Source organism: Shewanella aquimarina, from assembly GCF_023349185.1.
GTDB lineage: Bacteria > Pseudomonadota > Gammaproteobacteria > Enterobacterales > Shewanellaceae > Shewanella > Shewanella aquimarina.
The window spans coordinates 346,029-403,699 of the sequence record NZ_JAKIKY010000003.1 but is presented as its reverse complement, the minus strand read 5'-3'; the positions used below and the strand labels follow the sequence as shown (position 1 = coordinate 403,699).

Annotated in this window: 43 protein-coding genes and 1 pseudogene (2 of these 44 cut by a window edge); 16 read left to right on the top strand and 28 right to left on the bottom strand. The window is 52.6% G+C overall.

Features of this window, described 5'->3' with window-relative positions; genetic code table 11:
- From L2731_RS05970 to L2731_RS05905, 14 genes are all read right to left on the bottom strand, one after another.
- Positions 1-110 carry the 5' end (the start) of a DUF2897 family protein gene (locus L2731_RS05970; protein WP_239850444.1) on the bottom strand. Its footprint begins 145 nt before the window's first position, so only the first 110 of its 255 coding nucleotides appear in the window; it begins with the start codon at positions 108-110; the stop codon falls past the left edge of the window.
- 62 nt (positions 111-172) lie between these two features.
- Complete coding sequence (gene kdsB, locus L2731_RS05965; RefSeq protein ID WP_239850445.1) at positions 173-910, bottom strand: 8-amino-3,8-dideoxy-manno-octulosonate cytidylyltransferase KdsB; 738 nt, start codon at positions 908-910, stop codon at positions 173-175.
- Positions 911-994: 84 nt separating this feature from the next.
- Positions 995-2,065 carry a 3-deoxy-alpha-D-manno-octulosonate 8-oxidase KdnB gene (kdnB, locus tag L2731_RS05960; protein WP_041511349.1) on the bottom strand — a complete coding sequence of 357 codons (1,071 nt, stop codon included), beginning with the start codon at positions 2,063-2,065 and terminating at the stop codon, positions 995-997.
- A gap of 89 nt (positions 2,066-2,154) precedes the next feature.
- The gene (gene kdnA, locus L2731_RS05955) at positions 2,155-3,342 is read right to left on the bottom strand and encodes an 8-amino-3,8-dideoxy-alpha-D-manno-octulosonate transaminase KdnA (protein ID WP_249252239.1); all 1,188 of its coding nucleotides are present in this window, start codon (positions 3,340-3,342) and stop codon (positions 2,155-2,157) included.
- A gap of 219 nt (positions 3,343-3,561) precedes the next feature.
- Positions 3,562-4,173 (bottom strand): carbonate dehydratase, encoded by a 612-nt coding sequence (gene can / locus L2731_RS05950; RefSeq protein ID WP_239850448.1) that lies wholly within the window; start codon positions 4,171-4,173, stop codon positions 3,562-3,564.
- A gap of 105 nt (positions 4,174-4,278) precedes the next feature.
- A complete protein-coding gene (locus L2731_RS05945; protein ID WP_249252238.1) occupies positions 4,279-5,112 on the bottom strand; it encodes an alpha/beta fold hydrolase in 834 nt (277 codons plus the stop codon).
- A gap of 6 nt (positions 5,113-5,118) precedes the next feature.
- Entirely contained in the window at positions 5,119-5,817 is a 699-nt protein-coding gene (locus L2731_RS05940; protein WP_249252237.1) for a M15 family metallopeptidase, read from the bottom strand.
- The gene (gene dapE / locus L2731_RS05935; protein WP_249252236.1) at positions 5,811-6,941 is read right to left on the bottom strand and encodes a succinyl-diaminopimelate desuccinylase; all 1,131 of its coding nucleotides are present in this window, start codon (positions 6,939-6,941) and stop codon (positions 5,811-5,813) included. Before dapE ends, L2731_RS05940 begins: the two co-directional genes overlap by 7 nt.
- Entirely contained in the window at positions 6,938-7,297 is a 360-nt protein-coding gene (locus L2731_RS05930; RefSeq protein WP_239850452.1) for an ArsC family reductase, read from the bottom strand. The genes dapE and L2731_RS05930 overlap by 4 nt, the downstream gene beginning before the upstream one ends.
- Positions 7,298-7,559: 262 nt before the next feature.
- Complete coding sequence (gene crr, locus L2731_RS05925; RefSeq protein WP_249252235.1) at positions 7,560-8,069, bottom strand: PTS glucose transporter subunit IIA; 510 nt, start codon at positions 8,067-8,069, stop codon at positions 7,560-7,562.
- A 66-nt stretch (positions 8,070-8,135) separates the two neighbouring features.
- Positions 8,136-9,842: a phosphoenolpyruvate--protein phosphotransferase gene (gene ptsP, locus L2731_RS05920; RefSeq protein WP_249252234.1), complete on the bottom strand. Its 1,707-nt coding sequence runs from the start codon at positions 9,840-9,842 to the stop codon at positions 8,136-8,138.
- Between the two features lie 11 nt (positions 9,843-9,853).
- Positions 9,854-10,111, bottom strand: coding sequence for an HPr family phosphocarrier protein (locus L2731_RS05915; protein ID WP_249252233.1), 258 nt, complete (start codon positions 10,109-10,111; stop codon positions 9,854-9,856).
- A 32-nt stretch (positions 10,112-10,143) separates the two neighbouring features.
- Entirely contained in the window at positions 10,144-10,536 is a 393-nt protein-coding gene (locus L2731_RS05910) for an ACT domain-containing protein (protein ID WP_011865665.1), read from the bottom strand.
- Between the two features lie 203 nt (positions 10,537-10,739).
- Entirely contained in the window at positions 10,740-12,377 is a 1,638-nt protein-coding gene (locus L2731_RS05905) for a methyl-accepting chemotaxis protein (RefSeq protein ID WP_249252232.1), read from the bottom strand.
- Positions 12,378-12,756: 379 nt separating this feature from the next.
- On the opposite strand from L2731_RS05905, the gene L2731_RS05900 reads away from it, so the two are divergent.
- Positions 12,757-13,449 (top strand): DUF3334 family protein, encoded by a 693-nt coding sequence (locus L2731_RS05900; protein ID WP_041511341.1) that lies wholly within the window; start codon positions 12,757-12,759, stop codon positions 13,447-13,449.
- Positions 13,450-13,513: 64 nt separating this feature from the next.
- Positions 13,514-14,542, top strand: a complete 1,029-nt coding sequence (locus L2731_RS05895) for a LacI family DNA-binding transcriptional regulator (RefSeq protein ID WP_239850455.1) — start codon at positions 13,514-13,516, stop codon at positions 14,540-14,542.
- Here L2731_RS05895 and L2731_RS05890 read toward each other — a convergent pair.
- The 6 genes from L2731_RS05890 to L2731_RS05865 all read right to left on the bottom strand — a co-directional run bounded on the left by L2731_RS05890 (position 14,539) and on the right by L2731_RS05865 (position 26,619).
- Positions 14,539-15,153 carry a 3'-5' exonuclease gene (locus tag L2731_RS05890; protein ID WP_249252230.1) on the bottom strand — a complete coding sequence of 205 codons (615 nt, stop codon included), beginning with the start codon at positions 15,151-15,153 and terminating at the stop codon, positions 14,539-14,541. The two genes, L2731_RS05895 and L2731_RS05890, sit on opposite strands and share 4 nt — an antisense overlap.
- A 95-nt stretch (positions 15,154-15,248) precedes the next feature.
- Positions 15,249-17,333: an elongation factor G gene (gene fusA / locus L2731_RS05885; RefSeq protein ID WP_041511338.1), complete on the bottom strand. Its 2,085-nt coding sequence runs from the start codon at positions 17,331-17,333 to the stop codon at positions 15,249-15,251.
- Positions 17,334-17,921: 588 nt separating this feature from the next.
- Complete coding sequence (locus L2731_RS05880; protein ID WP_249252228.1) at positions 17,922-20,423, bottom strand: glucan 1,4-alpha-glucosidase; 2,502 nt, start codon at positions 20,421-20,423, stop codon at positions 17,922-17,924.
- Positions 20,424-20,513: 90 nt separating this feature from the next.
- A complete protein-coding gene (locus L2731_RS05875; protein ID WP_249252226.1) occupies positions 20,514-22,064 on the bottom strand; it encodes an MFS transporter in 1,551 nt (516 codons plus the stop codon).
- An 875-nt stretch (positions 22,065-22,939) separates the two neighbouring features.
- Complete coding sequence (locus L2731_RS05870; protein ID WP_249252224.1) at positions 22,940-24,388, bottom strand: M28 family metallopeptidase; 1,449 nt, start codon at positions 24,386-24,388, stop codon at positions 22,940-22,942.
- Between the two features lie 227 nt (positions 24,389-24,615).
- Complete coding sequence (locus L2731_RS05865) at positions 24,616-26,619, bottom strand: glycoside hydrolase family 97 protein (RefSeq protein ID WP_249252290.1); 2,004 nt, start codon at positions 26,617-26,619, stop codon at positions 24,616-24,618.
- 475 nt (positions 26,620-27,094) lie between these two features.
- Here L2731_RS05865 and L2731_RS05860 point away from each other — a divergent pair, with 475 nt between their 5' ends.
- The 5 genes from L2731_RS05860 to L2731_RS05840 all read left to right on the top strand — a co-directional run bounded on the left by L2731_RS05860 (position 27,095) and on the right by L2731_RS05840 (position 30,050).
- Positions 27,095-27,499: a GFA family protein gene (locus tag L2731_RS05860; protein ID WP_249252223.1), complete on the top strand. Its 405-nt coding sequence runs from the start codon at positions 27,095-27,097 to the stop codon at positions 27,497-27,499.
- Positions 27,500-27,584: 85 nt separating this feature from the next.
- Entirely contained in the window at positions 27,585-28,682 is a 1,098-nt protein-coding gene (locus tag L2731_RS05855) for an NAD(P)H-dependent flavin oxidoreductase (RefSeq protein ID WP_249252222.1), read from the top strand.
- A 5-nt stretch (positions 28,683-28,687) separates the two neighbouring features.
- Entirely contained in the window at positions 28,688-29,146 is a 459-nt protein-coding gene (locus tag L2731_RS05850) for a GNAT family N-acetyltransferase (protein ID WP_249252221.1), read from the top strand.
- Positions 29,147-29,196: 50 nt separating this feature from the next.
- A complete protein-coding gene (locus L2731_RS05845) occupies positions 29,197-29,622 on the top strand; it encodes a hypothetical protein (protein WP_239850463.1) in 426 nt (141 codons plus the stop codon).
- A 5-nt stretch (positions 29,623-29,627) separates the two neighbouring features.
- Positions 29,628-30,050: a DUF3465 domain-containing protein gene (locus tag L2731_RS05840; protein WP_249252289.1), complete on the top strand. Its 423-nt coding sequence runs from the start codon at positions 29,628-29,630 to the stop codon at positions 30,048-30,050.
- Position 30,051: 1 nt separating this feature from the next.
- On the opposite strand, the gene L2731_RS05835 is transcribed toward L2731_RS05840, so the two are convergent.
- A complete protein-coding gene (locus tag L2731_RS05835; RefSeq protein ID WP_249252220.1) occupies positions 30,052-31,338 on the bottom strand; it encodes an HD-GYP domain-containing protein in 1,287 nt (428 codons plus the stop codon).
- A gap of 466 nt (positions 31,339-31,804) precedes the next feature.
- On the opposite strand from L2731_RS05835, the gene L2731_RS05830 reads away from it, so the two are divergent.
- Positions 31,805-33,292 carry a DEAD/DEAH box helicase gene (locus tag L2731_RS05830; protein WP_249252219.1) on the top strand — a complete coding sequence of 496 codons (1,488 nt, stop codon included), beginning with the start codon at positions 31,805-31,807 and terminating at the stop codon, positions 33,290-33,292.
- Positions 33,293-34,146: 854 nt separating this feature from the next.
- Positions 34,147-34,551: a hypothetical protein gene (locus L2731_RS05825; protein WP_249252218.1), complete on the top strand. Its 405-nt coding sequence runs from the start codon at positions 34,147-34,149 to the stop codon at positions 34,549-34,551.
- A gap of 122 nt (positions 34,552-34,673) precedes the next feature.
- Here L2731_RS05825 and L2731_RS05820 read toward each other — a convergent pair whose 3' ends face one another.
- A complete protein-coding gene (locus tag L2731_RS05820; RefSeq protein WP_249252217.1) occupies positions 34,674-35,876 on the bottom strand; it encodes an IS4 family transposase in 1,203 nt (400 codons plus the stop codon).
- A gap of 159 nt (positions 35,877-36,035) precedes the next feature.
- Between L2731_RS05820 and L2731_RS05815 the strand changes: the two genes are divergently transcribed.
- Positions 36,036-37,217 (top strand): hypothetical protein, encoded by a 1,182-nt coding sequence (locus tag L2731_RS05815; RefSeq protein ID WP_249252216.1) that lies wholly within the window; start codon positions 36,036-36,038, stop codon positions 37,215-37,217.
- A gap of 18 nt (positions 37,218-37,235) precedes the next feature.
- A complete protein-coding gene (locus L2731_RS05810; RefSeq protein WP_249252215.1) occupies positions 37,236-37,871 on the top strand; it encodes a DUF4937 domain-containing protein in 636 nt (211 codons plus the stop codon).
- A gap of 22 nt (positions 37,872-37,893) precedes the next feature.
- On the opposite strand, the pseudogene L2731_RS05805 reads toward L2731_RS05810, so the two are convergent.
- The 5 genes and pseudogenes from L2731_RS05805 to L2731_RS05785 all read right to left on the bottom strand — a co-directional run.
- Positions 37,894-38,145 (bottom strand): annotated as a pseudogene (locus L2731_RS05805) (transposase); the annotation flags it as partial.
- A 174-nt stretch (positions 38,146-38,319) separates the two neighbouring features.
- Positions 38,320-40,323: an alpha-amylase family glycosyl hydrolase gene (locus L2731_RS05800; RefSeq protein WP_415837015.1), complete on the bottom strand. Its 2,004-nt coding sequence runs from the start codon at positions 40,321-40,323 to the stop codon at positions 38,320-38,322.
- Positions 40,323-42,278 (bottom strand): glycoside hydrolase family 13 protein, encoded by a 1,956-nt coding sequence (locus tag L2731_RS05795; protein ID WP_249252214.1) that lies wholly within the window; start codon positions 42,276-42,278, stop codon positions 40,323-40,325. Before L2731_RS05795 ends, L2731_RS05800 begins: the two co-directional genes overlap by 1 nt.
- A 14-nt stretch (positions 42,279-42,292) precedes the next feature.
- A complete protein-coding gene (locus L2731_RS05790) occupies positions 42,293-43,795 on the bottom strand; it encodes a tryptophan halogenase family protein (protein ID WP_249252213.1) in 1,503 nt (500 codons plus the stop codon).
- Positions 43,796-43,934: 139 nt separating this feature from the next.
- A complete protein-coding gene (locus tag L2731_RS05785) occupies positions 43,935-46,664 on the bottom strand; it encodes a TonB-dependent receptor (RefSeq protein ID WP_249252212.1) in 2,730 nt (909 codons plus the stop codon).
- 486 nt (positions 46,665-47,150) lie between these two features.
- On the opposite strand from L2731_RS05785, the gene L2731_RS05780 reads away from it, so the two are divergent.
- From L2731_RS05780 to L2731_RS05765, 4 genes are all read left to right on the top strand, one after another.
- The gene (locus L2731_RS05780; protein ID WP_249252211.1) at positions 47,151-48,776 is read left to right on the top strand and encodes an alpha-glucosidase; all 1,626 of its coding nucleotides are present in this window, start codon (positions 47,151-47,153) and stop codon (positions 48,774-48,776) included.
- 110 nt (positions 48,777-48,886) lie between these two features.
- The gene (locus tag L2731_RS05775; RefSeq protein WP_239850473.1) at positions 48,887-50,152 is read left to right on the top strand and encodes a sugar MFS transporter; all 1,266 of its coding nucleotides are present in this window, start codon (positions 48,887-48,889) and stop codon (positions 50,150-50,152) included.
- A gap of 159 nt (positions 50,153-50,311) precedes the next feature.
- The gene (locus tag L2731_RS05770) at positions 50,312-51,532 is read left to right on the top strand and encodes an RsmB/NOP family class I SAM-dependent RNA methyltransferase (protein ID WP_249252209.1); all 1,221 of its coding nucleotides are present in this window, start codon (positions 50,312-50,314) and stop codon (positions 51,530-51,532) included.
- Between the two features lie 162 nt (positions 51,533-51,694).
- Positions 51,695-55,153 (top strand): DEAD/DEAH box helicase, encoded by a 3,459-nt coding sequence (locus L2731_RS05765; protein WP_249252208.1) that lies wholly within the window; start codon positions 51,695-51,697, stop codon positions 55,151-55,153.
- Positions 55,154-55,201: 48 nt separating this feature from the next.
- Here the strand turns inward: L2731_RS05765 and L2731_RS05760 are convergent, their stop codons facing one another.
- Complete coding sequence (locus L2731_RS05760) at positions 55,202-55,621, bottom strand: secondary thiamine-phosphate synthase enzyme YjbQ (protein WP_041511324.1); 420 nt, start codon at positions 55,619-55,621, stop codon at positions 55,202-55,204.
- Between the two features lie 284 nt (positions 55,622-55,905).
- Between L2731_RS05760 and L2731_RS05755 the strand changes: the two genes are divergently transcribed.
- A protein-coding gene (locus L2731_RS05755; RefSeq protein ID WP_249252206.1) for a VRR-NUC domain-containing protein crosses the window boundary here: on the top strand, positions 55,906-57,671 show its 5' portion. 121 nt of this gene lie beyond the right edge of the window; 1,766 of the gene's 1,887 nt are visible here — the first part of the coding sequence; its start codon is at positions 55,906-55,908; the stop codon falls past the right edge of the window.

Sequence of the window (57,671 nt, the reverse complement as noted above, 5' to 3'; positions counted from 1 at the left end):
TTACCAAATTGGGTCATCTTAAACTTGCTGCTGTACTTAAGCACCGCCAGGTTGCTGGCGATCACCCCAAGCACCAAGATAATGATGAGCCAGACTTCAAGACTCGACATCCGCTCTCTCCCTCGCTTTCAATTCTTATCCGCTAGATTTGGATTGGCTAGCTCAGTACCGGCTAGTCGACTGCCAGACGGGCTTCGCAGATACGAATATCTTCCGGCGTATCCACCTCGGGCGAGTCGAAGGCGCTGATGGCGACTTTGATCTTATGGCCATGCTCCAGTGCGCGCAGCTGCTCCAGCTTCTCGAGATCTTCTAAACGGCCCAGTGGCAGCTTATTGAAGGTGCGGACAAACTCGCGTGTGTAGGCATAGACGCCCAGGTGTTTGTAAACCGGGTAGTCGTTTGTGTCGCGGCCGAAGGGGATACGGGCGCGCGAGAAATACAGCGCATTATACTGGTTGTCGAACACCATCTTGACGTGCTTGGGATCGTCCAGCTCATGCTCTTCGGTGATCTCATAACCTAGGGTGGCCATACCGAACTCACCTGGGTGGCGTTCAAACAGGGTAATGATCTGTTCGATAGAGATAGGATCGATCAGTGGCTGATCGCCCTGTAGGTTGATTACCAGATCTTCGTCTGCAAGACCGAGTTGAGTGATAGCATCTTCGATTCTGTCGGTGCCGGAGGCCGCCTTCTCATCTGTCATCACCACCTTGCCACCAAAGGCTTCTACCGCCTCCTTGATGCGCAGATCGTCGGTGGCCACATAGATGGCGGTTAAACCTTTTGCCAGCGCCGCACGCTCGTAAACATGCTGGATCATCGGCTTACCGTTAATCGGCGCCAGTGGCTTGCCCGGAAAACGGCTAGAGCCATAGCGTGCTGGGATTAACAGAGTCACATTCATTTGGATATACCTATCAGTTACAGTGTGCCGCAGTGCATAAGAGAAGGGGCCCACTAGGAGCCCCTTACACCTTGAGCTTACAGGTTAGATTCGACGGAACAGTTTAGTCAACATTTCGTCGGTGACTTTCTCTTCCCAACCTTCGCCATAGACGTTGGCCCAGAGTGGTCCCATGCTCTTGGTGACGGCGACCATCTTAGCGATGGTTTCATCTGGCAAGTCTTTACAGATGTTCTTCGGCAGGGTGATGTTGTGCTTGTCCATCATCTGACGGAACTCGGCCACACCCTCAGGGTAGAACTCTTCCAGTACGTCGAACGCCAGGCAGTTACCGATACCATGGTGGTAACCCAATACATAACCAAGGCCGTATGAAACTGCGTGACAGGCACCTACCTGGCTATAGGCGATGCTCATGCCGCCCATGTAAGAGGCCATCATCAGCTTGTCGTCTTTCTCTGGGTGATCGTCTAAGAAGACTTCACGGCAAAGGTCCATCGACTTCTCGGCGAACGCCTTGGCAAACTCGTTCAAGAAGGTGCCTTGTAGTGACTCGACGCAGTGGATGTAGCAATCCATACCCGTGTAGAACCACTGATCTGTCGGCACGCCGTCGATGAGCTCTGAGTCCATGATGATCTGGTCAAATACTGTGTAGTCAGAGTTCAGACCTAGCTTACGTACCGGGCCGCAAAGTACGGCGGTGCGTGAAGCTTCGGCGCCGGTACCTGACACAGTAGGGATACCGATATGGTGAACCGCAGGGTTCTTGATCAGATCCCAACCCTGATACATGGCGCTGCCACCTGGGTTGGTAAGCATGAGTGAAACGGCCTTGGCCAGATCCATCGTTGAACCACCGCCCAGACCGATAACGCTAACGGGCAGCTTGCTGTTAAAGGCTTGCACCTGCTCGGTGAGATCATCAACCTGCTTGGTGGTAGGCTCTTCGTCCACGTTAACGTAGATCACGAGATCCTGTGGCTTAGCGGGTACGCGCTGCGCCAGTGGCTTGTCCTGATGAACATCATCGATCAGGAAGACCACGAAATCTTCGCCTTGCTTACGCTCTTCTTCGAGTACGGTATCGAGCTGCGCGAATGAACCACGACCAAAGATCATTTTTGGTACGCATTTGAAATTTTTAAAACTCATTACAGCATTCTCCATTGAGACATCTAGTGTAAAAAGTAACGTCGCAGGGCCAAACAAGGCGCTGCGACCGGGAATTTGAGAGACGAGAGTTAAGCGGCAAAGGCGCGCTTGATGTTCTCGATGCGCTGGGCGATCTCTTCTTCAGTCCAAGAGAGCTTGATCAACATCGAAATGGTGCGGCTCATGATGGCATCAGACTTAGGCACAGACACCTGAGTATAGTCAGGTTTGTCGGCGATTAATGTGATCGGCAGAGCGGCTGGTGATTTAAGCTCTTGAATGTGCTTCCAGTTTGACAGGTAGTGCCAGTTGTTTACATACCAGTAGAAGCAGCCATCGACGCCGTTTTCGGCCAGTTTCTTGTTGATCTCCTGAGTGCGCTCCTCGGTCGGCAGCATGAAGCTTAGGAAACCGGCTGAGTCGCCTTCAGGATCTGGGATCTCACGGAAGCTCACCTCTGGCAGCGCTGCCATGGCGTCTTTCAGGAGTTTCTTGTTCTTGCGCTGAATGTCGATGATGGTATCTAGCTTGCGAAGCTGCGCCAGACCTAGTGCCGAGTTCATCTCAGAGATGCGGAAGTTCAGGCCCATGATAGGGTGGCTTTCTGCGCCGCGATCATTGCCGACATGGTCATGGCCATGATCAGAGAACATATGGGCGTGGTTATAGATGGTTTCATCATTAGTGATCACCGCGCCGCCTTCGCCACAGGTGATGGTCTTAACAGAGTCAAATGAGTAGCAGCCTACATGGCCGATAGTACCCAGGGCTTGACCCTTGTAGCTACCGCCGATGGCCTGACAGGCATCTTCCAGTAGCACTAGGTTGTGCTTTTCACAGACGGCCTTGATCTCATCCATCTTAGCCATAGAGCCACACATGTGGACTAGGTTAACGGCCTTGGTGCGTGGCGTGATAGCCGCTTCAATGCCTTCCGGTGACAGACATAGTGTCTCGTCGATCTCGGCAAACACCGGGACGGCGCCAGCCATAAACACGGCTTCGACAGAGGCCACGAAGGTAAATGGAGGAACGATCACTTCATCGCCTGCGCCAATGCCAGCGGCGGCTAGTGCGGTTTGCAGTGCAGCGGTACCGCTCGAGAGCAGGTGGGCGTGTTTGACATTCATCTTCTCACAGAGCAGTTGCTCCATCTCACGCGTCTTCCAGCGGTCATTACGCATGTGATCAAAGTTGTAACGGAAGGTAAAACCGTTTTCCATTACGTCAGCAACTTCCTGTTTCTCTTCAGGACCAAATAATTCAAAACCAGGCATGGAATAGTTCCTTAGCATTCGCTGCGCCCGCGGCGCGAAAAATAAATCAATGCGAATTATAAACGCGATGGGTGTAAAACTGCGATGTTTATTAAGGAATATTTACTGAAATAGGAGGCTTTTTTTTGCTTTTACACGAGGGGGCCTGGCGATAGCGCATGATTTGACCATCATGCGCGCTGTGGCCTGCCTTAAAGGAGGAGGTGATGTGTCTGGGAGCTATCTGCTGCGAAAGGTATCTATGTCTACGGTAACGTCGAGATCCGACAGCAGGCCGTTGTCGACGCTGTAGATCCAGCCGTGTACCGCCACCTTATGGCCGCGTTCCCAGGCATCTTGCACTATGGTGGTACTGGCAACATTGCCCACCTGCTCGATGACGTTGAGCTCACACAGGCGATCGAAGCGGGTCTTCTCATCAAGTTCGGCGAGTTCTTTGGCGTGCAGACGATGGATGTCGCGAATATGCCCCAGCCAGTTGTCGATCAGTCCCAGGCGCTCCTTACCCATGGAGGCCTTGATACCGCCGCAGCCGTAATGGCCCACCACCATGATATGTTTCACCTTGAGCACCTCGACGGCATATTGCAGCACTGAGAGGCAGTTGAGATCCGTATGGATCACCATGTTGGCGATGTTCCTGTGTACGAATACCTCGCCGGGCATGAGATCGATGATCTGGTTCGACGGTACCCGGCTGTCCGAGCAGCCAATCCACAAATACTCGGGATTTTGCTGTTGGGCCAGTTGCTCGAAGAACTTAGGATTCTCTTCCAGGATGCGGTTGGCCCAGCGGCGGTTGTTGTCGAACAAAGGTTTAAGTAGTTTCATTTAGTTAACATCATGTCGATGAAGAAGATTTTGCAGGGCTGCATTCTAGCATCAAAGATTTGCCCTGCTGGTCTACTCAGTCTAGGCTAGCGTTTTTTTGCTGGCTTAGCTCAAATGTTTGGCGAAAAAATCACTCAGGTGCTGATTGATCCACTCACTCTGTTCCAGGGTTGAGATATGGCCCGCCTCCGGAATATGTAAAAACTCGCTGCCGTCTATGGCATCATGCATCAGATAGCCCTCCAGCACAGGTCTGGGCTTGTCCTGGGTGCCTGTCATGATCAGCGTCGGCAGGGTAAACTGCGCGGCATCTTCCATGATGTCCCGGCGCCCGAAGATGATGCGGCCGAGGCGAGAGATGCTCTCCAGCCGCTTTGGCGCCAACTTCGCGAGCGAGGCCTTAAAGGCGGCGATGAGATCAGGTTGTTTTTGTTCGACCTCATCGGCAAAAAATAGCGGCGCTATCTGGTCGATCAGTGGCGGCGGCAACTGCCCGGCAGCCATCATGGCATCGAGCATGGCGTAGTATTTGGCGCGGCTGACTTCGGGTTCGAAGCCGAGGAAACAGCCCATCATCACCAGCGTTTTCACGCGGCGCGGCGCAAGCAAGGTTAACTCTGCGCCCCACATGCCGCCAACAGATAACCCAAGTATTGAGAATTCATCCACTTCCAGGCTGTCCATCAGCGCCAGATAATGCTCGGCGAGATGCTTAAGTGAACGGCAATCGCTTGGTAGCAGATCTGACTGACCATGGCCCCAGAGATCCGGCACTATGCAGCGATAATGCTGGCTGAGGTGGGCGATTTGCGGCGCCCACATGGCGCTGTCCCAGAGATAGCTGTGGCCGAGCAGTAAGACTGGGCCCTGGCCGACATCCAGATAGCTCATCTGGTGGCCGTTGAGATTGAAACTGTGACGAAAATTGTCGAGGTTCATGTGAGATCACTCATTGATAATTGGGTTAACCGGCCCGTTGGGCGAAGGAGCAACGAAGTAGACATAGCGTGATACCAGCTCCTCCAGTCGGGCGAGAATTGGGTCCTTAAGCGCGATATCCGCCTGCTCGAGCCGAGTCTCTAATGCATGGATATCGAAGCTGGCCAGATGGCTATCGGCCAGTGGGTAATAACTCAGGTGCCAAGGCTCTGGGCTGACGCCGCTGAGACCTGCCTGATAGGGAAAATAGAAACCAAAGTCAGCCGCGTGTGCCACTAACCACTGATGCAGCCCGTGACAGGGACCACCTACCTGATACTCGCTGTCGATAAGCTCGAGGGATGCTTGGCTGATGGCGTTTGCGTCGAACAGATCCAGATCTGTGCCCCAATGATGGCGTGACATGCCGGGCAATGCCGACCAGCGCAGTATGGCATCTAGCAGCTCATTGTCACTTAACGTCTCGATGTCTATTGGCCGAGACGCCGCGTCCAATACCGGCCGCTTACCGCTCGCCTTGGCATTCCATATTCCGAGCTGGCGATTGAAATCACGATAACTGGAGCAGATGGCAATGTTAATTCCATCGCTGGCGGCGGCGCCTTGCATCTTGGTAAGCTGCGCGGCGCACTCGGGGGCCAGCCTGTGGCCCTGGTGATCTACGAGTGTTGGCTCATCAAAACCATAGATTGCCGGTTCTAGCACAGGAGCTTTTCCAGGATACGTTCATACACCTTGGCGAGCTGCTCGATATCCTCGACCTTGACGCACTCATTGACCTTGTGAATGGTGGCGTTAACCGGGCCAAGCTCGATCACCTGGGCGCCAGTCGGGGCGATGAAACGTCCATCCGAGGTGCCGCCAGAGGTTTGCGGGTCTGTCTCTGTGCCGGTGATTTCATGGATCGCCTCGCGGGTGGCATCCAGCAGCGGGCCTGCATCGGTGAGAAACGGCAGGCCGTTGAAGATCCAGCTGATCTCATAGTCCAACCCGTGGGCGTCAAGAATATTGAGTACCCGCTGAATTAAGATCTCGGCGGTAACTTCGGTGGAATAACGGAAGTTAAACATCACCTCCAGGCTGCCCGGGATCACGTTTGAGGCGCCCGTGCCGCCATTGATATTGGCGATTTGAAAACTGGTCGGCGGGAAGAATTCGTTGCCGTTATCCCACTTCATGCGTGCCAGCTCATCGAGCGCAGGCGCCGCCTTGTGGATGGGGTTGTCGGCCAGGTGTGGGTAGGCGACATGGCCCTGAATGCCCTTGACGACGAGGTTACCCGTGAGGCTGCCCCGGCGACCGTTCTTGACGATATCCCCTAGCTTATGGGTAGAGGAGGGCTCGCCAACTAGTGACCAGGTGATCTTCTCGTTGCGGGCTTCAAGGGTGTCGATCACCCGGGTAGTGCCGTTGATGAAGGGGCCTTCTTCGTCGCTGGTGATCAGAAAGGCGATAGAGCCCTTATGATCTGGATGCTTGTCGACGAATCGCTCGGTGGCGACCACCATGGCAGCGAGTGACCCCTTCATGTCGGCGGCGCCACGGCCGTGAAGATAGCCGTCGATCACCACAGGCTCGAAGGGTGGTGTGTGCCAACGGTTAAGATCGCCAACCGGCACCACATCTGTATGGCCGGCAAAGCAGAATAGCGGACCTTCTGAGCCGCGCCGCGCCCACATGTTGGTGGTATCTTCAAATACCATAGATTCGATATTAAACCCCTTGGCCTTGAGGCGATCGGCCATCAGCGGCTGACAACCTTCGTCTAGCGGGGTGACCGAGGCTCTGGCAATCAGATCCTGTGCCAGTGTGAGGACTTCCTGGCTCATCGGCTGAAGATCTCCTCGTATTGAGCGGGCTTGAAGCCAACGCTTACCTGTCCCTGATGATCCAGCACGGGACGTTTGATCAGGGTGGGATAGGCGAGCATGAGGGCGATCGCCTTATCCTTGCCGATATCGGCCTTTTCGTCATCGCTCAGGTTGCGAAAACTGGTGCTGCGTTTATTAAACAGGCTTTCCCAGCCGACTTGCTCGACCCAGGCGTTAAGGTGTTCCTCGGTGAGGCCGTCGACGCGAAAGTCATGAAAGGTCACTGCTTGTTGGTTGGCGTCTAGCCACTTGAGCGCTTTCTTGACTGTGTCGCAATTCTTAATACCGTATAGGGTCAAAATTTGATTCTCCATGTGGGGCAAAGGCCGTTTAGCGAAACGTGAGTGCTTCTGTAAACTAGGGCTTTTGTAATACTTTAGCCGCTTCGCTGGCGACCACTTCTACTTGCTGCTCATTGTGGCACCGAGTCGAGTTCGCCTCAAGGGTTAAGCACGGGGCAAGTGTCTGTTTGAAAAAAAATCATTCAGCTGATGGTGATTCTTAGGCTAAGGGTTAACGAGTTGCTGAAGTGAGTTAAGGGAACCCGGCACTGAATGCACCGGGTGATAGTGCGCGTTAGAGCTGAACCGAGAAGATCACGTCTTTGCCGGCTTCGATACTGCCGTGGCGCTTGTCGAGCCCCTGAATATCTTCCATGTTGGCCAGCACCACGGGGGTGAGCAGGCTCTCTACATGCTCCTTGAGATAGTCGAGATCGAACTCGAGTATGGGGTCGCCGGCCTTGACCTGCTGGCCCTCTTCGGCCAGGCGGGTGAAGCCGTTGCCCCTGAGCTCGACCGTACCGACACCGAAATGCACGAACAGTTCGAGGCCTTGAGGCGACTCTATGCTAAAGGCGTGGTTGGTTTCGAAGATCTTACCTATGGTGCCATCAATGGGCGCCACTATCTGTTTTCCTTTTGGGGCTATCGCGATGCCGTCGCCGACTATCTTCTCGGCAAAGACCACATCCGGCACTTTCTCGATTGCCACGATCTCGCCCGACACTGGCGCATAAACATCAATGCCGCCCGTGATGGGTGGCTGACCAGAAATTAAACGTCTTATGCGGCTCAAAAATCCCATTAATTTGCCCCTGTGTTAGCACGCTGATGTGTCGTGATGAATTATGCCTAGCATACTCAAAAAATATCAAGAGTGACAGTGTGTTAATAATTGATTTAACGCATCGATGCGTGAAACTTGCAAGGCTTTGCGCGCAAGTTCGACACAATCTGGGTAAGACCAACGACTGAGAGCCTGTTTCACCTCGAGGAGCGAGGCCAGGTTGACGCTAAATTCTTCCAGTCCGAGTCCAATCAACAAGGCGGCGGCATTGGGGTTACTGGCCAGCTCACCGCACATGGAGACTCGCACCTTGGCGGCCTTGGCCTTCTCTATGATCTGGGCGATCAGGCGGATGATCACCGGCGAGAGCACGGGGTATTGATCGATCAGCAGCGGATTGGCGCGATCGGCGGCCATGGTATATTGGGTCAGATCGTTGGTGCCTATGCTGACAAAATCCAGCAGGGGCAGCATGGAGTCGAGGTTAAACACCGCCGCCGGGGTTTCAACCACTATGCCAAGCTCGAGTTCGCCAAAGCCTTTCTCGGCCTCGACCAGCTCCTGCTTGCAGCTTTCCAGCAGCGCTAACACGGCTTCGAGCTCCTCTACCTGATTGACCATGGGGAACATGAGGCGGATGGGACCATGGTTGGCTGCCCTGAGGATCGCCCTGAGCTGGGCGCTAAACAGCTCTGGGTGGGCGAGTGTGTATCTCACCCCTCTGAGCCCCAGCGCCGGATTTTCCTCCGCATCCATGGCGAGGCTAGGCACTTCCTTGTCGGCGCCAAGATCCATGCTGCGAATGGTGAGCGGCTTGCCATCCAGCAGCTGCAGGGCATCACAGTAGAGTTGATACTGGCGGTTTTCGTCCGGCAGTTCATGGTTGTTCATGAACAAGAACTCGGTGCGAAACAGACCAACCCCCTCGGCGCCCACGTCGGCCAGATGATTGATTTCGCTGATGCAGCCCACGTTGGCCAGCAGGGGAATGGTGCGGCCATCCTTTGTTTGGGTCACTTTGCCCTTCAAGGCCTGCAGTGCCGACTTGCGCTCGTCTGCCTGCTGTTTCTGGGCGTTGAGATCGCTTACTTGCGCCGCATCAGGCTCAACATAGAGCTCACCATTGATGGCATCCACGGCTAGCGTCATGCCATCTGATACCTCCAGGCTATGCCAGGGGCAGCTCATCAGGGTGGGAATGCCGGCGCTGCGGGCTAGAATCGCCGTATGGCTGGTTACGCCGCCGGTTTGCAGTACCAAGGCGCTGACGCGCTCCAGGGGCAGGGTGGCGAACTCAGCCGGGGTGATATCCTTGGCCAGTACGATGGCGTTTTCCGGTAGGCGGCTGAGGTTATCGCAGTGGCCGGTGAGCAGGGTACGGATCAGCCGCTGGCCCAGGCTTAATACATCTTCGGCGCGCCGGGCCAGGTAAGGCGAGTCGGCCTCTTGCATCGCCTGTGCCTGTTTGGCGAAGCTGTGCTCCACCGCCAGTGCCGCGGAAAATTGGCGCTTGCCTATGGTGTCGCTGAGTTCGGCCAGTAGCTCCTCATCTTCTAACAGCAGGAGATCGGCCTCGATCAGCTGATAGTTGTCGGAGTCGGGGTCGAGCTTGGCGGCGCAGGCCTGGCTCTGTTTGATGAGGGTCTTGAGGGCGCGATTGAGTCTTTGTTGCTCGCGGGCGAGTTGGGCTGGAGGCAAGAGATGATAGTCGAGTTTACTTTCATAGGTGCGTAGTACTTTTGCCTGTCCGAAGGCGATGCCCGCCGCTACCGCTATGCCTCTAATCGTCATCCTGACTCCTGTTAATTTAAGGTGATAAGCAGCTCGGCGACGGTATCCACCGCCGGTTTTGCCTGCTCGCCATCGGCGCTGACCTTGACCTCGACGCCTTTATACAGGCCCAAGGTCTGCAGCTTGAACAGGCTCTTGGCACTGGCCTGTTTGCCCTGACATTCCACTATGATGTCACAATCATAGGCCTTGGCTGCCTTAACAAGCAGGGCCGCAGGCCGGGTATGAATGCCGTGTTCGGCCATGATGGTGACTGTCTTTTGGTACATAACACTCGCTCTTTGGAAATGACGCTCTGGCGCTAGGCCTGATAATGAATGATCTGATAGTTGGTCTTCTTCAGCGCCTGTATCGCTTGCTGCAGCTTATCCTTCTTCACCAGAATATAATCTGTATCGAAGGTTGAGATGGCGAAGATGCTGATCTTGGCTTCTGCCAGGGTGCCAGAGACACTGGCGAGGATCCCCGTCATGGAGAAGCCCAGGGGACCGACGACCTCGAGGCAGCGCCAGTCGCTCTCCTCTTCGAGGCTGTCGAGTTGCAGTTCGGCGGGCACCACCACTGAGAGTTCATCTTTGGTCTTGCCGATAAAAAACATGGGCTGACGAAACACCTCGGGCACTAATTCACTGTCTGGGCTGAAGCTGTGAATACTGTATAGCTGAGGATGAACCGCTAACGTCATTCGGGCCATGGTTATGTGATCCCACCGATGCAGAAAAATGTGATGTCGTTAAGCTTATCACAGTTTTAATATCAGCTGTCGAGCTTTGGCGGGGGATTTTTCAATGTGCTTGTAGGGGGGGGGACTCGCTCTTGTCTTGCTTTGTGAGCGTTAATAACAAGGGAGCCAATTGGCTCCCTGTCTGTTTCGCTATCTGTTTGAATATCTGTGTTTTACACCTTGAACTGGCCTAAGATCTTGGCGCTGGTCTGACTTATCTGACGCAGCGACTCGGCGGCCATACGATTACTCTCATTGGCCTTAACCGATACCTCGGAGAGTTCGGTGATGCTACAGATGTTGCGGTTGATCTCCTCGGTCACCAGAGACTGCTCTTCGGTGGCGCTGGCCAGCTGGGTGTTCATGTCGCTGATATGGGCGATCAGCTCCAAGATAGTATTGAGTGAATCACCCACGGCCTGGGCCTGTTGCTGCAGCTCTACCGACTGACTCTGGGTATCGCTGTTGCTGTGCATCACATTGGTCACGCCATTTTGAATGTCTGTGATGATCTTCTGGATCTCATTGGTGGAGTCCTGGGTGCGGTTAGCCAGGGCTCTGACCTCGTCGGCAACCACGGCGAAACCACGGCCATGAGCGCCGGCGCGGGCGGCCTCGATGGCGGCATTAAGCGCAAGCAGGTTGGTTTGATCTGCAATACCGCGGATCACATCCAGGATGCTGCCAATCTGCTCGGAGGAGACCCCAAGATGTTGGGTGATGCTCTCGGCGTTTTTCAGTTCCTGCACCAACTTATGGGTGTTCTCTACCGTGCCATCCATCTGCTGCTTGCTATCCTGGGCCTGCTGCTTGACGCTGTTGGCCGCATCTGCCGCCTGCTGGGTGCTACTGGCCATCTCATGGGTGGTCGATAGCATCTGATTGATGGCGGTGGCGACGCTGCTGGTTTCCTGGTGCAGATGATCTACGCTGGCGTTGGACTCGGCGACGGCATTGAACAGGCGATCGGCATCCTGGTTAAGATCTTGTCCCACCGGCTGGAGATCGGCAACCATCTTGTTGATCTTACCAACGAAGTTGTTAAAGGCGATGGCAAGGGCCACCACTTCATCTTTACCTTTAGTCGGTAGACGTTTGGTGAGATCGCCTTCGCCTTCGGCAATATCTTTCATCGCATCGATCGCCTGGTTGAGGGGCGAACTGATGGAGTGATTGAGGACTAAGAAGAAGGCGAAGATAGGCACTGAAATAAGCAGCATGATGCCGAGGTAGTTGTACATCACGCTGATGGTGGTGTCGTTGACGTCACTCATGTAAGAGGTGGTCACCAGTGTCCACTGCCAGGCTGGGAAGGTGCGGGCCTCCATTAAGGCTTCTTCGCGCTCGCCGGTAACTGGATTTCTCATCTCCATGCGTGCCTTGGCAACACCGGACGCCGCTGCGTTATCGAGCAACTTGTCCAGGCTGTTGCCGCCCATTTGACTGGTCAGGGCAGAGGGCTTGATGCCAAGCTTATCCGGGGCGGCGCCGTTGGCCAGCAGAGTGTGGTCTTGGTCAAACAGCAGGAAGAAGCCACTCTCGCCATATTGGATCTGATTGACCAGATTTGCTGCCTCTCGTTTGGCGTCTTCCGGCGTCAATTTATTCTGCTGGGTCTGGCGATAGTGTGTGTCGACGACGCTGAGGAGGGTGGATAATTGCGCATCGTTTTGTAGCCACTTCTGCTTAATCAGGTTGTTGCGCTGCTCGTTGATCGAAAAACTGGCGAAGACAAAGGTGCCTATGGCGGCAAGCACCAGCATAAAAATGAGGCGTTGAAGAATGGTAAACCTTCTGAGGATCGCAAGCATGATATGTCCTTAATAGCCCGGTTAAATGCCGCTAATATACAGGCTAACGTGTTGCCTGAGAATGCGGTTATAACGAATAGTCAATCGATTGACTGTTTATTGTTAATTAATTGAACTGGCTCACGTTGGCGATGGATCGTTTTGGCATTTTTACGCAATCGAACAATGAATCTTTTATGTACTGTGAGGCGCTTAACTGCGTCTTACTCGGGATTTTGATAGGTGAGGTGAGCGTGATGAGCACTGAGTTTGCTAAGGTCAATTCTGCTCGAGAATTAGCCACTGAATGAGAATTAACTAATCCCCTGTTTTGATTTTGATTTTTATCGAAATAGCGCGCAGAATGGAGTATGACTCTTTTTTGACATGTGATGAGACTATGACCTCGCAAGTGATCAGTTCCGACGATATTCTTCTTAAACTCTGCCATTCGGTGTGCCATGTGCTCTCAAGCACCACGGCCAGTCAGGTGAGCCACGCGGCCATGGTGCAAAGTATCACCAAGACCTGCCTCAAGCCAGATCTGGGCTGTTTCTCCATCTTCGATGGCGGATTTTCGGGCCTGGTGGTGATCAATTTCTCGGCGCCGGCGGCGGTGGAAATTTATCAGGCCTATATGAAGCAGATGGGCATGCCCGAATCTGAGCTGGCCTTCTCCCATACCTCGGATGAGGTGGGGGATGTGATGGGCGAGTTGATGAATCAAATCCTGGGTGATTTTATCGTCAAGGTAAACAAGGAGCTGCAGACCTCTATTAATCAGAGTCAGCCTAAGATGCTGACTATTAATAAGGAACTGACCATCTCCATCGACACCAACTTAGATGAGGCGGTGGCGCGCCGTGTCGCCTTCAAGACTGCCAGAAACCATATCTTCTATCTCGAATACGCCATGGATAAGACGGAGTTTATCAAGTTGGCAGAGTTCGAACACGAAGAAGACGATCCCGATGCCCTGCTAGCTCAGCACGGCCAGGGCAGTCAGGCGGCGGACCCATCCTGGTCTGCGGCGGTTAATAGTGCCGTCGTGGTAGATGATTCAGATGATCTGATGAAGGAGCTTGGGATATAATCGTGTTCCTTAAGGGGCGGGCGCTGGCTCGCCCTGTTCGTGTATAACAAGGTCGCCCATAATTATGACAACGAAAGCTACCTCTATTGATATAGCCTACCGCGCCGGGGTGTCGCAATCCACGGTATCACGCGCGCTGCGAAACAGTCCGCTCGTCAATGAAGAGACGCGCTTGAGAGTACAGGCCATCGCCAAGGAACTTAATTACAAGGTCGATAAAAACGCCAGCAACCTGCGCACTCAAAGCAGTCTGACTCTGGCGCTGTTATTGTGTGAAGATCCCACCAATGATGATTCGTTGATCAACCCCTTCTTCCTCTCCATGCTGGGCTCTATCACCCGGGCAACGGCGCAGCAGGGCTATGATCTCCTGGTCTCCTTTCAGCAGCTCAGCAGCGACTGGCACGCCGACTATGAAGACAGTAATAAGGCCGATGGCATTATTCTGCTCGGTTATGGCGATTACATGGATTACGAGGAGAAACTGAATAAACTGGCGGCGCAAAATACCCATCTGGTGATCTGGGGGCCGGCGCAGCACAAATCTTCTGTGCTCTCCATTGGCTGTGACAATCGTCAGGGAGGCGTGCTTGCCACAGAACATCTGCTGGCTAAGGGGCGACGCCATATCGCGTTTCTCGGCGATGCCTCCAGCCATAGCCCGGAATTTCAGGCGCGCTACCTGGGCCATCAACAGGCGCTTAAGGCGGCGGGCGTACCCTTGCAGAAGGGACTGCAGGTGGATGCCATCAGCACGGAAAGCTCGGGGTTTGAGGCGGCCAGCCAACTGCTGGCGCAGAAACGCCCCTTCGATGCCATCTTTGCCGCGAGCGATCTCATTGCCATCGGCGCCATGCGGGCGCTAAAAGAGCAAGGGATCAAGGTCCCCGAGGATGTGGCCATCGTCGGTTATGACGACATTCCCGTGGCGAGTTTTGCCAACCCGCCGCTGACGACCATCAAGCAAAATACTAAGCTCGCCGGCGAGATCTTGGTAGAGAGTCTGCTGAAACAGATCAAGGGGCAGGAGGTGAGTAATCAGTTGATCCCCACCAGCCTGATAGAGCGCGAATCCTGCGGCAAGAAACTTTAGGCCATCTGTTTTTTCATAAACCTTTCTAACTGATGCTTGGGCTGACGTTGCAGCTTGAGCATCAACTCAAAACTGGGGGCGGGACAGGCCCATCTTTGCGTAACGGCGGCGGTGAGCTCGAGCCAGAGCGACGCCGTCACCTCGGCATCATTGAGTGCCCGGTGAAATACCCCATCGTTTTCGATCGCGAGATAACTGACTAAGGTGCCCAGCTGATGATTGGGCGCGTCCTGAAACAGGCGCCTCGCCAGCAATAGCGAACAGGCAAATGGTTGGGATTGCGGGACATGGATGCGTGCAAGCTCGGCGGCCAAAAACTTCTGATCGAAACTGGCATTGTGAGCCACTAACTGACAACCATCGATAAAGGCGGCGAAATCTGTCATGACGGTCTCGCAGCTTGGCGCCAGCCTGAGCATCTCATTGGTGATCCCCGTGTAGCCAGCAATGAAACTGTTGACGGCGAAGCCTGGATTCATCAGCTGCTGAAACCTATCGACCACCACGCCTTGCTTGAGTTTTACCGCACCTATCTCAATGGCGCGATCACCCTGTGCGGGGGAGAGGCCTGTGGTTTCAAAATCCAATACCACTATGGCATCTTGGGACATAAGGACTCCTGTGAGGGAAATTCGGCCAAAGAAAAAACCCTAACAACATACATTGTTAGGGTTTTTAGTAAAGAAACTTTCGTTAAGAAGTCAGATTACTTCTTAGCTTCTCTTTCTTTAACTTCAGCGATAACTTTCTCAGATACGCTGTTAGGACATGCTGAGTAGTGTGAGAACTCCATAGAGAACTGACCACGACCAGAAGTCATTGTACGTAGAGAACCGATGTAACCGAACATTTCTGAAAGCGGTACGTCAGCCTTGATACGAACACCAGTCACACCAGCTTGCTGATCTTTGATCATGCCGCGACGACGGTTAAGGTCACCAATTACGTCACCTACGTTGTCTTCTGGGCTGAATACGTCAACCTTCATGATAGGCTCAAGAAGTTGCGCGCCAGCTTTTGGCATAGATTGACGGAATGCGCCTTTAGCAGCGATTTCGAACGCGATAGCTGACGAGTCAACTGCGTGGAAAGCACCGTCAGTCAGTTCTAGTTCAACGTCTAGTACTGGGAAGCCAGCAACGGTACCAGTCTGCATCATGCTCTCGAAACCTTTCTCAACAGCAGGCCAGAACTCTTTAGGTACGTTACCACCAACAACTGAAGAGCTGAAGGTAAAGCCAGAGTTTTGCTCACCAGGACGGATGATGTAGTCGATCTTACCGAACTGACCAGAACCACCAGACTGCTTCTTGTGAGTGTAGCTATCAGCAACTTCTTGAGTGATAGTTTCACGGTATGCAACTTGTGGCTCACCAACGATTAGGTCAACGCCGTAAGTACGCTTCAGGATGTCTACCTTAATGTCTAGGTGAAGTTCACCCATACCCTTAAGGATGGTTTCGCCTGAATCTTCGTCAGTTTCAACGCGGAATGATGGATCTTCTGCGATCATCTTACCGATAGCGATACCCATCTTCTCGCTGCCGCCCTTGTCTTTTGGTGCAACGGCGATAGAGATAACTGGCTCTGGGAACACCATGGCTTCAAGCGTACATGGGTGCTTAACATCACACAGAGTGTGACCAGTTTGAACGTTCTTCATACCCACGATAGCGATGATGTCACCAGCTTGTGCGGTTTCAAGTTCGTTACGCTCGTCAGCCTGCATTTCACACATACGACCGATACGCTCAGTCTTACCTGTAGCAGAGTTCAGGATGGTGTCACCCTTGTTGATGCGGCCTGAGTAGATACGTACGAAGGTCAGGGCACCGAAACGGTCATCCATGATCTTGAACGCAAGTGCTTTCAGAGGTGCATCGGCGTCAACGATAGCGTGTTCGCCAGTTTCGTTACCTTCTTCGTCAGTCAGAGGCTGTGGATCAACTTCTTGTGGAGCAGGTAGGTAATCAACTACCGCGTCTAGAAGAAGCTGCATACCTTTGTTCTTGAACGCAGAACCACAGTATGTTGGGAAGAAGTGCATGGTGCGAGTACCTTCACGGATACAACGTTTGATGTCTTCCATAGATGGCTCTTCACCTTCCATGTAAGCTTCCATCAGATCGTCGTCCATCTCAACGGCAGACTCGATCAGTTGCTCACGGTATTCTTCAACCATGTCAACCATGTCAGCTGGTACATCTTCGATGCTGTAGTTTTCAGCTTGTCCAGTTTCGTCCCAAACCCATGCTTTACGGGTTAGTAGATCGACAACGCCCTTGAACTCATCTTCGATACCGATAGGCAGTACCATAACGAGTGGGTTAGCCGCAAGAACGTCTTTAGTTTGCTTAACAACGCGCAAGAAGTCTGCACCCATACGGTCCAGCTTGTTTACGAAGATGATACGCGCAACTTCAGATTCGTTTGCATAACGCCAGTTGGTTTCTGATTGTGGCTCAACACCACCAGAACCACAGAATACACCGATACCACCGTCTAGTACTTTTAGAGAACGATAAACTTCAACTGTGAAGTCAACGTGGCCAGGGGTGTCGATGACGTTGAAACGGTGATCGTTCCAGAAGCAACTTACAGCAGCAGACTGAATGGTAATACCACGCTCAGCTTCCTGTTCCATGAAGTCGGTTGTAGATTCACCATCATGAACTTCACCCAGCTTATGAATCTTGCCGGTTAGCTTTAGGATACGCTCTGTTGTGGTGGTCTTACCCGCATCAACGTGAGCGAAGATACCAATGTTTCTGTACTTTGATAAATCAGTCATTTTTCTACTCTATTGGAGTTACGTTCTAAAATTCGGGGGGAAGTATATCAATACTTTTCAAATTTTTTTATTCATTTTTATCAATTTTGCTGAAATATCATCTTTATCGGGAGAAATTCCCCACTCTGTCTTCCCTAATATAGGGGGCAAACCCATAGCCGGTGCGGATTTCGCTCATAAAAAGAACATGATGTTATAACCCGAAAATTCGTTATATCTTTTTATATGGGGATGTGTTGGGCTACCACAGGCATGTTACAGCCATTGTGGGCGAGGCGTGTTTCAGGCCAGATCCTATGGTAATGGATTAAGCTTGATAAGCGTTTCTTTCGGCGGTCATTGTTGGCGGTGATTGTTGAGTAAGGGCAAATTTAGCGAGCAGCAAGCAGCGAACAGGTTGTCGCTGAAATGTAGTAGGGAGCGGCCGATGAGGAGGGACTAATGAGGACTTGTATCTAAATTCAATATCATGTGTCCATGTTCACTCTCTAACGCCCATTAAAAAGCCAGTCACTAGGACTGGCTTTTTATTGCGGCTTTAAGCCCTGTTGGGTATTTTGCTCTTAACGGGGTTATCTAATAAGCGCGTTATTCATTAAGGGCTTTGGTGACATCCTCATAGCTATCCCATACCTTAGCCTCTGTGACAGAGCGAACCATCTTCACATATTCTGCATGGGTCCAGGCAAGTGGGGTCGCCGAGTTTGTCCCTTGTCCAAGCTGATAGTTAAAGCGGGTCTTGTTACCCACGCCATCCCACACCTGCTCTGGGAGCATCAGGCCGTCGTTGGCGAAGGCTTCCATTCCCTTAACATAGGTTTGTACCAATTGTGCCTTGCTCGTCTCATCTAGGGTGCCGTTGGCGATCGCCTTGGCTAACTCGAAATGGGCGCGCTCACCGGTAAAGAAGGGCCAGACTCTGCCACGTTGTCCCGGAGTGTTGCTGCCATGCTCGGCATAGTTGGCGCCGGTGGCGGTATCTTCGCCATAGCCGTCATTACCGTAGCGCCTATAGCCGGGGAATTGTGTGCCGTCTTTGGCGGTAAATTCATACCTGACCCTGAGATTATCCTCGAGCGCCGTGTTATCGATATGCTTGAGGGTGTCGTTGATGGTCTTGTCGTTGGCGCTCCTCACGCCGTAACGCACCAGCTCCAGGAAGCCGCCGTCTAACACCTCACGCTGATCTAAGCCTGCGCGGCCATTATTATCGGCAAGCTTATCATCGCTGTCGGGCGTGCCATTGGGGGCAAGACGCAGGTAGTAGGGGGCTTGTGTTCCATCGGCTGCGCTCAGCAGCCCCTTGTGGGTCACCACGAGTGAGTCGAGCTTTTCAGCCATGGTCTTGGCATTGGCCAGATATTTTTCGCTCGACGCTAAGTCGCCCGCCTGTTTGGCGATATCGCTGGCGGTGATAAGGCCCGTGATGACTGCGGCTGCGGTAGAAGGCGAGTAGCCCTCTTGCTCTTCCCAGCGCTCCTGTTGTGTCTTCAGCGGCGTGATTTGGGTGTGGTTCCAGTCGAGATTGACCTCTCCGCCGCTCACCAGGAAGTCGGCCGCGGGTTTAAGCATGGTCTGATACCAGTGTTCAATCTCAGTATCGCTCAATACGCCTGCCTGCCAGAGCTTCCAGCCGAGCATGATAGGCATAGCGGTCTGATCCAGCTGTACGCCGACCCATTCAATCTGTCCATCCACATGGGTTTTTTGCAGGAACCATCCCGGGACTCCGCTGTATCCTGGCGTTGCTGCCGTTACCTGAACCTTTTTGAGGTACTCGAAGGCGACCTTAGGGGTTTGTGTGTCGCCCATGGCCAGAAATGCCATGGCACACTGGTAAAAATCTCGCGGCCACACCGCCTTGTAACCGGTCGAGCCTTTGATGGCCGACACGCTGTCGCCCCAGGGATTTGAGAGTGAGGCGATGAGAGCGCCGGCGTGGGTCTTATCTTCCTGGGCCTTGAGCACCATGGCGCTGGTATAGAGGAGCTTACCCTCATCGGCGGTATTGGCCGTCATGGCATTGAGACTTGAGAGCGACTGCAGATAGTCCTGCCAGCCGATGGCATCACCTTCACCGTTATAGGCGGCGAGCACCTTGTCATAACCGGCGGTAAGCGTGTCTTTGGCATTTTGCTCGCTGTTGGCCTTATCTGCGCCGAAGCCAAATACCAAGGTAGTGCTAAGACTTGGACGGTTAGCATCGCCCACTTCCAGAGTAGGCAGCGCTGCCGTCATGGCGACATTACCTAGGCTCTTCTTATCAGCGCTGGTGCTGGCGTAATGCCAGTTCAGCTCGCCGTTGGCCTTAAGATCGGTCAGGCCATCAGACTCGCCGACGAAGCCCACGCTGGCCTGGTTAAAAGGCAGGTCGGCGAGCACGGTCAGCACGCTCGAATCGTCATTTCCCGTGTAGGCATAGAGGCTGTTGCCATCTTGACCTATACTGGCGATGTCATTGGCGCCGCTGTTGTCGATGTGAGGATTGACGTAGAGGTAGGGGGTGATCCCTGGCTCGAACGCGGTAAAGAAGACCTGCATCACCAGGCTGTCGCGATCGGGGTCGGTAAAGAAGTGCTTCTCTATCTGATACTTGCCTTCGATATCTTTGTTAATCACCCTGTAGGCGAGGGACAGCGGACGTCCCGCCGCATCCTTATGCAGGTAATCTATGCTGGTTACCGTGTTGTCTTTCTCGGTATCGACGAAGCCATTTCCGCTGATGATGAACTGCGCCTCTTTGAGCTGGGCGTTATGGATAAGCCCATACATGGTCTCGGTGAGGATCCCCTGCGCCAGTGAGAACCATACCCGGCTAACGGGATTGGCCTGGCTGCTCAGGTATTGATCGGCACCCTGCGCATTGGTCACATAGGGCTCGAACGAGGTGCCAATCCCTGTCTTGCCAGAAAAGGCCCAGGTGGGCGAGGCGCCGGGCGCGCCCGGTGCAACTGAAATTGTCGCTGATACGCTGGCACTTGGTGCAGGCGCGGCGTCGATATCATTCTTGGCGCCGCCGCAGGCGCTAAGCAGGGCGCCCAGGGAGAGGGCGATCAGTGTGCGCGTAAAAGGTACTGGCTTAGACGTCATATTCAGGGTCTCGTTTATTATGTTTATATTTTGGTTAAGTCAGTTAAGTCGTTTAAGTCTGTGTGTTTGTGAAGCCTTAAGCCTTATGTATTAGCGCTCGGCTTTGCTCGCTTCGCTGCTGACAAACAGCACGCTTATCCCTGCCAGGATCATGAAGCTGCCACCCAGGATCAGGGCGAAGATCGGCTTGCCATCGAAGAAGGCATTGAGCAACACACCCAGTACGCTGGCGGCCAACAACTGGGGGATCACGATGAAGAAGTTAAAGATCCCCATGTAGACGCCCATCTTGGCCGCAGGCAAGGCGTTAGAGAGCAGGGCATAGGGGATAGATAGGATAGAGGCCCAGGCGATACCCACTCCAATCATAGGTAGCCATAACAGGTTCGGGTCTTGAATAAAGTAAAAGCTGATCAAGCCAATGCCGCCGCAGCATAGGTTGATCAGGTGAGTCACCTTGAGACCAACGGCCATGGCCAGCAGGGGGATGAATATCGCCGCCACGGCGGCAAAGCCATTGTAGGAGGCAAACAGCATACCCACCCAGTCGGCACCATCGTTATAGGCCTTTGAGAGTACATCCTGGGTGCCATAGTGATGATCTGTGACCGCCGCCGTGGTGTAGATCCACATAGAGAAGAGGGCAAACCAGGAGAAGAACTGCACCACAGCCAGCTGGCGCATCGCCTTCGGCATATGGAATAGGGCATCGACGACGCTGAACACCATGCCTTGCTGATGACGCGTTTCGCCGCGGATCTGTTTCAGGGTCTTGGCGCAGAACCACTGCAGCGGGCCGAAGGCAAACACGCCTACGGCCAACAGGTAAAGCTGTTTGTCGAGTGACTGCAGGTAGATGATCGCGATTAACAGGGCGCCGATAAGGCCCCAGGTGATGGCGCCTTTCTGATAGGCCTGCCAGCTGCGATCATGATGCAGTGTCACTTGCTCGCTGCTTTCCTGTTCGAAGCGCGAAAGCTCCTCGGGAGAGTATTCTTTGCTGGTAAACACTGTCCAGCTAACGGCAAGCAGCAGCACCGCGCCGCCGAAATAGAAGGCGTAGCGCACCGAATCGGCGATCTCGCCTTCTGGCGCCGTATTGGCGACATCGAAATAGTTGGTGAGCAGGTAAGGCAAGGCCGAGGCGACCACGGCGCCGACGCCGATGAAGAAGCTCTGCATGGCATAGCCCAGTGGGCGCTGCTTACTCGGCAAGTTGTCGCCGACAAAGGCGCGAAACGGCTCCATGGCGATATTGATCGAGGCGTCCATGATCCACAGCATACCGGCCGCGACCCAGAGCACAGGCGAGTGCGGCATGATAAAGATAGCCAGTGTGGTAAAGATGGCGCCAATGAGAAAGTAGGGGCGGCGACGACCGAGTCGGCCCCAGGTGTTATCACTCATGTAGCCGATGATAGGCTGCACCAGCAGTCCCGTGAGCGGCGCCGCTATCCAGAGAATAGGGATGTCATCGATCGCTGCGCCTAAGGTCTGGAAGATACGGCTGACATTGGCATTTTGCAGGGCAAAACCAAACTGGATCCCCAGAAAACCAAAACACATGTTGAAGATCTGCCAGAAGCTTAAAGCGGGCTTGACGTTTGGGGTGCCTTGGGCGGATAGGGTGTTGTGTGACATCCGATGCTTCTCTTTATCATTATTTGTTATCGTCGCGCGGGGCTAAAGGGGCGCGATCACTATTTTATGGAAGTCGGTCGAGTGAAAAAAGGGGCGAATACACGCTTCCCTCAAACGGGTATTCGCCAAAAGCTAGGGTTCTACTTCTCTAGGCTTATTCACTAGGCTTAAGCCCTGATGAGTAGATAGAGACTCTAGTGCTCACCTTTCATGCCTTCAGTGCCTGATAAGGTAAGCATCGACCTGGCCAATTTCATAGGAGTTACACATGAAATTAAACACCAAGGCATGTTAACCCTGAGCCGAAACTGCCGACAACCGATTACATACGTATTCATCATCGGGCGTTAACCTTTGTGTAGCCTGCTGTTAACCTGTTTGGCTTTGCTGTTCTATGGGCTATTTTCATTTAAAACAGCGCCTTAAATTGTGACGCCTCTAGCCTGAGGTTTTTAGTTGTTGGCGTTTGTAACAATGAGCAAGATGCCCTAGGACGTAGGCTTTTTAGGCGTTAAAAGGAAAAAAGCGCCTGTCGTCACTCGCGCAATTAGCCGGGCAATTAGCTGGGCAACCAGCAGGCTAGTGGAGTCGACTCATGCGATATTAGCCATATATCTGGTTGAAATTAGGGTTTGTGATGAAATATTTTGTTGAATACTCTAGCGAATAGAGTCTGTGTCAACGAAAGATGTGACACACTTTAATGTGTTATAAGGTACTGTTTAACTGTTGTTTATGGATGTTTCTCTAAGCGACTGGCCCGAATCTTTTAGGCTAGATAACAATGTTCAGGCCGCGAAGACGGCCTGAGCTGATAGTGAGTCACATTTACCTTCAAATAAATTAACTCTCAATGGTGAGCATCTGTCTCGTAACTAGTGCTGTTTTGCAGCTTTGGCGACTGAGTCTAACGTCCCAAGGAAGAAGCTTCCCGCCGCGCCAGGGAACACTACCGGGCTGGTGTTGCCGTTATAGCCCACGGCAGCGACGCCATACAGATAGTTGTCGATCACCATGTTACGCAGGGTGAAGCTGTTGACCTTGCCCACATAGCGGCTGTGGGTCCACTCCGGCTCTGTGGTCTTGCGCCAGTAGATGCGATAACCAGCCACCTCGGCCGTGGCATCTGCCAGCCAGTTTAGCTGAGTATCGGCCGATACCTGTCCCGAGATGCTCACCTGAGTCGGCGGCGCTGGAGCCCAGGCCATGGAGGCCAGGCTGATGGCGTTGAGGGCAGTTAGTTTGGCGGCGAAGGCTTCATCGACACCTTCTATCACGTCGCCATAGGCGATGCCGTTTTCGGTGCGAATATCCTGATGCTGGCGATTGTAGTTCTCGTTGGTCTCCATCACTCGCACCGCAGGAAAGCCAGCCTTGTTAAACGGTAGGTGATGGCCACCGCGACCGAAACGATCGAGACGATAGATGAGCTGCACGTCCAGGTTGGTCATGTACTGGTCGGCGAGCCGCTTTATATGCCGGGCAAGGTTACGCGAGGCAGAATCATTCTCGCCACCGCTGAAGTAGCGCTCCTTGGCCTCGGCTGGCGTCTCGGCGATACGCACGCCCTCTGAGAACACCCGCACCGTATGGTTGCTCACCACGCCGTTGATCCCCTGGATGTTGCCTATCATGTCGTTATTGAGTACGGCCTCGACCTGCCAGCCCTGCTTCTTGGCAAAACTGGCCAGTCCTGCGCCGCCATAGAGGCCTTGCTCTTCGCCCGATAGGGCCGCGTAGACTATGGTGCCGCCAAACTGATACTGACTCAGGATACGGGCGGCTTCCAATGCACCAGCCACGCCCGAGGCGTTATCGTTGGCGCCGGGGGAGAATGAGTTAGCGTCCATGACGTCACTGACCCGAGAGTCGATATCGCCGCTCATCATCACCACACGGTTGGGATCTAAGGTGCCGCGCTGGATGGCGATGATATTCACGACTCTGGTCGGCTTTGGAATGCGCTTACCCGAGACAGTGTCAGCCACCTCGATCACCTCGAGGCATCCTCCGCAGGCAGCAGAGATGCGTTCAAACTCGGCCTTAATCCAATTTCTGGCTGCGCCTATGCCGCGCTGCTTATCTGTCTGGCTCGATAGGGTATGGCGGGTGCCGAAGTCCACCAGGGTCTGTATATCGCGCAAAATGCGCGCTGGCTGGGGGGCATCGGCTATCTCATACAGGCGAAGATCTTCTGCTGAGGGCGCGGTATAGGGATTATGTGCCTCTGGCGCCGTGGAGGCATGAACATTAGTGGGGTGGAGTGTAGCGGCGCACAAGGCCGTTAGCAGCAGTGTATTGCCGATAAATGGATTGATTGTCATGTTCTGCTCTTCATTCTTGTTATTGTGTGGTACTTCTTTGTGCATAAAAGTGATGCACAAACTACCTTAGCAGAATAACCCTGATGCTTGGGGGAGGGAGCGCGGCTTTAGTCGTAGAAATGTGGGGGAAATCGACGGAAAAAGGTAAACAAATGTTGCGAAAGAGACATGATGACAAGCCTGTAGGCGCAGGCTTGTCATCTTTTTCTGTGGTTGGAAACGTGCGGTTAAATCGCCTTGAAGCGGATGGCAACGCCGCCGCTGCTGGCAAGCCTTAAGGTGAGAGCCTGCTTGCTATCGACCTGTTTGGTCTCAATCACATAGTCATAGGGATTGGTACGCCAATCTGCTTTTTCACCGTCGCGGTAGATCTGCGCTTCATAACGCAGCTCTGGGTCGAGGAAGTCGAGATCTATGCTGATCTCGCGTGGCGCATCGTCTGTGATGGCGCCCAGGTACCAGTCCTTGCCTTGGCTGTTACCACCACGTTCCTGACGGGCAAAGGCTACGTATTCGCCTACCTCGCCGGCCAGGGCGATACTCTGGGCCCAGTCGGTGGGCACATCCTGAATAAACCTAAAGGCGTCGGGGTGCTGCTTATAGTTTCGCGGCAGATCGGCGGCCATTTGAATCGGACTGTAGAGCACCACATAGAGGGCTAACTGCTTGGTCAGGGTGGTCTGCACCCGGTTGACTGCGTCTAGGCCCTTAGGGGCCAGATCGAAGATCCCCGGCGTGAAATCCATGGGGCCGGCCAGCATGCGGGTGTAGGCCAGGGTAGTGGTGTGCGACGGATTGTTGGGCGGCGTGCCCCAGGCGTTAAACTCCTGACCGCGCGCGCCCTCGCGGCTGATCCAGTTGGGATAGGTTCGACGCAGGCCGGTGTCTTTAATCGGCTCATGGGTGTTGATACTGATGTGGCGCTTGGCGGCCTCTGTGACGCTGTGCAGGTATTCGTTCACCATAAACTGGCCGTCATGCCATTCGTGACGCACTATGCCTTGCTCGTCGACACGTTTGATGTCGCCGCCGTCGGCCACATAGCCGGTTTTCACCTGAGTGACCCCATATTTCTCATAGAGATCATAGGCATCGCTCATCTGATTGCGGTAGTTACTAACAGAGCCAGAGGTCTCGTGGTGGCCAATCAGGCGTACCCCCTTGCTGGCTCCATAGGCTGAGATCTCGGGCAGATCGAAGTCGGGATAGGCCTGGGTGAAGCTAAAGACATCGCCGTTATGGAACCAGCTACCGTCCCAGCCGACGTTCCAGCCTTCCACCAGTACACCGGCGAAGCCGTTATCGGCGGCAAAATCCATGTAGCGCTTGGTCTCGGAGGTGGTGGCGCCGTGCTTGTCACCCGATCCCCAGGTGTTCTCGTTGAGGTGCATGCCCCACCAGATCCCGACATATTTGCCTGGCTCGACCCAGTCTACATCACCCAGCTTGTTTGGCTCGTTAAGATTTAGGATAAGATCTGAGTTCAGCAGGCCGGTAGCCTTGTCGGCGATCTGAATCGTGCGCCATGGCGTGCTAAAGCCCGCCCTTGTCTTGACGCGGATCCCGTCAGACCAAGGTGTGAGATCGGCGCGTAATGTGCCGTCTCTGCGCTGATCCAGCGTCATGGCAGCGTAATCCACCAGCGCCGCCTCGTGAATGCTCATGTGAACGCCGTCCCCCAGGGTGAAGGTAAAGGGGGTGTGAACCCTGTCCACCTGCTTGAGTGGCGTCTTCTGATACAGGTATTCGTAGCGGTTCCAGCCACGTGCCGGGATCCACCAGGCGGTGACTTTCTCTGGCTGATGCAGGCTAAATTCGGTGAGTTCGGCGGTGATGTTTAGCTTATCCAGCTTGCCTTGCTTCGGCACTCGGTAACGGAAACCTAAGCCGTCATCGAATACCTTAAATTCGACGACTAGGTTGTACTGGCCATTGCTGAGGGTGGCAGACAGACCATTATGCTTGTCGATCACCCATTCGCGCTCGCCCCAAGGCTGTTGCCAGCGTTCATCGATCTGGCTGCGCTTGATATCTTTGATGGTAAAGTCATTGCCAAACTCCCCGAGAGACTCAAACACCAAGCCGAGTTTAGAAGGTGAGAGCACCTTCTTACCATTAAAGCTAACGCTATATTCAGGCGTCTGGTTATCGTCGCTGAGGCTGACCACTATCTGCTTGTCCGGCGAGGCCAGAGAGACAGTCTTAGCCAGGCTAGTGCCGGGCAGCATCATGCCTGTTGCCGCGATGGCAAGGGTAAGGGCCGACAAAGCCGTGGCTGGTCGTGATGGTGCGTTGCTGCGCGCGCTGGCTGCAGGGCGCGCCGATGGTATCTGTGTGCAAGACATTCCGTGTACCTTTTATTGTCGTTTTTTATTTAGGGTGAGGGGAGTTACTGCCTGCCATGTTAGAAGGGAAGGCTTGAGCGGAGCAATCGACTGCATACGTATTCACCGGGAGTGCTCCCTGCGATCCCCGAAACCTTAACGAAGAAGCCCTATGTCACGAGTGGGGTACAAGGAGGGGATTTGGCTGCTTGGCGTAGTCTGTTACCAGGGAGAAACGCCAGCGCGTTAGGTGAGCATTTCGTGCTTTGCCACATTTAGTTACGCAATTTAACGATTTAGTGCAGAAATTTATACTGAATTGATGCCGTAAGTTATGGCAGCATAAGCGCTTGTTGTCATTGTGAGTTGGATCAGTAAACCCATGTATCAAGGAAGTTGTCTATGTGGTGGCATTAAAGTCGCCATCAGCGGACCCATAAGTCAGATCATTCATTGCCACTGTTCCCTGTGTCGTAAATCGAGCGGTACGGCATTTGCCACCAATGGTTTTGTCGAATTGGTGGACTTCAATCTATCGGATGAGGCAAATTTCCTTTCAAATTTTGAATTTTCGCCGGGAAAACGGCGTTATTTTTGTCGTCGTTGCGCCTCGCCCATCTATAGCGCCAACGACCAGGACAGCAAGCGAATTCGCCTGCGACTCGGTATCTTAGACTCAGCGATCAACGAACGCCCCATCTCCCACAATTTTGTCACCTCTAAGGCCAATTGGGAGGAGATGGATGCCAAGTTACCTTGGTATGAGGGCCATGAGCCCGGCAGGTAATTTTTGAGCCAGGTAGGCCATTCTTATATCTACTAAGGGCATTTACTAAGGTCATCTACTAAGGGCATTCACTAAGGATAAGGTGATGGGTAACAAGCATTTTAAGGCCCTGTTGGGCACTGAGCTGCCAATCATTCAGGCGCCTATGGCAGGCGTGCAAGACAGCAAACTTGCCATTGCCGTGGCGAAGGTTGGTGGGCTAGGTTCCATCCCCTGTGGCATGTTGAGTAAGGCGCAGATCATAGATGAGATTAAGGCGTTCAGGGCGGCTACTAACGCGCCGCTCAATCTTAATTTCTTCTGTCATCAACTTCCCCCATTTGATCCCAAGGCACAGGCGCACTGGCATGAGGCACTTATTCCTTATTTCGATGAGCTTGGGATAGAGGTCGATCTCGGCCAAGGCGGCGCCAGTCGTATGCCCTTTAATCATGCGATCGCCGATGAGATAGCGCCCTATAAACCCGAGGTGATAAGTTTTCATTTCGGCTTACCCGATACCGAGCTGCTGGCGCGAGTGAAATCCTGGGGCAGCAAGGTGATCGCCAGCGCCACCACCTTAGCCGAGGCTGAGTATCTCACCGCGCGAGGCGTCGATGGCATAATCGCCCAGGGTATCGAGGCGGGCGGTCACAGAGGCATGTTTCTCAGTGAGGATCTCAACACCCAGCTTGAGATGGCAAGCCTGCTTATCCAGATAGCCAAAGGTGTCGACCTGCCTGTGATTGCCGCCGGCGGCATAGGCGATAGTCATGCGGCAAGAGCCGCCATGGACCAAGGCGCCTGCGCCGTACAGGTGGGCAGCGCCTATCTCTTGTGTGATGAGGCCAATACCTCAAGCCTGCACAGAGTGGCAATCGAGCACGCGGCCAAGGCGGATGTATCAAGAGCTCATGGGGCTGGAGACCGCACCGCCTTGACCAATATCTTCTCTGGTAGGCCTGCAAGAGGCATAGTGAACCGCGCCATGACAGAGTTAGGGTCGATGAATCCTCGGGCACCGGCCTTTCCCTACGCCACAAACTTGATGGCGCAACTGCGAAAGGCGAGTGAGGCCCTCGGCAGGAGTGATTTCTCACCGCTTTGGTGTGGCGCAAATATCACAGCCTGCAGAAAGATCTCTGCCGCCGAGATGACTTTGGCGCTAATGGAAAGTGCGCCGCATGATAATAAATATGAGTAGAAGCTATGCAGATAATTAGTAATCGGAACCAGTTAACCATAAGTCAGGCAGAGGGCGAGAACAGCGAACTCGTCGATGCCCTGGTCGATGGGGTACGCCAGTTTAATTTCGATAAGATGGGGAAGGAGACGAGTGAGCCGCTCACCGTACTGGCCCATAATGACTTGGGTAAGCTAATTGGTGGTGTCTATGGGCGAACCATCTATAAAAATTTTCTTATTCATGTGGTCTGGGTGGATGAATCCGCCCGCGGCACAGGTCTTGGGCGTGAGTTGATGTTAGCTGCTGAGCAGTTAGCCGTCGGTCGTGGCTGCCTGCAGGCCCAGGTGGATACCCTGGATTTTCAGGCGCCGGATTTTTACCAGAAGCTGGGATTTACCCTAGCAGGGACCGTGCCTGCGTTCGAGGGCAGCCCGGCGCGCTACTTTTTAATGAAGCGCTATTGTGATAGTGTGGTTCGTTAATCTTTTCAACAATAAAATCATTGCATTAACCTATTATTCAAGGATGAAAAATGTCTAAAAAATTGATTACCAAGGTCATATTAACTCTGGCACTAACGGCCTGTGGTGCCACCCAAGCGCCCTCAAGTGAATCCAATTCTGGTGATAGCGCCGTACTCAATAACCTGCTTGAAGTCAGTTTTGGGGACTTAGGTAACTATTGGCAGGCCAAACCGGTAAATCCTGTTATGTTAAAGTCGCGCCCCAAGTGGATCCCTAAGGGGGCCGGCAAGTTTAGCTATTTTGTGGTTATCGATAGTCAGGGCAATGAGGTGAGTAAGACACTGGTAGGCTCCACGCCCGAAGGTTGGATGACTCAGGCTAAGCTAGATAAGATGCCAAAGGCAAGCTATGTCGCTAGCGAGACTAACCCTGAACATAAGCCCGTCAAAGTCTTGATGACGGCTGAAGTCATTCGTATGGCGGGCAAGAGATGAAGTTGATGACATTGAAAGGTAAAGGCTTATTGTTTGTCGGCAGAGTGCTTGCCGCGCTTGTATTGGCGTTGAGTGTAACGCTTTCGGTATCGGCGAATGATGCGCAGCTCAGTCAGGCGTTTGAACAAAAGCAAAGTGGGCTGCAGATCCAGGGAGAAGGGAAAGTGATACGCCTGCTCGGTGACGACACCAAGGGGAGTCGTCATCAGCGTTTCATTGTGCGCCTGGCCAGCGGCCAGACCCTCTTGGTGGCCCATAATATCGACCTTGCGCCGCGTATCGCTGATCTTAAGGTCGGCGACAGGGTTGGCTTCTTCGGTGAGTATGAGTGGAATAATCGCGGCGGCGTGATCCATTGGACACACAAGGATCCTAATGGTCATCACCCGGCGGGTTGGTTAAGCCATAATGGGCAAAAATACCAATAACCTACTGGCTGGTTTCTAATTCTGAGTTAGTCAACGCGGCGGGCTGCACCTTCAGTGGCTGTTTGAGTGGTTGTTCGAACAGGGACGCGCGCGACAGCAGTTCGAATCTGTTGTTAATGGCCATGAAGCTGTCGACCAGCTTAGGGTCGAAGTGGGTTCCCTTATCTTGGCAGATTAAGTCCATCGCCTCTTGGTGACTAAAGGGGCGTTTATAGCAGCGCGGCGAGGTGAGGGCGTCATACACATCTACCAAGGCGACGATGCGGGCAGAAAGTGGAATCGCTTCGCCTTTTAACCCTGCCGGATAGCCGCTGCCATCCCACCATTCATGGTGACCTCCCGCAATGTCTCGTCCCATCTTGATAAAGGTGCATTCGGGTGCGTAGCTGAGCAGGCTCTCCAGTACCTGGGCGCCGATTACGGGATGGGCCTTTATCTGTTCAAACTCCTCAGGGGTAAGCCTGCCTGGTTTCAACAAGATGGCATCGGCAATCCCCACCTTGCCAATGTCGTGCAAAATGGATGACAGGGTGATCTCCTGAATAAAATCATCGGTTAACTCAGTTGGCGCATCTTTATCCGTCTGACGCTGGGTGGCCAGCATCTTGGCATAGTGCTGCATGCGGATAAGGTGGGCGCCGGTTTCGTTGTCACGGTATTCTGCCAGCTTTGCCAGCCCCATCACGGTTGCGCGCCGCGATGCTATGGTGGATCGCAGCGAGTGGGTCAGTTTACCCAGTAGGAAGGCGGCAGACTGAGTGACCATGGCGTTGGTGACGATGAAGTTTATCGCCACTACTGACCAGATAAAGCCGTTATAACCTTGGGTCTCGGGCCATTGAAACCACTGGTTATGGTAGGCGACGCCGATGGAGATGAGAGCGGCTGCGTTGAGTAGTTGGGCGCATAGACTGGCCTTTTTACCAATTAATATGCTGGTGAGCGGCGGAAACACAAACAGCCAGAAGAAGCCGGCACCGGTTGGCCCTATGGTAATGAGAAAAGCCACGCCGATGGCGAAAAACATCAAACAACCGATACAGTAGCGCAGGCTCTGCCTGAGTCCCCGGGCTAGTAAGATGTAGAGCAGGAGAAGATAGGCTAGCGTATCGAAGGCGGCCATGCCGATCAGCCCCATCTGAATACAGAGATAAACGCTGGTGATGTACACAGGCACACACAAGATGGCGAGCAGGCCAAATAGGCGCTTGAAGATCAGTTCTCGCCAGATAGGTAAGGTGTCGTGAAGATCATGGGGGGTCGATGGGGCGAAATAGAGATCACTCATTGTCAATCCTTTGCGCTGCCAGAGCGGAAATTTACCGGCACAGCTTCTCTGGCGAGATCCTAACTGCTGTGCATCAGTTTGTGTTAAAACGCTGTGCCAAGCAAACTTTATGAGTTAGTCATGCCGGCGCATATTTTTCACCACTCCTTCATTATTACTCATAACACTGCTCGCGGGCTAATTTACCTTTCGCTAAATCATTTCTTTTGTATGAAAATGTGAATAAGACGTCGTTATGGCATAGGATTGCCTAGCTTGTGATGTTAGGGGACTAACTTAGCTCCTTGTTTCTACTTTCTTGTTCCTGCTTTCTTATTCCGTCCCTGGTTTACTTTGACTAATCTGCGCTAGTCTTAGCAGGTGGCTCTGTTATACTAGCGCGCTTCGTTTTACCAGCCGGTTGATTGGCTGACGATTTTTGCCTTTTCTGCCCTAATTTTCGCCTTTTGGCACTAAGAGAGAATTCATGACTTTTGCACATCTTGGCCTGCCCACAGCCCTGTTGGCTAACCTTGAACAACTCGGTTATCACAAGCCAACGCCGATCCAACAAGAAGCCATTCCCTTAGCGCTTAAGGGCAAGAACCTGATCGCGGCGGCGCAAACCGGCAGTGGTAAGACGGCGACTTTCGTGTTGCCTATGCTCACGACCCTGATGCAGGGGCAGACACAGCGCAAGAAGCGGGCGAGGGCGATCATTCTGGCGCCTACCCGAGAGCTGGTGTTGCAGGTAAACGATCGCATCTGCGAGTACGGTAAAGGCGTGGGGCTAGCGTCCATGGCCGTCTATGGCGGGGTGGATGTGCAGGCGCAGAAGCAGCAATTGATCCAGGGCGTCGATATCGTGGTGGCCACGCCGGGTCGCCTGCGGGATCTCTATACCCAGAGGGCCATTCGCTTCGATGAGGTGGAACTCCTGGTGCTCGATGAAGCCGATCGTATGCTCGATATGGGCTTTATCGAGGATATCACCAAGATCTTAGACACACTGCCGGAAGACAGGCAGAACCTGCTGTTTTCCGCCACCTTGTCTCGCCCGGTTCGCGAGCTGGCCAAACAGGCGGTGCCTAAGGCGATCCATCTGTCGGTGACTAAGAATGAGGAGAGCGCGCCGGATATCGAGCAGTGGATCACCACTGTCGATAAGGATAAGAAGTCTGCGCTACTCAGCCATCTCATCAAAGAAAATGCCTGGCCTCAGGCGCTTATCTTCATCGAGACCAAACATGGCGCCGCTAAGCTGGTGAGTCAGCTAGAGAAGCGGGGCATTGAGGCCGAGTGTATTCACAGTGGTCGTACCCAGGCGGTGCGTGAACAGATCCTGGCAGATTTCAAGGCGGGCAAGATTGCTTACCTTATCTCAACCGGCATCTCAGCGCGCGGGATCGATATCGATAACCTGCCGCTGGTTATCAACTATGACCTGCCGTTTCCCGCCGATGAATATGTGCATCGCATAGGGCGTACCGGCCGCGCCGGAGCCAAGGGCGAGGCGATCTCCCTGGTATCCAAGGACGACTTTAAGAATCTCTGCATGATCGAGAGCCGTCTCGATCACCTGCTTGAGCGCCGTGAGATAGAGGGTTTCGCGCCGAGAAAACCTGTACCTGTCTCGATTCTCAATTATGTGCCTAAGGCCAAGCGTGAGCAGGCACAGGGTGAGAAAGGTGGTGAAACGTCGACTAGTCAAACCGAGAAGGGGCCTAAGGGCGCTAAGGAAAAGCGCAGAGAAGACAAGCCTAAAGGACAGTCTAAGTCTCATGAAAAGGCATCGCCCTATAAAGGTAACGCCGCCGATAAGAAGGCTAGGCCTGCTAAAGCTAAGCCAAGGAGTAATGAGACAGGAACAGGATCGACTGGTGATCGTGGTGGGAAAGATCATAGGTCAGAGTATAAAGCTGAACAAAAGCCTGCCTTTAACCCCTGGACCGATAGCCGGCCTGGTAAGAAATAAGATTTAACGAGAGCCCTCAGATTGAGGGCTTTTTTACATCTGCAGAATTCATTGCAGATGTTTGTGATTGGTATCTTTGTAGGGTGTTCTGGAATCTTAGATTTCTAACAGTCTTGTTAGCAAGATGAGAAGACTTCTGGATTGATTGCCTGAGGCAGGGTCTTCGTGCAGAAACACAGGAAAGATGAGGTCGCAGCGTAGCCTGTAGAGCTTGGTTGTTTGCCAGTGTTTTTATAACCATAGCTCCATTGATATCTAACGCCTGCCCGGCGAGGGGATGTGCAAGCACTCTTTTGGCACGCCGAGATTCCGTCCTTGGAGGCTTCACGGCGGCGTCCATGCCGCCGAGAGCCAAAAGCGTGCTTACACTGGTATCTAAATGTCTCTTCGATTTAACCACTTTTGATGACATTTAGGGTGACGAGTTGAATGTTCTGAAGGTTGCCAACCTTTACTCGCTAAACTGCGGATTTATACGGGTATAATGGCATATTGCCAAAAAGACCCACTTTCACTTCCTATCATGTAATCTTGCGAGTCCCGTTTTGTTTTTTGAAATTTCGTAACTAGTTGATTAAATTTAGTAAAAAACTGAGCATCAGCTATTTAATAGGTAGTGGTGGATGTCTCGTTAAATCGGGTGTCGTTTTGTTTTGTGACTGTTCACTTTCTCCTTGTTATGTAATGCTGTTATTGATATAAATTTCAGATATTTAAAAAGTTTGCCGCGATGTATATTAGTAGGAAGTGATTTACATAGGCGGCATTCTCGCTAATAAGCGTTATACGTAATTATGAGAATTAAGCTTGCTGCAATATTTTTATTACTAAGTTTTAGTTGTTTTGGGAGTAACATGGAACAAGGAAAAGTTGAAACTCAAAAGCTATTTGATGCAGTCTTACCTATAGCACAGCAGTTATTATTGGAAAATGAAGAGTTTTTTCCATTTGGTGAAATAATGAAACCAAATGGCGAACAAGTTAACTTATCAGCTTCAAATGGAGAAGACAGCCCAAAATCATCAGACTTAATCGACCTACTTAAAAATCACTATATTGAGGCTGCACAAAGTAACGAAATTATTGCATCTGCTTTAGTTTATGATGTTGTAGTTAATGGCTCGGATTCAATTGCCGTAGATTTGGATCATGTAAGTGGATATTCCGTTACTGTTGTCGTGCCGTATGAATTAACTGAAACGGAGTTAATCATTGGGCAAATGTTTACAGTTAAAGGTAAAAGGCTGATTTTTAAGTAAAGAGTACATTACGTATAACAAGGCAATTATGGATGGGACGTCCAAAGCTTGGCTGGCGCTCATTCTTCGCTAATTTTAGCCAAGCATTTATACGCCCCATATTGCGGCGCTGGGGGATCCCCTCATAACTCAGGTCTCCCAGCAGTGCGAACCAACTTGATGTATTCATGTATTGCCCAGTGTAAATGCTGCGCTGTTATTTGATAGTTTTCTCTTCGCCTTACCTCTTTCCCCAATCTGACAATCGACAGCACAGGCCGGTGCCGAATGGTGTTGGCCTGAAAGTGTTTTTGCCAGCCTAGATGTAAGGCAACGATACCAATTAGCCATAAGGCAATTTCAGCCAGCATAGCGATGAGCAACAACACATCTAGCCGCTTCGGACAACGACTTTTGCAGTGCCTCAGCCCCATGCCGTATTGTGGACTCTTCAAGTCTCGAAAGGTCTCTTCGATCTGCATTCCCTTAGCGTAGAGCTTTGTGACTTGGACCGAGTTAAAGTGGTTAGGTGGTAAGTTGGTTGCCAATAGCCACGGCTCTTTGCTGCTTCTTCCGTAGCTTGCTTGAGCGGTATGGTTTCTTCCAGCCTTTGAGGAACGACGGTCTTTACGACCTTTTTCTTTCGCTTTGTACAGGTGTAAATGACAGGGCAATGGGCTTTTCCTGGTGAGGTTAACACGGCCGATGTATTTGGCTTTGTTCGTTGCTGTTGGGTAAAGCGACTTATTGGAGTGCCATTGATGTGTTCCAACATACTGATAACTGACGTCACCACGAACACGCCCTAACCAAAACCAGCCGTGACTGGCGACTTGAGCAAACCAAGTATTGCGATAGCCAGCATCGGTGACGATTAGTGGACAGCAGCCATTCGGAAGCACCTTTGCCAACTCAGTGAGAAAAACATTGTGGCTGCGAGGTGCGTTGTAATCTTTGAATTCAAAAGTACGCTCATAAAGGGTCACGCTGCGCCCTTGAACACTGATGGAGGCGCGCAATGTCATCAAGCGGAGTTGTTCTCTCACATCGGCCCAATCGACAAGTACTATAGGCATTGGGTTAGCACCGCAAAGATGCATTGCATGCCAGCGATATATCGTCAATCGGTCGTTATTGATGTGGCGATTACCGAGCAAGCGGTCAATGCGTTTGATACTGTGCTTTGGCGCCACATTACCAGAGATATGACGGCCTAGCTGGGTCAAAGAGAGTTGATCACCATCTAGTAATGATTTAGTGGCAACCATAAGAGAATTAAGACGTTTTTTGTGGATGGAAGCGCATTGATTGCTAAGAGAGTCATGTAGTATCGTAATGTCACGCATGGTGTTGTTCTAGTTTGTTTTTGGCGAAATTGATTAGATCAAACAGCACCATGCGTGTCTACTAATTGATTGTAAAAGGAATTATCTGGGGGTTCCCTAGATGGCGGCGTTAGGCTCTCTAGTGAACCTTGGATGATCTCGGTGAATGGTAAATAAAAGATGATGTACTTTGCAAATAAAGGGCTTTTCATTAGAAAGCTTGATGGAAATTCGTATGTAATTCAGGATGTTTTCGGTACATGCTCATTACCATTTCAATCTACAGAAGAAGAGCTAGATGAGATCTCTAACAATATTGCAAAAGTTCATAAGCTCGTAACTATAGGTGTAGATTCAGAATTTCCAGACCTTTCAGACTTTAGATGGAACGAGTTAGAGCATTATTACATAGCGCACATTGATTACGCTTTTTTGGCTTGTCTCATGAACAGAGAGGAAATTGAGCGCTATCATTCTGTTATAGGATTATTCCCCGTCGGATATCTCGAGTGCGGTTATGGGGATAGTTCAAAGTATGCCCTAGAATTTATCCACAGTAGTTTCAAGAAACTATGTAATGATGAGAGCTTTCCTGTTCAAGAGCAAGATCTGGAACTGTTCTTAGTGACTAATCAGGTTAAGCGAATCTGCACCGATATTATGTCACTTGTCAGCCGATCAATATCTGCTTATACAGAGCTATTAAGAAGTCAAAGAAAGTGCATCGCTAAATCTTATCAAGCTATTGAGCAGTTTGAATCCAAAGAAATCATCCATCGTGGAAATGATTCATATCAAGCGGCCACTTCAGTTACTTCACTAGTTATCTCCCTTTGTTCATCATTAGATTTATCTGCGAAGTTAATTCAATATATGAATTCAGTCGACACTTCCAATATTTCCTTCAAAGCTGCCAGAGACAATCAGTATCATGAAGTGAAAAAGATAAAATCAAAATTTTTCTCAGACAAAATTTTAAGCAATATAGTTGGTATTCAAAAGACAAATGCCGACATACCCGAAATAATTCAATTTAGAAATGATCTTATTCATTCAACATCTGCGATTGAGCTAGAAAAGATTTACGTAGGTATCGAAACTGATGAGATAAATGACATGCCTTTATATTATTCCGCGCAGTACGCCCGGGATTGTTTAGATTCCGGTCAGCCCATTAGGTTCTTGGGGCGGGACTACTTCGTTGAGGGAAAGATGGATATTGAGGTTAAAGCGCTTTCTTGGATACATAAGGTTATTGAATATCATGTAAGTGTTGCGGAAGAAATACACGCTCATCTAATAGCAGTGAAAAAGCCTAACAAGTCAAAGCACTCGGACGCAGCAAGCTGCGCCGGTGTTTGAGGCGTTAGGAGCTTATTTGTGACAATAATAAAATTGGTATCTTGTCAGGTTGAATTAGGTCAAGAATTCAAGTTTTCTCAGGGTCAACTGCTGTGGAATGAGCTTAATCACTGTGCTGGCTTCAGAGGACAATTTGGTGGGTGGGTTCCATCAAAGCAACAAGCTATTATCATTGGATTATGGGAGTCATCTGATGCAGTCAATTTGTTCATGGAGAGCGTCCATGACGGTATTTATATCAGAAGTGATCAAGGCTCTACTTACAAGCAATGCGATGTGCATTACTTTGAGGGAGTCCTAAGTATTCCATCGCTAACCAATAAATTAACACAGCCAACTGACCCTGTAATACGCATTGCGTTTTGTCGTGGAGTTAAAGATGTCGAACGGTTTTTAGCTGACCAGCGTGAAATATGGAATGAAAAGATGGGGCATGCAGAAGGCATGTTGTGTGGCTATGTTGCAAGAAGCCTCAAGCAGCATGATTACTTTATTGTAATTACACAATGGAGTTCAAAAGCTTGCCATGAGCATTACGTTAAGACAATTTTTCCATTAATCAAATTGGCCGTATCTCCTAGTGATTACATCGAGAGTCTATCAGGTTGCTTGGTTGAGGAAGAGCTCACGTGGAAAGTCTCTCCTAACAAGTGACTGTGGTGTTTAGTCAATATATTTATCCGTTTTTTGCGCACCACAACTCCTCGCTTTTAAGCATGGTATTCAAGATCACGGTGAGCTTTCGGATGCAAGCTATCAGTGCTATTTTCGGCATTTTGCCAGCCGCTTTGAGACGCAGGTAATAGCGCTTAAAAACAAGATTGCACTGTATGGCTGACATCATCGCCATAAATATGACTGTGCGTATTCTGTGACGACCACCACGGATCCTGCGTTTGCCCTTGTAAGAACCACTTTCACGGTTCATTTAAAAGGACAAAAAGGGAGTTGGCTTTTGCTTCTTCGTCGCTGATTTTAGCCAATCATTTATGCGCCTCTTAGTAAGGCGGTAAATCTGACAGGATGAGTCGAAATCAAAAGCGAGTAGGCTGAGCCTGGTTAATGCTCAATCTACTCGCTTGATATCTTAAAGTGACGGGGCTTATTTCTCTCCTACGACGAGCACTTTAGATTCAAGTGGCGCCAGGTCGAGTGTGACCTGGCCTCCCTTCGTCGTTAGGGTCAATGGCGTTGTTGCGTTCTCATCACTTAGCATCTCTTTTAGCGGGTAAGTGCCCGGTGCGAGTTGCCAGCGTTTAACTAAGGCCGGGGGCAGCTCTAGGGTGAGTTGCTTTGCCTTGTCTTTAGCGAAGTTGCTGACGATGATGAGCCTCTGCTTGTCGTCGAAGCGGCTGAAGGCAAATAGGTTTGCATCATAGCCCTTATCTTGATCGATATTCGCCCTGTGCAGATCGCCATATTCGCCGCTTAGGGCGCTCAGGCTGTGGCTGAGGTTTAACAGCTTGGCGTAATAGGCTCGCAGACTCAGCTCCTCTTTTGAAGACTGACCGCCGTCAAATTTACCCATGTTCATAAAGCGCTGGTGGGCCGGCACGCCGATATAATCGAAGATGCTGGTGCGGCTGGGTTTACCAAAGCCAGCGTCTTCGCTGCCATCTTCGCCGACCTCCTGACCGAAATAGAGCAGGGTGGGCGCCTGACTTAGCGTGGTGGAGATCACCATGGCGGGCAGGGCGCTTTGAGGGTCACCGGCAAATTCAGGGCTGGCGATACGCTGCTCGTCGTGGTTCTCCAGAAAATGCAGCATGTGCCCGGCGATGTCTGCAACGCTTTTGCGATCGCGCTCGATCGCTGGTGTCCCCGCCTTACCCTGGATGATCGCCTTGAGGCTGTCGTAGAGTCCCACCTTGTCGTAGAGGTAGTCCATCTTGCCAAGGTTAATGTAGTCACGGTAGCGACTTGGGGTATAGACCTCGGCGAGCAGCAGGGCATCTGGATTCGTCTGTTTGATATTGCTGTTTAAGTAACTCCAGAAGGCGACGGGCACCATCTCGGCCATGTCATAGCGAAAACCGTCTACGCCCATGGCTAGCCAGTACTGGGCAATCTGGTTGAACTTATGCCAGGAACTGGGGATGTTTTCCTTGGGCACCTGTTGCCAGAAGGCGTAATGCTCGGCAACAGATTTGCTGTCAAAGCCCTTAGGCAACTGAGGATGATCTATGCTGCCATCTGGCTTGATGCCATAGTTGATCTTGACCGTCTCATACCAGTCGTTCTGATCTGGCTTTGCCGCGCGGGCGCCATTACCCGTCCATTTGGCGGGGAACTCCTCGAACTTGCCATCGACGAGGGGATGGGCCTCGCCGCCGAGGGGCTTGAGGTCCTGGCTAAGATCTGGCACCTCGAAGGGGGTGCCCACCACATAATAGAAGTCGTTGTCTCTGGCGTAGGCTAGCCGAGTGTTGTCATCAGCGCCGAAGTCGCTCACTCCTTGCGGGGCCGAAAGCGAGTGATAGCCGCGTGCCACATGGTTGGGGACTATGTCTATCACGACCTTCATCCCGGCGGCATGGGTGCGGGCGATCAACGCCTCGAACTCCTCAAGGCGCTTGGCGGGATCGTCTGCCAGATCCGGGTTGACGTTATAGTAATCTTTCACCGCATAGGGGGAGCCCGCACGGCCCTTGACCACATCGGGATCGTCCAATCCTATGCCATAGGCCCGATAGTCGCCCACCAGCGCGTGGTGAGGAACCCCGGTATACCAGATATGGCTGACGCCGAGGGACTTGATGCTTTCGAGCGCCTTAGGCGTAAAGTCGCTGAATTTACCTACGCCATTTTGCGCCTTGGTGCCCCAGGGGATATTGGCGGTCTGGGTGTTACCAAATAAGCGGGTGAACACCTGATAGATAACGGGTTTATCTACGCTTGCAACTTGCGCTTGGCTCACTTCATTTGCGGCATCTTCGTGCTGGTGCGCGCTGGAGCGAATCTCCATCTGCGGCAAGGCGATGGCCTGCGCCGATAGCAGCAGGGTAAAACCGCTAATGGCGGCTAAGCGAGCCATGGGGTCTAAGGTCTTAAGCCCCTGACGTGCTGGGCGAGCGCCCATAGGTCGTACTGATTTTGCTTTTAGCATCAATTGGCTTCCTCGATGGCTAGCAGGGTAACGCCTTGCTCCTTGAGGGAGAGGGTTTCATCAAGTATCACGCTTTCGCCTGTTATCACATTGCGCGCCTTGCGGACATTGCCCAGCAGATCGCGATAGCGCTCGAGTGACAGTTCGACCGGCTTGTCGTTCTTGTTGAAGATGGTCATGAGACGCGCCTTGTCGTCGCAATCTTGCTGACTACAGCGCATCTGCACGTAAACGCCATCTTCAGGCACATAGTGGCGAAGGCCGCCATTGTGGATATAGCTCGCCGTCTTACGGAAGTTGAGCAAGGTACGGGTAAAGCTCAGCATGGATGCTTGATCCGCATTTAGCCCCTTGTTATCAAAAACGGAGATGGCATCACCCTCCCATCCGCCAGGGAAATCAGAGCGAGTAATACCGTCATTACGATCTTTGGTTGGACTTTGCATCAAAATTTCTGAGCCATAGAAGATCTGTGGTATGCGGTTACTGGTCAGCACATAGGCCAGCGCCATCTTAGTCAGTGCCAGGTTGTCACCCAGCAGGCTATAGATCCTGTTGGTGTCGTGGTTGCCCTCGAAAAGTACCAGTTGTGTCGGGTCGGCATAGACCATGTCGTTCCCCAAAAACTCGAACAGGCGGATTAGCCCATCACTCCAGCTCTCTTCCTCACTCAGGGCCTTTAATAGGGTCTCGTAGAGGGGGAAGTCCATCAGACTCGGCAGCGCCGATCGGTAGCCATCCTTGTTTACCTTGTCTTTCTGCCAGTAGGCCACTGTGATGGGGTTACCTGTCCACTCTTCACCGACGATATTGAACTTAGGGTATTCGGCCATGATAGCCTTGGTCCAATTGACCAGGAAGTCCTTATCGGCATAGGAGTAGGTGTCTTCGCGAATGCCGCTGAGCTGGGCATATTCAACCCACCAGATGCTGTTTTGGATTAGGTAGTTGGCAAGCAGTGGCTGCTGCTGGTTTAGGTCCGGCATCGACTCGACAAACCAGCCATGACTGAAGTCTTGCTTGTCTTGCTCGCTAGCATAGGGGTCTTGCATCGTGGTGCGTCTGTGGCTGGTAAAGATAGGCTTAGGCGTCTGATCTTTCTCGGTTGCCGGGGCAAGATTAAGCCAGTCCTGGCTCGGTAGATCCTGCATCCACCAGTGATTGGCACCGATATGATTGACCACCACATCGGCGATGATGCCGATGCCATGCTCCTTGGCCTTCACGGCAAGCTGACGGTAATCCTGGTTGCTGCCAAATCGGGGATCGATACGGTAATGGTCGGTAACCGAGTAGCCGTGATAGGAGTACTCGGCCATATTGTTTTCGGTGAGCGGGTTGATCCACAGCTGAGTCACGCCGAGATCGGCCAGATAGTCCAGACTGTTGATGATCCCCTGAATATCACCGCCATGGCGACCGCCGGGATTGCTGCGGTCGGCATGCTCTAGCATGTCGCTCTGGTTGTCGTTACCGGGATCGCCGTTGGCGAAGCGATCCGGCGTGATGAGATAAATGACATCCTGGTTGCCAAATCCCTGGCGCGCCGCGCTGCCGTTATCGCGCTTGAGTAGCTCATAGCTAACATGCATCGCCTCACGATCGGTTTGCTTGAAAGTGAGCTCAAGGGTCTGCGCCTTGGCGCCTTGGGTGTCCAGGTTTACAAACAGGTAGTTGGGGTTCTCAGTGGTTTCAACGCCTTTAAGGGTCACGCCGTCAGCCTTAATGCTGACCTTGGCCTTGGCGATATCTTTGCCGTGAACCATGAGTTGCAGCTGGCTGTGGTGCATGCCCGCCCACCAGTTTAGCGGCTCGATACGAAGAGATGCATTGTCGTTGGTGGCCTGGGCCTGAGCTGAAAAAGTGGTGCCGCCCAGTGCTATGACAGCACCTAAAGCACCTAACGCACCGAAAGTACCTAAGGCTATGCTTCGAGAGAGGTAAGAGCGTTTCATCTGGTTATCCTTTTTTACTCTGACTGCGCGGCGCAGTGTTGTTTGAGGTAGTCATCATGACTCGCCATGGCGTCAGTCGTCTTGGTGATGATTCTGTTTAGATTATGGAGTAGTTCTGTGGTTTGCTCTGTTGTTAGTGCGCTAGCGAGGGGATGGGCACTCGCAGGCATGAGTCCTTGCCCCAGCATCACCTGGGTCCAGGCATTTTCGCTAAAGAGGGATTCCTGAGGGCAATTTATCACACCCGAGGCGGAGAATAATGCCATCTTGGCGGTTAAGGTATCAGGTACCGACATCTCGCGGCAATGTTGCCAGAATTTGTCATTATCTCTCTGATTTAATTTGTAATGTAAGATAATGAAGTCTCGGATCTGTTCAAACTCTTCAGCCGATTGGCGGTTATATTCGTCCCTTAGTGCATCCATATTCAGCAGGTTAGGGAAAAGCTTTAACAGGCGTATGATACCGCTTTGAATGAGATGCAGACTGGTGGACTCCAGAGGTTCTAAGAAGCCGCTTGAGAGTCCCAGTGAGACACAGTTTTTATGCCACTGGTTGGCGACGCGTCCCGGGATGAACTGAATCTTTCTCGGCTCGCCAATGGGCGCGCCATCTACATGCTTTTCCAGCAGTGATAAGGCCTCATCGTCATTCATGTATTGGCTCGAGTAGACGATGCCATTACCGGTTCTGTGTTGCAGCGGGATCTGCCAGCACCAGCCGGCCTTATGGGCGCAGGCGCGGGTATAGGGGCGCCTTGGCCGAGTTGCCATCGTCGGCATGGCGATGGCGCGGTCACACAAGAGCCATTGGCGGTAATCCAGATACTCGACATTAAGCGCCTGTTTGATGAGGAGGCCGTGAAATCCCGAGCAATCCAGATAGAGATCGCCTCTGATCCTCTCGCCGTTTTCGAGTTCGAGACAGTCGATATCACCGCTGTCGCTATCTAATAGGACTCGGGTTATCTTGCCTTCTTTACGGTTAACGCCGTTTTGCTGGCTGTAGTGTGCTAGCAGCTTACCATAGAGGCCTGCATCGAAATGGTAAGCATGATTGATCCCAGGAAGATCTGTGCCTGGAAGTTGAGCTAAGGATTGAAACCGATTGGCCTTAGCAGCCTGATAGTTAAGGGAGTATCGCCAATAGTCACTTGCCGACTCCGGCTTCGACTTTAGCCAGAGGTGGCGAAAGGGGGTGAGTGCAAGATCTTTGCCCTGGGTGCCGAAGGCGTGCATGTACGCCTGATCCTGTTTGAGCCAATGCTCAAATTCGATCCCCAGCTTGTAGGTGCCCTGAGTCGCCCTAAGAAAGTCGTGTTCGTTAATGCCTAATGCGCGGTTGAAGAGCTGCAGAGGGGGGATGCTGGCTTCGCCAACACCGACGGTGGCGATTTGATCTGACTCGACCAGGGTGATCTTAAGTTGCCGGCCCATCATGCGACTAAGCATGGCCGCCGCCATCCAACCTGCGCTGCCGCCACCTACGATGACCAGGTGTTTAATCTCTGATGTCATGGCTCGCTCCTTAACTTACAGCTTAAAAACTTATGCCTTAAAAACTTGCGCTTTAAAAACTAGGATCTAAAAATAATAGCCACCTTAAAAAAAAGCCCCCGTAACTGGGTTACAGAGGCTAATTTACAGGCGTGTTAGCTTAGAACTTGTAGTTCAAACCTAACATATAGTTGCGACCATAGTTTTGGAAGTCGCGTACTTCACGCTTGTCATCACCAAAGTAAGAGGTGAATGGCTCGTTGGTCAGGTTGTTTACCTGGAAGAGCACCGACAGACCGTAAAGGGCGTCAATTCCACTCTCAGAGAAGTCATAACCAATCTGCGCGTCGACAACCGTCTCCGCCTTGATGTTCACGTTTTCACGCTGCAGGCTGATCTTCGTGACTTCACCCAGGAAGTCGCTACGGTAGCGAGAGCTGACGCGAGCACTGAAGCCTGCGTTTTCGTAGTAAACCGTGGCGTTAAAGGTCTTCTCAGACAGACCCGGTAGCGTTGTTGGCTCGCTGTCTGGCGTTTCTTTCACTTCGCTATCGTTGTAGGTACCGCTTAGGATGGTACCGAAACCTTCCAAGCTGTCGGCGAATAGACCGAAATCCAGTGATAGTGAGGCTTCGATACCCTGTACGTAACCGCCTTGACCATTCTGTGGCTGAGTCACGTTACCGATAGGATTACCAGGTTGCTCAGGGAACAGCTCACCAAAGTTGAAGTTGGATTGCTGATCATAGATATAGTTTTCCAGATCCTTGTAGAACACAGCCAGGGCGAAGTAGCCTTGATCGCTGAAGTAGTTCTCGTAGCTGATATCGTACTGACGGGCCAACCAAGGACGCAGATAAGGGTTACCTGCACCACCGGACCAGTTAACACCATCTGTTGGATTGGCGTTATAGCTGAAGTTAACGTTGGCATTCATCTTATCCATGCGTGCACGGGTAAGGGTACGTGCAGCGGCGACGCGAACCATCTGACCTTCGGCGACTTCAAAGCCAAGGTTGATGCTAGGCAGCCATTCTGTGTATGTGTCACCGGCAGTAATAGGTGTCTTGACTACCGAGCCACTGTCGACTGTTGCGACCGTGCCATCTGAGCTTTGGTCTGTGTGCACAGCCTGCAGGCCGATATTACCCGTGACAGGGATATCATAAAGATCTGTCTCAAGGTTTACCTTAACGAATGCCGTAGTCACCTCTTCAGATACATCCCATGAGTTGGTGGCGCGGCTCAGATCGACCGAATCTGCGTTGGTTTCTATATAGTTACCATCGTTGTAGAAGGCGAGTGAGTCGTAGCTCAGCATGTCGCCCATACCGAAGAAGTCCAGTGACGTTGGGTCTAACAGGTACTTTTCTGGCACGGTCAGCATATCTGGGTAGCCTTTAAGTGTCAGATAGTAGCCGTTGTCGCGCTTGCTCTTTTCACGGTCGGTGCGATTCACACCAAATTGGATGCTGCTGATAGCGCCGTCATCGAAGATATACTCAGCCGCAAGGCGCAGTGACTTAAGCTCATCTTCAATCTCTGGCTTGTTGATGAAGCCGTCTTGGCTGCTAGGGCCCATTGGATCGCCCCAGCTAAAGGCACCGCCTAGCTTGATCAGATCGGGATCTTCGTAGTCCAGGTTATGGGTGAAGTCGTATCCGCCCTGGCCGTCATATTCGAAACCTAAGCTGTCGGTGGCACCGTTGCCGTTACCGCGGCCAGTACCGGCATAACTTTCCATACCCAGGTCGGTACGGCTCGCCTTTGAAAGGGCGACATCGGCTTCGATATTCCAGTTATCGTTGATGGCATATTTGTTGTTCCAACCAATCGACAGTGATTCGGCGTCACGCACGTTGATGTCGTTACGTACGATAACGGCAGCGTCGTTGATCACCCCTTTGGTTACCAGACCGTCTTGGGTTTCCAGGGCAGTGATGCCTGAGTTTGCCCAGCCGCCACCCCATTGACCTGGGATCTCGATGCCGCGAAGACGCTGTTCATCTTTAAACTTGGTGTAGTAGAGGTCGATAACAGACTTAAAGCTGTCGTTTGGCTGATACTCGAACACAGCTAGTACGCCGTCGCGCTCAAGTTCGCTCGAACGAACGAAGGGCTTGGCACCACCGAGTACCTTTGGATTATTAGCATCATAGTCTAGCTCGGGGTAACCCCAGGCTTGCCAGCGCTCTTCCTGGTTAGGCGACTGCATACGGGCGTAACCCAGTGCAATACCTATGGTTTCGTCGGCGAATTGGTCGATGTATGAGATGCTGCTGCGATATCCCTTGTCGGTTGAGTCGCTGTTAAGTGCACCAAGATCGTTCATTTCACCGCGAAGTGAGACAGCTACTGTCTGTTCACCATGAATTAGGGGGCTAATGGTCTGCATATCGACGGTACCGCCAATGGCTTGTGCCATCACAGAGGCATCTGGCGTCTTGTAAACCACAACGCGGTTTAGCAGCTCAGAAGGGTATTGGTCGAACTCAACACCACGGTTGTCGTTAACCGAGGCCTGTTCGCGGCCGTTTAAGGTGGCGGTCGTAAAGTCTGGGCCCAGACCACGAATCGAAATCACGTTCGCGCGGCCATCGAGACGCTGCGCGGCAACACCCGGCAGGCGAGCTAACGACTCGGCGATACTCACGTCTGGCAACTTACCTATGTCTTCGGCCGAAATGGCTTCGACCACAGATGATGAGGACATCTTGAGTGATTGAGACTCTTGCAAGCTGCGACGGATCCCGGTGACTTCAATCACTTCGATCGACTGCTGGGCTTGCGCTTGGTCTTCTGTCTCTACCGCGTCTGCTGCAAAACCCTGCACACTGACACCGGCGGTAAGCAGGGCTAGCGTGAGTAGGTTAGGTTTAAATTGAAACATCCATCTTCCCCTTTTTTCACTCTATTCATTCTGTATTACTTCTTGTGTGTGAAATTAAGGGGGGACCCTTGTTCACAGCTATATAGGTGAATGAGAGTGCTTGTTATTGTACTTGTTTCTAAGTTGTTATGTAGCAGACCCGATACTACTCTCGCATTCGTCGCGGTCACAATATTATGCATACGTATTCAAAAGTGACCCAAGCCTCATAAAGGCCGCCATTTGGGGTGCGCAAGGTCACAAAATAGCCTGTCAAAATCAGATTAACTATATGTTTTTATTTGTCTTTACCCTAGGTGCCTAGAAGGTGCTTCACGCCTGTCTGTTTTGCATACGTATGCAGTGGTGTTGAACCCGATTTCCCGGATGACGTATGCTCGTTTCATTCTAATAACAATTGTTCGTCGACAACGATTGGGTAACAGGTATGCAACCCGAAGGCAGGCAGCTGCCTTTAATATAGTCGTTGGTGACATAGGGGCGATAATGAACCAACTCTACTGGTGGCGCGGCGCCGTCATCTATCAGATCTATCCTCGCAGTTTAATGGATTCCAATGGCGACGGTGTCGGGGACCTACAGGGTATCATCAGTAAACTCGATTATATTGCGAGCCTGAATGTCGATGCCATCTGGATCTCACCTTTCTTCAAGTCACCGATGAAAGACTTCGGTTATGACATCAGTGATTACCTGGCTATCGATCCCCTGTTTGGCACCATGGACGACTTCGACGAGCTGATCGACAAGGCCCATCGTCTGGGGATCAAGGTGATTATCGATCAGGTGTTGAGTCATACCTCAGATCAACACGCCTGGTTTAGCGAGAGCCGTCAGAGCCGCGACAATGCCAAGCAAGACTGGTATGTGTGGGCCGATCCTAAGCCCGACGGTACGGCGCCGAACAACTGGCTGGCGATCTTCGGTGGCTGCGCCTGGGAGTGGGAGCCACGTCGTCAACAATATTATCTGCACAACTTCTTAACCAGTCAGCCGGATCTCAACTTCCACAACCCTGATGTGCGCCGCGCGGTATTGCAGAACGTCAAGTTCTGGCTCGATAAGGGAGTGGATGGCTTCCGCCTGGATGCGATCACCTTCTGTTATCACGACGAGCAGCTCAGAGACAATCCGGCCAAGCCCGCAGACAAGCGTCAGGGCAGGGGCTTTAGCGAAGATAACCCATACGCCTACCAGTATCACTACTTCAATAACACCCGCCCGCAGACCGTAGGTTTTATCGAGGAGCTGCGCGCGCTGATCGACCAGTATCCCGGTGTGGTTACCCTGGGCGAGGTCTCATCGGAAGATTCGCTGGCCACCATGGCCGAATATACCCAGGGCGAGGATCGCCTGCATATGGCCTACAGCTTCGAGCTGCTCACCGATGACTTTAGCCCGGCTTATATTCGCCAAACTGTCGAGGCCCTTGAGCAGAGCATAGGTGATGGCTGGCCCTGCTGGGCGATAGGTAATCACGACGTGCAGCGTGTTGCGACCCGCTGGGGACGAGAAGCCTTCAATGCCGACATGGCCAAGATGCTCAATGCTTTGCTCTGTTCACTAAGGGGCAGCGTCTGTAGCTATCAGGGAGAAGAGTTGGGTCTGGGTGAGGTAGAGATCGCCTATGAACAGCTACAAGACCCCTTTGGTATCACCTTTTGGCCCATGTTCAAGGGCCGTGACGGTTGCCGAACGCCTATGCCTTGGCGTCATGACGCTAACCATGGCGGCTTCAGTGACAATAGCCCCTGGCTACCTGTACCGGCAGAGCACAAGGAGATGGCGGTCGATGTTCAAGAGGCCGATCCCGCATCGATTCTGAACCACTACCGTCATATGCTGGCTTGGCGTAAGCAGTACCACGTGTTGATCTCGGGTGATATCAAATTTATTGAGTCAACTGACGCACTCTTGGTGTTTGAACGACGCCTAGGTGAGCAAAGCTTATTAGTCGCCTTTAACCTGAGCGGCGAGCCACAAAGCTACAGCCTTGCAGGCGAGGGGGCGACCAGCTTGACGCCTTTGGCCGGGCACGGTCTGCCTGAGGCTGAACTGTCGGGTGATTCGATACAATTTGCTCCCTTTGGCTGTTTCTACGCCGTTAATTAGAGGCTTGGCTATCTAGGTCTCCAGAGAATCCAGGGCTCAAAATAATCTTATTGCGTGAAAATTTTTAACAGTACAACCAGAAAGATAAAATAACAAAAGAGAACTTAACCATGGCAATGATGCAACAAAGTAGCACGGCTACCGGGGTCGGTGGCGAGCAGGAGAACTATCGTTTCGCGCTAGTCTCCCTGACTTCGCTGTTTTTCATGTGGGGCTTTATCACCTGTCTTAACGACATATTGATCCCCCACCTCAAGGCGGCGTTTTCGCTCAACTATGCCGAGGCGATGCTGATTCAGTTCTGCTTCTTCGGCGCCTACTTCCTGGTCTCTATGCCGGCCGGTAAGCTGGTGAGAGCGCTAGGCTATCAGAAAGGGATTGTCACAGGCTTGCTGATCGCGGCGCTGGGCTGCGCGCTCTTCTATCCTGCGGCGGCGCTGGCGACTTATGGACTCTTCTTAGGCGCCTTGTTCGTGTTGGCCTCAGGGATCACTATTTTGCAGGTGGCGGCGAACCCCTATGTGAATGCATTGGGTAGCGTAGAGACCGCCTCAAGTCGTCTTAACCTGACTCAGGCCTTCAACGCCTTGGGTACCACGGTTGCGCCATATTTTGGCGCCGTGTTGATCCTCTCTGTCGCAGTTGAGGCCAGCGAGACCCTGACCCAGGCACAGGCCGAGGCGGAAGTGGTTAAGCTGCCTTATCTGATCCTCGCCAGTGCCCTTGGTATTCTGGCGTTGGTCTTTGCCAAGCTGGATCTGCCGCAGATCAAAGAGCATTGTCAAAGCGGTGAGCAAGGCGAGCTGGTGCATAATGGCAAGACCAGCGCGCTGCAGTCTGTTCACCTGGTACTGGGCGCCGTGGGGATCTTCGTCTACGTGGGTGCCGAGGTCTCTATCGGTAGCTTCCTGGTTAACTTCCTGGCCCAGGATGACATTGCCGGACTCAGTGAGGCCAGCGCCGCGAGTTACATCACCTATTACTGGGGCGGTGCCATGGTGGGTCGCTTCATCGGTAGCGCCGTGATGCAGAAGGTGCCTGCCGGTACCGTACTTGGTTTCAACGCCCTGATGGCGGCGCTCTTGGTTGCGCTGGCCATGACCAGTACCGGTAACGTCGCCATGTGGGCGATTCTGGCGGTCGGCCTGTTTAACTCCATCATGTTCCCAACCATCTTCAGTCTGGCACTTAGGGATCTTGGCCCTCACACCTCACAAGGTTCGGGTGTGCTCTGCTTGGCCATCGTGGGCGGTGCGATTCTGCCGCTGCTTCAGGGTGTGCTTGCCGATAATATCGGTATCCAGCAGGCCTTCTTCCTGCCGATCATCTGTTACCTGTTTATTATGTTCTATGGCGTGAAAGGGTCTAAGCTTTAAGGCCTATTGCGTTTACAGTAATGCGATTAATAAGAGGCAAGCAGCAATGCTTGCCTTTTTTATTGACAGAATGGCCGCTAGCGCTTGCCTAATAGGGGCTTAACTCCTATGATCGCCAGCGATTTTTATTATCTAGGCTCTGCTACTTTAGGCTCTACTATGTTAAATGCGTCGCTATCTCCAAGTTCAACCGAATTAGTTATTAATGTGCTGGCCATGGTGCTCGAAGAGGGCAAACCGCTGGACAGAGCCTATTCCCATCACTTCTCTGGACTCAAGTTAGCACCGTCCGAGCAGGCGCGTATCACCTATGTGACTGGCGATCTGCTGCGCCGTCTCAACTTTTACTGTCATCTGGCCGATATCTCAACCGATGAGATAACCCGTATGGGATCACGCCTGCTCAACGCCTGGCACATGGCTAACCAGCTGCCTATTCCTAAGTTGCAGTACACCCTGGCGATCGAAGAAGATGATTTTAATCAGCGCCTGGAAGCGGCCAAGCAGCAAGAAGTCCTGTTCGATGGCTGCCCGGAATGGCTCAATACCTTGGGCCAGCAGCAGTTAGGCGATGACTGGGCCAAGGAGCGCGCCGCGCTGGCACAGGCGCCTAAGCGTTACCTGCGCGTTAACCCGCTCAAGACAGATCGTGAGGATCTGGCCAAGCGCCTAGCAAAGGAAGGGGTCGAGACCCGTGAGGTGCCGGGTGTGCCAAGCGCGCTCGAGGTTATCTCTGATGCGGCGCTGTTTCGCACCGAGTGCTTCAAGCAGGGGCTGTTTGAGCAGCAAGACGCAGGTTCTCAGCACGTGGCCGCGGCCGTGGGCGCAGAGCCCGGCATGCGGGTGATCGATGCCTGCGCCGGCGCAGGTGGTAAGACGCTTGCCATTGCCGCGCAGATGCAGGGCAAGGGACGTCTATTGGCCATGGACGTTGAGCAGTGGAAACTGGACAACTTGAAGCAGCGAGCGCGCCGCGCCGGTGCCCATAACGTCGAGACCCGCATCATTGCCAGCAGCAAGACCATCAAGCGTCTTAAACTGAGCGCCGACAGGGTGCTGTTGGACGTGCCTTGTTCCGGCCTTGGGGTCCTCAAGCGTAATCCCGATGCCAAGTGGCGTGACACGCCGGAGCGCCTGCCGGTATTGGTCGAGCTGCAAAAGGAGATCCTGCAGAGCTATAGCCGCATGGTGAAGGTCGACGGCATCTTGATCTACGCCACTTGCTCTATCATGCCACAGGAGAATCGCCAGCAGGTCGATGCCTTCCTGGCTGCCAATCCGCACTTTAGCTTCATCGACGATGAAACAGTTAGCGTGGCCGACAGCGGCTTCGACGGCTTCTACTTGGCGCGTATGAAACGCACCGCGATCTCTGCTTAATCTGCATTCAGTGATCTAGGTCACAGGTGTCGGCTCAGGGCGTGGGTAACTGCGCAGTAAGCCGACACTTGCCTCCTTTCGGGCTACAACAGGCCCAACAAATAGTGATATCATCTCTCCTTTCAATCGCTGATCTTGGTCTATCTGCTTTTTTCTCGGACGATGTTATTACAAACGGCTGTACAAGAGTTTTCACATCAAGAAAGGTTTTCTGCGCTGCAAGCCCTGTTGGACGGTCGGCTGCTGGAGTGCCAGCGCCGCGCCCATATTATTCGTGGTGTCTTCGCGGGCGAGCCTAAGTTATCTTGCCAAGTCTCCCTTAACGATCAGGGTAAGGTGAGCGGTCGTTGTGACTGCGGTCAGCCACGCTGTCTGCATCAGGCGGCCTTGGTCATTGAGCAGGCGGCTCATAGCGCAGTTGAAGAGCAGGGACGTTCCAGACGCTCAGATACGGCGATTCGCCTGTTTCGCAGCGATCTCAAGGAGCGTTTCGATCCTTTCCCCACCATGGCGCGCCATCGCATCCTCTACCTGTTAGCACTGAGCGAGACAGGTTTGCAGCTCAAGGTGTTAAAAGGCTATCTCAACAAGAATGGCCGCTATCAGCTCAAGGGACCTTTAGGCTTCGACTTGCTGCAGAGCCAGCCTGTGCCCAAGTATGTCAGTCAGACAGATCTCAAGTTACTGCACCTACTCAGAGAGGTTGCGGGCGAGGTAACGGGTGAGACTTTTAACTCCGAAACTAGCCCTAGCATTAGCCCTGACATTAGCCCCGAAACCAGCAGTGAAAATTTGCGTGCCGATAGCACTCAATCACAGCTACCCGAGTACCTAAGCCCTGCGGTGTCACGCCTGGATGCACTGGCAGAGCAACAACAGGTGTCGCAGGCAGGAGCCTCGCTTGAGCAGGCGATCCTTATCGATCTCAAGTGTTCGCTCGCTAATGACGCCTTTGGCTCACAGCCTCTTTCTAGTGAACATTTAGCCGTACTCGACAGTGATTTTTATCGCCTGCTGTTTGCCAGCGGTCGCTGTTTCTTTGGCAAGGTGGCGGGGGAGCCGGTGCGTTTGGCGACTCACTATGATGAAGACTACCTGGATGAAAGCTTCATGCTGCCCCTTTGCCCCGGTGTCTGGCTAGATACCTGCTCGGGCACGGGGATAATCGATAAACGCGGTGACGTGCGGGTGAATCAAACCCTGTTAGAAGGCGCGGATCTGGACGGCGACTGGCTGCCAAGGCTAGAGATCGCCCGCGAGAGCCTGGAGCAACACTGGCACGAGCCTATGTTGTCGCCCATAGATGTCGCGAAATTTTCTATGGTTCATCGCGGTCGGCGTTATGACTTCGAGTCGCTGAGCTATCTCGGCGCGGGCCATAAGGCCTTCATGGCGCAATTTGCCAAATGCCAGCTGTTGCTCAATCCCTTGCCGCTACTCACCAGTCAATTCGAGCCAGCCGTGACTGAATCACTCGGCGAGGGCCTGCGTCTGGTGCCGGGTGAGGCGAGCGAGCATGTGGTGCTGCTGCGCACGCTCTCGCTCAAGGGCTGGCAGGTTGAACTGGTGGCCAAACAACGTTTCGTTCAAGTGGCGGCCAATGCCTGGTATGGCGAGGTGAACAGCGCCGACAAGGATTGGTTCGAGCTGAGCCTTGGAGTTGAGGTCGAAGGAAAGCGGGTTAACCTCCTGCCATTGCTGGTCAACCTCATTCGTCAGGGCAAACTCAGCCGAGATTTCAATCAGGTAACGAGCGCCGATCAATCTGACGCAACCCATAGTGAGAGTCAGCCGCAGGAGGTGGCGCTGGAGCTGGAATCTGGTGCCATCCTAACCCTGCCGGCTGCGCGTATTCAGCGCATACTTGCGGTGCTCGACGAGCTCTTTGCTCAGCAGCCGCTCAACGATCAGGAAAAGCTGGTGCTGGCACGCCATCACCTCGGGCGCATTCCGCTGCTCGATGATGCCTTAAGTCACTCCGAGCAGGCGCTGACCTGGTCGGGTGAAGCCAAGCTGAGGCAACATGCCAAGGCGCTCGGGCGTTATCTCAATGAGCAGCAGAGCAGGCGCGCAGATAGGCTGGGAACCATAGACTTTGTTACCCCAGATGGGCTCAACGCCGAGCTGCGCCCCTATCAGATAGAAGGTGTCGCCTGGCTACAATTTATCAAGCGACACGGCTTCGGCGCCATACTGGCCGATGATATGGGGCTGGGTAAGACGCTGCAGACCTTGTGCAGCATCTTGCTGGATAAACAGGCCGGGGTGACTAAGGCGCCCGTTTTGGTTATCGCGCCCACCAGTTTGCTCAGCAACTGGCAGCGAGAGATCGCCCAGTTTACCCCTAGCCTGACGAGTTTCATCTGGAGCGGCCGTTCCCGCCATGATAACGAGCAGGCGCTGACCCATGTCGATGTGCTGATCACCAGCTACGGGATCCTAGCACAAGACGCCGAGCGGCTAACCAAGCTTAACTGGCATCAGGTGATCCTGGATGAGGCGCAGACCATCAAAAACAGTCGCAGCCGTATCACTAAGTTGGTGAACCGCCTGCAGACCAAGCATCGTCTCTGTCTCACGGGGACGCCGATGGAGAATCACCTCGGTGAACTCTGGTCGCTGTTTCATTTTCTGATGCCGGGCTTTCTAGGCACCGCGACCCAGTTTCAACGCCAGTTTAAACAGCCGATTGAGAAAGATCATTGCGACACCAGCCGCCAACGATTGGCTCAGCGTCTGGCGCCCTTTATGCTCAGGCGCACCAAGCGTCAGGTGGCGACCGAACTGCCGACCAAGACGGTGATCAACACCCTGATTGAGCTGAGCCAGAGTCAGTCGGATCTCTATGAGACCATACGCCTGACGGTGGCGGAGCAGGTGCAACTGGCGCTGCGGCAAACCGGCGCCAAGGCCAACCGCCTGATGATCAGCAATGCACTACTTAAGCTTCGCCAGGTCTGCTGTCATCCGTCGATGCTCAATCTGGCTCAGGCAGGCGAGCGCGCGCATCTTGCTGAGGCAAGCTCTGGCGGTGAAACAAGTCGAATGAATGCGGCCTACGATGGTGGCCAGGATGAGCTTAACGCCGAGTCTTCCAAGCTTGCCTGGCTGGAGAACAAGTTGCCGAGCATGATAGAAGATGGCCGGAACATACTCATCTTCTCATCATTTACCAGCATGCTGGATTTGATCGCCGAGCAGCTGGATCGCCAGCAGATAGGCTATGAGATGCTAACCGGGCGCAGTCGCCATAGGGATCGCATCATAGAGCGTTTTCGTCGCGGCGAGGTCAATGTGTTCCTCATCAGCCTCAAGGCTGGCGGCTCGGGACTAAACCTGACCGAGGCGGATGTGGTGATCCATGTGGATCCTTGGTGGAATCCGGCCGCCGAAGAGCAGGCCAGCGACAGGGCCTATCGCATCGGCCAGGATAAGCCGGTATTCGTTTATAAGCTTATCTGTCAGAACACGGTCGAGGAGCGCATTCAGCAGTTGCAGCAGAGCAAACAGGCTCTGGCCCAAAGCATGTATCAGACCGAGAGCCTCACGGCCGCCGAGATGGATAAGGATGATTGGCTGGCCCTGCTTCAACCCATTACAGAGCAGCCAATCGCAGATTGATCCGGGCCTCTTGTCCTAAATTAGTTGCCCTAGGTTAGTTGTTCGAGATTATTCGCCCTGGATGGTGAGTAACAGGGTACGGCCCCCGGCGCGGTTGCGTGCCTCGCACAGGTAGATCCCTTGCCAGGTGCCTAGATTGAACTCGCCGTCGGTGATAGGTAGGGTAAGTTCCGCCCCCAGAATCGACGACTTCAGATGGGCCGGCATGTCGTCGTCCCCCTCATAGGTATGGGTGTAATAGGGCTCATTCTCCGGCACTAGACGGTTAAAGAAGCGCTCGAAGTCCTCCCGTACGCTAGGGTCGGCATTTTCGTTGAGGGTGAGTCCGGCCGAGGTATGCTGTAACAGTAGATGGGCGAGACCTATCTTAATCTTGCTAAGCTCTGGGGCGGCGCGATAGATCTCTTCGGTGATCAGGTGATACCCGCGTTGTTTCGGGGGCAGATTTATCTCGACTTGAATCCACATGATGATTTTTCCTACGCTGTTTTATCGCCAAATGTCGGCACTTTTTGTTATTTTGCTAAGAGTGCGCCAACTCCCTAAGCTTGTAAAGCCTGCCGTAGTGTCTGTTTTATAGGATTTGCCACTTAGTGTTTAAAGCGGCGATGATGAATAGAAAAATACAGGGATAGAAAACGTTAATGGTTAAGCAAAGACTGGAGCCAGTAGAGGGGCATACACAAGGTAAAGCTGTGAAACCAGCGCCGCTATTGTCAGCGTCGCCAGCGCCGTCAAAGCAAGCTTCCAAGATGCAACCTGAATTGCCAGTTTATTACTACCTTAATAATTTCAACACCATGCTCCAAGGTGTTCAGCACCGCTATGGCGATCTCCTCGATGAAGTCGAGCTTGGCTTCATCAACACTTTTTCGGCGTTAGGAGAGGATGCTCAGTGTCTGCTGGTGAGACTCATCTCGCGTAAGGGCCCCTGGTTCTGCCTGACTCAGCTTAGCTACATTGAAATCACAGATATCCCGGCGGCCATCTCGGAGCTGCACGCTCGCAAACTGATCGACTATGAACAGCCCGATACGAGCTGGCTAATGCAAAAGAGCACCAAGGCGGCGCTTATTAAGGCCTTGGTAGCGCAAGACTCCAGTCAATCAGAGCCTGTCAATCCAGAGGCTTCGAAACTCGATTCTACGGCGATTAAGCGGCTGAAGAAGAGCGAGCTTATCGAGTATGCCCAAGGCACGGGCCTATTGACGCGACTGCTTGCCGGTTTGGCACCTGAGCGGCATTGGTTCTGTCTGAGTCCCAAGGCCGCCTATCGACGCTTCGAGTTACTCTATTTTGAACGTATGAGTCAGTCCCTGAGTCAGTTTATCTTGGCCGATCTTGGTATTCATAATTTTGAAGGTTACTCGACGAGTATCGCCAGTCGCAGCTTCAATACGCGAGCGGAGATAGAAGGCTTGTATACGTTGTCTAGGCTATACCAGGAGTTTGAAGAGGGTGCGCTGAGCGGTAAGCACTGTGATATTGGTATCGAAAAATTTGATTCATTTTGTCAAAGACTCACCGATCTGCCTGATTTCGCCAAAGAAGCTGGGAATGAAAAGCTACAGCGCATGACCCAGGGGCTCTGGTTAATGGCGGCGCGCCAATTGGAGCGCTTAGGCCATTTTGAGCGCGCCTTAGCTCTGTATGGAAACACAGAAAGACCGCCGAGCCGGGAGCGCCGGGCGCGCTGCCTGAATAAGCTTGGCCGTGATGATGAGGCGTTAGGGCTAGTTGAGTTGATGTTAGCGGAACCTTTGGAGGAGAGTGAACGTCTGGTCGCCAGGCGTTTGCAGAAAAGCCTTCATCGCAGCCTGGGACGGGAGGCGCCCAAGCCTTGGCAAGGGGAGTTTGATACCTTCAAGCTTGAGTGTCAGCGCACAGCAAATGATGAGGGCCCAGAAGGCGAAGAGTCAAACGCCCAGCGCGTCGAGCAATGCGCCGCCAGACACCTGAGCACTATGCAGGGTGAGCCGCTGCGGCTTTGTGTCGAGGTAGAGAACCGCCTCTTCTGCAGCCTGTTCGGCCTGGCCTTCTGGGACATTATCTTCGCCGATGTGCGGGGAGCCTTTGCCAATCCCTACCAGAGTAGGCCGAGCGACATGTACCAGAGTGAGTTCTACCCAAGGCGCAAACAAGCGATAGCGTCGAGGCTCGCGGCATTGGCCTCGGGTGATACCCAGATGATCATGGATCATTTTCATCAAAAACGCGGCATCACCAACGACTGGGTACACTGGCCATTGTTTGAGGACTTAAGCCTTGATCTGCTTGAGCTTGGTCTAATTGAGCTCGGCATAACGAATAGTCAAGACAAAGATGCGATGCCGCTTCTCCTGCAATTGGCACTAAAGGCGTTCAGCGGCGCCTTTTTAGAGAAACTATTTCGACAGATGCTGTTCGATCTTCGCTATTACCGCGCGGGCTTTCCCGATCTCATCTGTTTTCATCTAACTAATGAGCATCAAGCAACCGATGAAGGGTCACCGAGCTTAGCTGATAACAGAGTCACAGC

Bases quoted from the DNA above. Each gene is read 5' to 3' on its own strand.
- kdsB (WP_239850445.1), bottom strand. From the start codon at position 910: ATGAATGTGACTCTGTTAATCCCAGCACGCTATGGCTCTAGCCGTTTT.
- kdnB (WP_041511349.1), bottom strand. From the start codon at position 2,065: ATGAGTTTTAAAAATTTCAAATGCGTACCAAAAATGATCTTTGGTCGT.
- kdnA (WP_249252239.1), bottom strand. From the start codon at position 3,342: ATGCCTGGTTTTGAATTATTTGGTCCTGAAGAGAAACAGGAAGTTGCT.
- can (WP_239850448.1), bottom strand. From the start codon at position 4,173: ATGAAACTACTTAAACCTTTGTTCGACAACAACCGCCGCTGGGCCAAC.
- L2731_RS05945 (WP_249252238.1), bottom strand. From the start codon at position 5,112: ATGAACCTCGACAATTTTCGTCACAGTTTCAATCTCAACGGCCACCAG.
- dapE (WP_249252236.1), bottom strand. From the start codon at position 6,941: ATGAGCCAGGAAGTCCTCACACTGGCACAGGATCTGATTGCCAGAGCC.
- L2731_RS05930 (WP_239850452.1), bottom strand. From the start codon at position 7,297: ATGGAGAATCAAATTTTGACCCTATACGGTATTAAGAATTGCGACACA.
- crr (WP_249252235.1), bottom strand. From the start codon at position 8,069: ATGGGATTTTTGAGCCGCATAAGACGTTTAATTTCTGGTCAGCCACCC.
- ptsP (WP_249252234.1), bottom strand. From the start codon at position 9,842: ATGACGATTAGAGGCATAGCGGTAGCGGCGGGCATCGCCTTCGGACAG.
- L2731_RS05915 (WP_249252233.1), bottom strand. From the start codon at position 10,111: ATGTACCAAAAGACAGTCACCATCATGGCCGAACACGGCATTCATACC.
- L2731_RS05910 (WP_011865665.1), bottom strand. From the start codon at position 10,536: ATGGCCCGAATGACGTTAGCGGTTCATCCTCAGCTATACAGTATTCAC.
- L2731_RS05905 (WP_249252232.1), bottom strand. From the start codon at position 12,377: ATGCTTGCGATCCTCAGAAGGTTTACCATTCTTCAACGCCTCATTTTT.
- L2731_RS05900 (WP_041511341.1), top strand. From the start codon at position 12,757: ATGACCTCGCAAGTGATCAGTTCCGACGATATTCTTCTTAAACTCTGC.
- L2731_RS05895 (WP_239850455.1), top strand. From the start codon at position 13,514: ATGACAACGAAAGCTACCTCTATTGATATAGCCTACCGCGCCGGGGTG.
- L2731_RS05890 (WP_249252230.1), bottom strand. From the start codon at position 15,153: ATGTCCCAAGATGCCATAGTGGTATTGGATTTTGAAACCACAGGCCTC.
- fusA (WP_041511338.1), bottom strand. From the start codon at position 17,333: ATGACTGATTTATCAAAGTACAGAAACATTGGTATCTTCGCTCACGTT.
- L2731_RS05880 (WP_249252228.1), bottom strand. From the start codon at position 20,423: ATGACGTCTAAGCCAGTACCTTTTACGCGCACACTGATCGCCCTCTCC.
- L2731_RS05875 (WP_249252226.1), bottom strand. From the start codon at position 22,064: ATGTCACACAACACCCTATCCGCCCAAGGCACCCCAAACGTCAAGCCC.
- L2731_RS05870 (WP_249252224.1), bottom strand. From the start codon at position 24,388: ATGACAATCAATCCATTTATCGGCAATACACTGCTGCTAACGGCCTTG.
- L2731_RS05865 (WP_249252290.1), bottom strand. From the start codon at position 26,619: ATGATGCTGCCCGGCACTAGCCTGGCTAAGACTGTCTCTCTGGCCTCG.
- L2731_RS05860 (WP_249252223.1), top strand. From the start codon at position 27,095: ATGTATCAAGGAAGTTGTCTATGTGGTGGCATTAAAGTCGCCATCAGC.
- L2731_RS05855 (WP_249252222.1), top strand. From the start codon at position 27,585: ATGGGTAACAAGCATTTTAAGGCCCTGTTGGGCACTGAGCTGCCAATC.
- L2731_RS05850 (WP_249252221.1), top strand. From the start codon at position 28,688: ATGCAGATAATTAGTAATCGGAACCAGTTAACCATAAGTCAGGCAGAG.
- L2731_RS05845 (WP_239850463.1), top strand. From the start codon at position 29,197: ATGTCTAAAAAATTGATTACCAAGGTCATATTAACTCTGGCACTAACG.
- L2731_RS05840 (WP_249252289.1), top strand. From the start codon at position 29,628: ATGACATTGAAAGGTAAAGGCTTATTGTTTGTCGGCAGAGTGCTTGCC.
- L2731_RS05835 (WP_249252220.1), bottom strand. From the start codon at position 31,338: ATGAGTGATCTCTATTTCGCCCCATCGACCCCCCATGATCTTCACGAC.
- L2731_RS05830 (WP_249252219.1), top strand. From the start codon at position 31,805: ATGACTTTTGCACATCTTGGCCTGCCCACAGCCCTGTTGGCTAACCTT.
- L2731_RS05825 (WP_249252218.1), top strand. From the start codon at position 34,147: ATGGAACAAGGAAAAGTTGAAACTCAAAAGCTATTTGATGCAGTCTTA.
- L2731_RS05820 (WP_249252217.1), bottom strand. From the start codon at position 35,876: ATGCGTGACATTACGATACTACATGACTCTCTTAGCAATCAATGCGCT.
- L2731_RS05815 (WP_249252216.1), top strand. From the start codon at position 36,036: ATGATGTACTTTGCAAATAAAGGGCTTTTCATTAGAAAGCTTGATGGA.
- L2731_RS05800 (WP_415837015.1), bottom strand. From the start codon at position 40,323: ATGCTAAAAGCAAAATCAGTACGACCTATGGGCGCTCGCCCAGCACGT.
- L2731_RS05795 (WP_249252214.1), bottom strand. From the start codon at position 42,278: ATGAAACGCTCTTACCTCTCTCGAAGCATAGCCTTAGGTACTTTCGGT.
- L2731_RS05790 (WP_249252213.1), bottom strand. From the start codon at position 43,795: ATGACATCAGAGATTAAACACCTGGTCATCGTAGGTGGCGGCAGCGCA.
- L2731_RS05785 (WP_249252212.1), bottom strand. From the start codon at position 46,664: ATGTTTCAATTTAAACCTAACCTACTCACGCTAGCCCTGCTTACCGCC.
- L2731_RS05780 (WP_249252211.1), top strand. From the start codon at position 47,151: ATGAACCAACTCTACTGGTGGCGCGGCGCCGTCATCTATCAGATCTAT.
- L2731_RS05775 (WP_239850473.1), top strand. From the start codon at position 48,887: ATGGCAATGATGCAACAAAGTAGCACGGCTACCGGGGTCGGTGGCGAG.
- L2731_RS05770 (WP_249252209.1), top strand. From the start codon at position 50,312: ATGTTAAATGCGTCGCTATCTCCAAGTTCAACCGAATTAGTTATTAAT.
- L2731_RS05765 (WP_249252208.1), top strand. From the start codon at position 51,695: ATGTTATTACAAACGGCTGTACAAGAGTTTTCACATCAAGAAAGGTTT.
- L2731_RS05760 (WP_041511324.1), bottom strand. From the start codon at position 55,621: ATGTGGATTCAAGTCGAGATAAATCTGCCCCCGAAACAACGCGGGTAT.